Annotated in this window: 49 protein-coding genes (2 of these 49 only partly in view); 10 read left to right on the top strand and 39 right to left on the bottom strand. The window is 56.2% G+C overall.

The window, feature by feature from the left end; all coding sequences use genetic code 11:
• The 14 genes from IE102_RS08355 to IE102_RS08290 all read right to left on the bottom strand — a co-directional run.
• Positions 1-574, bottom strand: partial view of an ABC transporter permease gene (locus IE102_RS08355; protein WP_189485923.1) — the 5' portion only. Its footprint begins 308 nt before the window's first position; only the first 574 of its 882 coding nucleotides appear in the window; the start codon lies at positions 572-574; the stop codon falls past the left edge of the window.
• Complete coding sequence (locus tag IE102_RS08350) at positions 571-1521, bottom strand: ABC transporter permease (protein WP_189485922.1); 951 nt, start codon at positions 1519-1521, stop codon at positions 571-573. The genes IE102_RS08355 and IE102_RS08350 overlap by 4 nt, the downstream gene beginning before the upstream one ends.
• Complete coding sequence (locus tag IE102_RS08345; protein WP_189485921.1) at positions 1521-3053, bottom strand: ABC transporter substrate-binding protein; 1533 nt, start codon at positions 3051-3053, stop codon at positions 1521-1523. Before IE102_RS08345 ends, IE102_RS08350 begins: the two co-directional genes overlap by 1 nt.
• Positions 3053-4363 (bottom strand): NAD(P)/FAD-dependent oxidoreductase, encoded by a 1311-nt coding sequence (locus tag IE102_RS08340; protein WP_189485920.1) that lies wholly within the window; start codon positions 4361-4363, stop codon positions 3053-3055. Before IE102_RS08340 ends, IE102_RS08345 begins: the two co-directional genes overlap by 1 nt.
• Positions 4364-4367: 4 nt before the next feature.
• Positions 4368-5039 (bottom strand): haloacid dehalogenase type II, encoded by a 672-nt coding sequence (locus IE102_RS08335; protein ID WP_189485919.1) that lies wholly within the window; start codon positions 5037-5039, stop codon positions 4368-4370.
• A 139-nt stretch (positions 5040-5178) separates the two neighbouring features.
• A complete protein-coding gene (locus IE102_RS08330) occupies positions 5179-6105 on the bottom strand; it encodes a 2-hydroxyacid dehydrogenase (protein WP_229807630.1) in 927 nt (308 codons plus the stop codon).
• 77 nt (positions 6106-6182) lie between these two features.
• Positions 6183-8321: a TonB-dependent siderophore receptor gene (locus IE102_RS08325; RefSeq protein ID WP_189485918.1), complete on the bottom strand. Its 2139-nt coding sequence runs from the start codon at positions 8319-8321 to the stop codon at positions 6183-6185.
• A 250-nt stretch (positions 8322-8571) separates the two neighbouring features.
• Entirely contained in the window at positions 8572-9774 is a 1203-nt protein-coding gene (locus IE102_RS08320; RefSeq protein ID WP_189485917.1) for an acetyltransferase domain-containing protein, read from the bottom strand.
• A gap of 235 nt (positions 9775-10009) precedes the next feature.
• On the bottom strand, positions 10010-11485 hold the full coding sequence (locus tag IE102_RS08315; RefSeq protein ID WP_189485916.1) for an NAD-dependent succinate-semialdehyde dehydrogenase: 1476 nt from the start codon (positions 11483-11485) through the stop codon (positions 10010-10012).
• Complete coding sequence (locus IE102_RS08310) at positions 11482-12549, bottom strand: tartrate dehydrogenase (protein ID WP_308429912.1); 1068 nt, start codon at positions 12547-12549, stop codon at positions 11482-11484. Before IE102_RS08310 ends, IE102_RS08315 begins: the two co-directional genes overlap by 4 nt.
• Before the next feature lie 18 nt (positions 12550-12567).
• Complete coding sequence (locus tag IE102_RS08305) at positions 12568-13167, bottom strand: hypothetical protein (RefSeq protein ID WP_189485915.1); 600 nt, start codon at positions 13165-13167, stop codon at positions 12568-12570.
• A gap of 1 nt (position 13168) precedes the next feature.
• Positions 13169-13900, bottom strand: coding sequence for a HupE/UreJ family protein (locus IE102_RS08300; protein WP_189485914.1), 732 nt, complete (start codon positions 13898-13900; stop codon positions 13169-13171).
• A 23-nt stretch (positions 13901-13923) separates the two neighbouring features.
• Positions 13924-14250, bottom strand: coding sequence for a hypothetical protein (locus IE102_RS08295; RefSeq protein ID WP_229807629.1), 327 nt, complete (start codon positions 14248-14250; stop codon positions 13924-13926).
• 60 nt (positions 14251-14310) lie between these two features.
• Positions 14311-15054 carry a DUF4198 domain-containing protein gene (locus IE102_RS08290; protein ID WP_189485912.1) on the bottom strand — a complete coding sequence of 248 codons (744 nt, stop codon included), beginning with the start codon at positions 15052-15054 and terminating at the stop codon, positions 14311-14313.
• 961 nt (positions 15055-16015) lie between these two features.
• Here IE102_RS08290 and IE102_RS08285 point away from each other — a divergent pair.
• Positions 16016-16477, top strand: coding sequence for an NUDIX hydrolase (locus IE102_RS08285; protein WP_189485911.1), 462 nt, complete (start codon positions 16016-16018; stop codon positions 16475-16477).
• A 10-nt stretch (positions 16478-16487) separates the two neighbouring features.
• Here the strand turns inward: IE102_RS08285 and IE102_RS08280 are convergent, their stop codons facing one another.
• From IE102_RS08280 to IE102_RS08245, 8 genes are all read right to left on the bottom strand, one after another.
• On the bottom strand, positions 16488-17282 hold the full coding sequence (locus IE102_RS08280; protein WP_189485910.1) for a MetQ/NlpA family ABC transporter substrate-binding protein: 795 nt from the start codon (positions 17280-17282) through the stop codon (positions 16488-16490).
• Between the two features lie 15 nt (positions 17283-17297).
• Complete coding sequence (locus tag IE102_RS08275) at positions 17298-17975, bottom strand: methionine ABC transporter permease (RefSeq protein ID WP_189485909.1); 678 nt, start codon at positions 17973-17975, stop codon at positions 17298-17300.
• Positions 17972-18985 carry a methionine ABC transporter ATP-binding protein gene (locus IE102_RS08270; protein WP_189485908.1) on the bottom strand — a complete coding sequence of 338 codons (1014 nt, stop codon included), beginning with the start codon at positions 18983-18985 and terminating at the stop codon, positions 17972-17974. The genes IE102_RS08275 and IE102_RS08270 overlap by 4 nt, the downstream gene beginning before the upstream one ends.
• A 137-nt stretch (positions 18986-19122) precedes the next feature.
• The gene (locus tag IE102_RS08265) at positions 19123-22155 is read right to left on the bottom strand and encodes a TonB-dependent receptor (protein WP_189485907.1); all 3033 of its coding nucleotides are present in this window, start codon (positions 22153-22155) and stop codon (positions 19123-19125) included.
• A gap of 257 nt (positions 22156-22412) precedes the next feature.
• On the bottom strand, positions 22413-23357 hold the full coding sequence (locus IE102_RS08260; RefSeq protein ID WP_189485906.1) for an ABC transporter substrate-binding protein: 945 nt from the start codon (positions 23355-23357) through the stop codon (positions 22413-22415).
• A gap of 9 nt (positions 23358-23366) precedes the next feature.
• Positions 23367-25823, bottom strand: a complete 2457-nt coding sequence (locus IE102_RS08255) for a TonB-dependent receptor plug domain-containing protein (protein ID WP_189485905.1) — start codon at positions 25821-25823, stop codon at positions 23367-23369.
• A gap of 183 nt (positions 25824-26006) precedes the next feature.
• Positions 26007-27350 carry an LLM class flavin-dependent oxidoreductase gene (locus tag IE102_RS08250; protein ID WP_189485904.1) on the bottom strand — a complete coding sequence of 448 codons (1344 nt, stop codon included), beginning with the start codon at positions 27348-27350 and terminating at the stop codon, positions 26007-26009.
• A 25-nt stretch (positions 27351-27375) separates the two neighbouring features.
• Positions 27376-29550 (bottom strand): TonB-dependent receptor, encoded by a 2175-nt coding sequence (locus tag IE102_RS08245; RefSeq protein WP_229807628.1) that lies wholly within the window; start codon positions 29548-29550, stop codon positions 27376-27378.
• Positions 29551-29812: 262 nt separating this feature from the next.
• Here IE102_RS08245 and IE102_RS08240 point away from each other — a divergent pair, with 262 nt between their 5' ends.
• Complete coding sequence (locus IE102_RS08240; protein ID WP_189485903.1) at positions 29813-30436, top strand: nitroreductase family protein; 624 nt, start codon at positions 29813-29815, stop codon at positions 30434-30436.
• Between the two features lie 17 nt (positions 30437-30453).
• Entirely contained in the window at positions 30454-30960 is a 507-nt protein-coding gene (locus IE102_RS08235; RefSeq protein WP_189485902.1) for a hypothetical protein, read from the top strand.
• 5 nt (positions 30961-30965) lie between these two features.
• On the opposite strand, the gene IE102_RS08230 is transcribed toward IE102_RS08235, so the two are convergent.
• The 9 genes from IE102_RS08230 to IE102_RS08190 form a co-directional block, all read right to left on the bottom strand.
• The gene (locus IE102_RS08230) at positions 30966-32447 is read right to left on the bottom strand and encodes an FAD/NAD(P)-binding protein (protein ID WP_189485901.1); all 1482 of its coding nucleotides are present in this window, start codon (positions 32445-32447) and stop codon (positions 30966-30968) included.
• A 74-nt stretch (positions 32448-32521) separates the two neighbouring features.
• Positions 32522-33316: a class II aldolase/adducin family protein gene (locus IE102_RS08225; protein WP_189485900.1), complete on the bottom strand. Its 795-nt coding sequence runs from the start codon at positions 33314-33316 to the stop codon at positions 32522-32524.
• A gap of 87 nt (positions 33317-33403) precedes the next feature.
• The gene (locus IE102_RS08220; RefSeq protein WP_189485899.1) at positions 33404-34375 is read right to left on the bottom strand and encodes an ABC transporter substrate-binding protein; all 972 of its coding nucleotides are present in this window, start codon (positions 34373-34375) and stop codon (positions 33404-33406) included.
• Positions 34365-36944, bottom strand: a complete 2580-nt coding sequence (locus tag IE102_RS08215) for a TonB-dependent receptor plug domain-containing protein (RefSeq protein ID WP_189485898.1) — start codon at positions 36942-36944, stop codon at positions 34365-34367. Before IE102_RS08215 ends, IE102_RS08220 begins: the two co-directional genes overlap by 11 nt.
• 196 nt (positions 36945-37140) lie before the next feature.
• A complete protein-coding gene (locus IE102_RS08210; RefSeq protein ID WP_189485897.1) occupies positions 37141-38259 on the bottom strand; it encodes an LLM class flavin-dependent oxidoreductase in 1119 nt (372 codons plus the stop codon).
• A 28-nt stretch (positions 38260-38287) separates the two neighbouring features.
• A complete protein-coding gene (locus tag IE102_RS08205; protein ID WP_189485896.1) occupies positions 38288-39520 on the bottom strand; it encodes a rhodanese-like domain-containing protein in 1233 nt (410 codons plus the stop codon).
• On the bottom strand, positions 39517-40137 hold the full coding sequence (locus IE102_RS08200; protein WP_189485895.1) for a cysteine dioxygenase family protein: 621 nt from the start codon (positions 40135-40137) through the stop codon (positions 39517-39519). The genes IE102_RS08205 and IE102_RS08200 overlap by 4 nt, the downstream gene beginning before the upstream one ends.
• 2 nt (positions 40138-40139) lie before the next feature.
• Positions 40140-40979, bottom strand: coding sequence for an ABC transporter ATP-binding protein (locus IE102_RS08195; protein ID WP_189485894.1), 840 nt, complete (start codon positions 40977-40979; stop codon positions 40140-40142).
• A gap of 5 nt (positions 40980-40984) precedes the next feature.
• Positions 40985-41764 (bottom strand): ABC transporter permease, encoded by a 780-nt coding sequence (locus tag IE102_RS08190; RefSeq protein WP_189485893.1) that lies wholly within the window; start codon positions 41762-41764, stop codon positions 40985-40987.
• A gap of 271 nt (positions 41765-42035) precedes the next feature.
• Here IE102_RS08190 and IE102_RS08185 point away from each other — a divergent pair, with 271 nt between their 5' ends.
• Both IE102_RS08185 and IE102_RS08180 read left to right on the top strand, forming a co-directional pair.
• The gene (locus IE102_RS08185; protein WP_189485892.1) at positions 42036-42872 is read left to right on the top strand and encodes a LysR family transcriptional regulator; all 837 of its coding nucleotides are present in this window, start codon (positions 42036-42038) and stop codon (positions 42870-42872) included.
• A 114-nt stretch (positions 42873-42986) separates the two neighbouring features.
• Positions 42987-43658: a peroxiredoxin-like family protein gene (locus IE102_RS08180; RefSeq protein ID WP_189485891.1), complete on the top strand. Its 672-nt coding sequence runs from the start codon at positions 42987-42989 to the stop codon at positions 43656-43658.
• A 64-nt stretch (positions 43659-43722) separates the two neighbouring features.
• Here the strand turns inward: IE102_RS08180 and IE102_RS08175 are convergent, their stop codons facing one another.
• From IE102_RS08175 to IE102_RS08155, 5 genes are read right to left on the bottom strand one after another with little or no spacing between them, the layout of a single operon-like run.
• Positions 43723-44052 carry a 4Fe-4S dicluster domain-containing protein gene (locus IE102_RS08175; protein ID WP_189485890.1) on the bottom strand — a complete coding sequence of 110 codons (330 nt, stop codon included), beginning with the start codon at positions 44050-44052 and terminating at the stop codon, positions 43723-43725.
• Complete coding sequence (locus tag IE102_RS08170) at positions 44049-45593, bottom strand: FAD-dependent oxidoreductase (RefSeq protein WP_189485889.1); 1545 nt, start codon at positions 45591-45593, stop codon at positions 44049-44051. Before IE102_RS08170 ends, IE102_RS08175 begins: the two co-directional genes overlap by 4 nt.
• Positions 45594-45605: 12 nt before the next feature.
• Positions 45606-46553, bottom strand: a complete 948-nt coding sequence (locus tag IE102_RS08165) for an NAD(P)-dependent oxidoreductase (protein WP_189485888.1) — start codon at positions 46551-46553, stop codon at positions 45606-45608.
• Positions 46550-47719 (bottom strand): acyl-CoA dehydrogenase family protein, encoded by a 1170-nt coding sequence (locus IE102_RS08160; RefSeq protein WP_189485887.1) that lies wholly within the window; start codon positions 47717-47719, stop codon positions 46550-46552. The genes IE102_RS08165 and IE102_RS08160 overlap by 4 nt, the downstream gene beginning before the upstream one ends.
• A 2-nt stretch (positions 47720-47721) precedes the next feature.
• Positions 47722-48726 carry an ABC transporter substrate-binding protein gene (locus IE102_RS08155; protein WP_189485886.1) on the bottom strand — a complete coding sequence of 335 codons (1005 nt, stop codon included), beginning with the start codon at positions 48724-48726 and terminating at the stop codon, positions 47722-47724.
• Between the two features lie 209 nt (positions 48727-48935).
• On the opposite strand from IE102_RS08155, the gene IE102_RS08150 reads away from it, so the two are divergent.
• Entirely contained in the window at positions 48936-50279 is a 1344-nt protein-coding gene (locus IE102_RS08150) for an LLM class flavin-dependent oxidoreductase (RefSeq protein ID WP_189485885.1), read from the top strand.
• Positions 50276-50740, top strand: a complete 465-nt coding sequence (locus IE102_RS08145; RefSeq protein WP_189485884.1) for an RrF2 family transcriptional regulator — start codon at positions 50276-50278, stop codon at positions 50738-50740. The genes IE102_RS08150 and IE102_RS08145 overlap by 4 nt, the downstream gene beginning before the upstream one ends.
• Positions 50741-50997: 257 nt before the next feature.
• On the opposite strand, the gene IE102_RS08140 is transcribed toward IE102_RS08145, so the two are convergent.
• Positions 50998-51879, bottom strand: a complete 882-nt coding sequence (locus IE102_RS08140; RefSeq protein WP_229807627.1) for a LysR family transcriptional regulator — start codon at positions 51877-51879, stop codon at positions 50998-51000.
• Positions 51880-51998: 119 nt separating this feature from the next.
• Between IE102_RS08140 and IE102_RS08135 the strand changes: the two genes are divergently transcribed.
• From IE102_RS08135 to hutC, 3 genes are all read left to right on the top strand, one after another.
• Positions 51999-52679, top strand: coding sequence for a DsbA family protein (locus IE102_RS08135; RefSeq protein ID WP_189485883.1), 681 nt, complete (start codon positions 51999-52001; stop codon positions 52677-52679).
• A gap of 44 nt (positions 52680-52723) precedes the next feature.
• Positions 52724-53599: an MBL fold metallo-hydrolase gene (locus IE102_RS08130; RefSeq protein ID WP_229807626.1), complete on the top strand. Its 876-nt coding sequence runs from the start codon at positions 52724-52726 to the stop codon at positions 53597-53599.
• 116 nt (positions 53600-53715) lie between these two features.
• Positions 53716-54456, top strand: a complete 741-nt coding sequence (hutC, locus tag IE102_RS08125; protein WP_189485881.1) for a histidine utilization transcriptional repressor HutC — start codon at positions 53716-53718, stop codon at positions 54454-54456.
• A gap of 123 nt (positions 54457-54579) precedes the next feature.
• On the opposite strand, the gene IE102_RS08120 is transcribed toward hutC, so the two are convergent.
• Both IE102_RS08120 and IE102_RS08115 read right to left on the bottom strand, forming a co-directional pair.
• Entirely contained in the window at positions 54580-57123 is a 2544-nt protein-coding gene (locus IE102_RS08120; RefSeq protein ID WP_189485880.1) for a M14 family metallopeptidase, read from the bottom strand.
• A 67-nt stretch (positions 57124-57190) separates the two neighbouring features.
• On the bottom strand, positions 57191-57671 hold the end of the coding sequence (locus IE102_RS08115; protein WP_189485879.1) for a TonB-dependent receptor. Its footprint extends 1832 nt past the window's final position; only the last 481 of its 2313 coding nucleotides appear in the window; its start codon lies beyond the right edge, outside the window — the gene reads right to left on this strand; it ends in the stop codon at positions 57191-57193.

Genomic DNA, 57671 nt, shown 5'->3' with positions numbered 1-57671 from the left:
GGACACGGGCCACTTCTACATAATCCATAGAATTAAGATTGACGGCCAATGCCCTGGCAATACGATACGATCCCGGAAGATAGATGATCGCCGCAGTCAGCAACAACAACGGCAAGGACGCACCAAATACCGCCACCAAAACCAAAGCGAAAATCTTGGACGGGATTGAAATGAGCGTATCCATCAATCGGCTGATCACCTCATCGAGTACGCCCTGGCTTACGGCGGCATACAGCGCCAGAAAGGTGCCTGTAGCACTGGCCAACAGCGCCCCAAAAAATGCCAACCCCACAGTATAGCGTGTGCCGCTTAACACGCGGCTTAAGGTATCGCGTCCCAGATAATCGCTGCCCAGCCAGTGGGTGGCACTCATGGGCAGGAACACATCGTCGGCGACAAAGGCGCTGGGGCTATAGGGCGACAGAAAGGCCCCAAAGACAGCGATAAACAGCCAAAAAATCACCAACACCAGACCTACACGCCCGGATATCGAAAGGGATTTCCAGGCGCGCTCCGCCACCGCAAGTCCATCTTGCGGCAGGGCTTCAGCATCAAGGGAATAGGATTTTCTCATGAGCGCGCAAGCCTCGGATTAGCCAGAATGGCCGCCACATCAGCAATCAGCACCAAAACCATATAGGCCGTGCAGAACACCATGGTGCAGGCGAGCAGAAGCGGCATGTCGCGGCTGGTGACCGCATCGACAATCAGGCTGGCCACGCCGGGATAATTGAAAACGGTTTCAACAATGACCACACCACCCAGCAGATAGGACAATGACAAGGCCACCGCATTGACGATGGGCCCCGTGGCATTGGGCAGGACATGGCGCAGGATAACCCGTGGTTTGGTGAGGCCTTTGAGTACGGCCATCTCAACATAGGGCTGATCCAGTTGATCGGCGACAGCAGCGCGGGTCATGCGCGCCATCTGGGCCACCACCACAAAGCACAGGGTCATGACAGGTAAGGCATAGGCCCGCGCAATTGATGCCGGATCGGCGACATCAGGAATGATCGTCAAGGCCGGCAGCCAACGCAGGCTCACTGCAAACACCAATACCGACAGCGTCGCCACCAGAAATTCAGGCACCGCCACCATCGACAGGGTCATGACATTAAGTGCCCGGTCAATGAAGCTGTTGCGATAGATCGCCGAAACAATACCAATGGTCAGCGACACCGGCACCGATACCAAGGCGGTCAAACCGGCCAGAAACAGGGATTTGGGCAGCCTCGTGCCGATAATTTCCGCAACCGGCAGACCGCTGATCATTGATTGACCGGGATGCCCCGACACCAGACCGAACAACCACTGAAAATATCGCACATAGAGGGGCTGATCGAGGCCTAGCTTCAAGCGCAAAGCGGCAACGGCTTCAGGGGTTGCGCTTTGGCCCAGCATCTCTGACGCCGCATCACCGGGCAGCATCGAGCTTAGGATAAACACTAACAGCGATACCAGCCACAAGGTCAGTAAGGCCGCGCCGAGGCGTTTCAAGATGAGAAGACCGACGCGCATCACGCCCCCCACCACACATATTCAGCAAAACCATAGCCCATCAGCCCACCAATCGGCACCGGCTCATAGCCCATCAGGCGCTTATCATAGGCATCAACCAGACTGATGAATACCGGGATACCCACACCGCCCTTTTCATGGACGATGGTTTGCATATCACCGTACAGGCTTTTGCGCTTGGCCTCATCGGCTTCGGCACGCGCCAGAGTCAACAATTGATCAAAGCGGGCATTCTTCCACCCGGATTCATTCCACGGCGCGTCGGATTTGAAGAACAGACTGAACACCAGATCAGCCGTTGGGCGCGGATTGATATTGCCAAAGGTCAGGGGGTGCTTCATCCAGTGATGCGACCAGTAGCCATCGGCGGGTACGCGTTTGACTTCGAGATTGAGCCCCAGATTGGCCCCGGCCTCCTGCATGATCATGGCCATCTCGACCGAGCCTTCGGCCGCAGGCGAGGCAAACAAGGGTACGCGCGTGCGACCAATTCCGGCCCGTTTGAAGTGGAACCTTGCTTTATCCGGATCAAACGTCCGTTGAGGCAAGCCTTCGAGGTAATAGGGATTGTTGGGCGCAATCGGTTGATCATTGCCAATCGTCGCAAAGCCTCTGAACAATGCCTTGGAGATGAGTTGGCGGTTCAGCAGGTGTTTTATGCCGAGGGTAAAGTCTTCGCCACCAAAGGCATCCTGACGCACAATCAGATCGGTATAGAGGCTTGATTTGGTCTCAACTACGGTATGCTTGTTTGATCCGCGCACCCGACGGGTCGAACGTGGATTGATCGGACTGATCAACTGTACATCGCCTGACAATAGCGCATTGACCCGTGACACCTCATCCGGGATGCCGATCAATTCGATCTCATCCAGATAGGGCAGGCCTGATTTCCAGTAATTGTCAAAACGCGTGCCAACGGTACGCACCCCCGGCTTAAACTGCGTACAACGATAGGGGCCTGTGCCGATAGCGGTTTTGAAATCGGTCGTGCCCGCCTTGATGATCACAAAGTGCGAGGCGGCCAAAATCATCGGCAAATCGGCATTGGCCGTGGTCAGGCGGATGGTAACTTCCGAAGGGCCAGTTTGCGACACTTGTGCAAACTGCTCGGCAATCGGCTTGACTTTGGACGAAGTATCCGGATTTTTATGGCGATTAATCGAATAGACGACATCTGCCGGTTTCAATCTTGCCCCATCGTGGAACACAACGCCCTTACGTAAGGTGACGACCCAGGTAATGCGGTCTTTGGTCTCAATTGACTGAGCCAGGGCCAGTTTATAGGTCAGGCCCTTATCATATTGGGTCAGGCCGCTATAGAACATGTAGTGGCGCACATAATCGGTGGACAATGCCCCCTTGGCCGGATCAAGCGTATCGGCCATAGAACTGGACATACAGGCCACGCGAATACGACCGCCGCGCTTGGGCTTAGGTTGGGCCTGCACGGTTTGCGGCAACCACAAGCCTGCCGCCGTGGCGGTCAGCCCGGTCAGAACGTCACGACGATGAGCAAGGTCCTGAGCCATCAGTGTAAAATGTCCTGAAGCTTATAATAGGCCCCGACAACCGGCAAAAACCATGGCCGACCCGTGTAGAACGGAATAGCCGACCAGTTTAAATCCCAGGGATTCTCAGCTTCACGACCGGCGATTTTCGCGCCCATGACCTGTCCCATATGCACCGACATCTGCACGCCATGACCGCTATAGCCCATGGCAAACGACATGCCCTCATGAGTGCCGGCGCGTGGCAGGCGATCTTCGGTCATATCGACCTGCCCGCCCCAGCAATACTCAATGCGGACGCCCATAAGCTGGGGGAAAATATCCGTCATGGCGCGCTTAAGCACCTCACCGCTCTTGCCGTCGGAACGCGGGCTCGACATGGCAAAACGCGCCCGACCGCCAAAGATTAGCCGATGGTCGGGCGAAACTCGGAAATAGTTGCCAACATTCTTGGAGGTCACATAGTTGCGACGGGTCGGGACGATCTGATCGAGAACGGCCTCAGACAAAGGTTCGGTCGCGATGATAAAGCTGCCGACCGGAACAATACGCTTGCGGAAATACTGAAAGGGCTCAGAATTAGACGAACTTGGTCCCGTGCCGCCAGTGGCCAGCAGGATATGCGCCGCTTCAAATGTGCCGCGCTGTGAGGTAACCTCAAATTTTGCGTCACTCAGGCGCCGAATGGCGCTGACGGCACATTGGTCGAAAATCTGCGCACCCGCCGACACAGCCCGATCGGCCAGACCGCGTCCGAAGCGGCCAACATGCAATTGCGCCCCCGTGGTTTGCACCAGACCACCATGAAATTGAGTTGAGCCAATCTCAGATGCCATATCGGCAGGCTGAACCAGCTTTACATGGCGGTCAACGCCGTCCACAATCAGTCGCTCATAAGCCTTTTCCAGCTTTTGGAAATGCTCTGGTTTAGTCGCCAGCTTAAGGCGTCCACAGCGGTTAAAATCGCAATCAATAGCTTCATCGTGAGCCATGGCCTCCACCGTATCGACCGAAGCCGCATAGGCACGGTACATGGCCTTGGCCTGATCCTTACCTAAACGGTTCGCCAAGGCACCGTAATCGTGGGCGGTGCCGGAATTGCACTGACCACCATTGCGCCCTGACGCAGCACCCATAACGTCACCAGCCTCGACCACCACGACCTTAGCGCCCGTCCTGGCCAGATAAAGCGCCGCCGACAACCCGGTAAACCCCGCCCCGACAACGCAGACATCATACTGTCCCGCAACGGGTCCTTCGACCGCACCGGTAAAGGCCGGGGCCGTATCAAGCCAGTAGGACAAACCGAGGGGATGGGCGACGGCGCTCATGTGATTACAAACCTACCAGACCCGCCAGACCACCAATATCACTGATTTCGGCGTAGTTATAGAAAGGCGTACCCGGCTCATGGCCACGATTGACGAAGGCTTTGTCCTTGATGCCGATATCATTAGCCGACATTATGTCATAGCGCATGGATGACGACACGTGCAGGAAGTCTTCGGGCTTGGCGTCCAGAGACTGGATCATGTATTCAAATGGACGCAAACGCGGCTTATAGGCCTTGGCTTGCTGGGCAGTGTAAACACGGTAGAACGGCACGCCAAGGTTGGTGACATTGGACGGGATCTGCGTGTCCATGGCATTGGACAATATCACCAGCGGAATTTTGTCAGCGATCTTGGCAAGCCCGGCCGTGACATCCGGATGCGGGCCCCAGGTCGGCACAGCAGCGTAGATTTCGGCCACATCAGATTCGCGAAAGGGCACCTTCCAGCGATTAGCCGTACGCAGAACCGAATTATAGACGATCTCGTAATAGGGCTTCCAATCCCCCAGGACCTCATCAAGACGGTAACTGGAAAAATCCTTGCAGAAGGCGTCCATGTGTTCAGGTGCTACGCGATCAGCGAACAGCTTGCGCGCCATCGGCGCCATCTGGAAATAGATCAGGGTGCCGTAGCAATCAAAGCTGATATATTTCGGTCGGAAGGTGATGGTCATGGGAATACTTTCGAAGATTATATGCCGACCTTAACGCAGTTTAGACTCCGCTATCGCGCCGATTACGCCTCAAAATCGATGACAAAGCATCTTTTCACGGCAAATAATCAGCATAATTTGCCGTGATGGATTTCAAGCCTCAATAGCCGCGTTTTCGGTCGATCTGTCCAACCATATCCTGCCCTGAGCGATGACGGCGCACATTGTCCAAAAGGACGTGCCCGGCACTATCCGCATCGGTCATGGCTGCGATGTGCGGTGTCAGCAAAATACGGGGATGATTGAAGAAAGAGTGCGTAGCCGGCGCCGGTTCAACACTCAGCACATCAATCACCGCGCCTGAAAGCTGGCCACTATACAACGCATCAATCAGATCAGCCTCAACCAGGTGCCCCCCGCGCCCAGCATTGATCACGCTGGCACCTTTTGGCAGGCTTTCAAACAGACTGCGGCATAATATTCCGGTAGTTTCAGCCGTCAGTGGCAACAGGCAAATCAGGATATCACAACCGGCCAAAAAAGCTTTGAGTTCCCCCTCTCCGGCAAAGCCTTCCACGCCGTCAATTTGATGCGCCGAACGGCTCCAACCGCGCAATTTAAACCCAAAGGGTTTGAGGCGATTGATCGCCACCTGTCCCAGTTGCCCCAGGCCCATAATTCCGACGGTGCGCTTTGGGCCGGGTATCAGCGGAATTTCATGCCATATTCCCGCGGCCTGCTGATGGTGGTAATCCATCATATGCCGGTGTAAATAGAGTGTAGCGAAGGTGATATATTCGCCCATGCCGTCACTGATCGACGTATCGATCATCCGCACGACCTTGATGTGGGCTGACACATGGCTAAGGTCAAACTGATCGGCGCCCGCCCCGACGGAAAAGATCACCTCTAATGCCGGCAGGCTATCGATCAGTTTTGGTGTAAATTGCCAGGTCACCAGATATTTCACGGCCTTAAGGTCGCAAGGTTCCGGCCAGATATGAAAGGCCAGATCGGGCATTTCACGGCTAAAAATCGCCTGCCAGGCCTGACCGCGCGTCACTTGAGATTTGTACAATAAGCTCATGATCAATTTCATAAAAAAGCGCCCTCCTTAAGGTGAAAGGAGAGCGCAAAGTTAAATCCAGGTCGTAGAGTGGTCGTTTAGAAACTATAGCCCAGGCTGATCTTGGCGGTGCGTGGAGCCCCCGGCATGATCCACAGGCGCGAATAAGAGGCGCTGAAGTAATCCTCGTCGAACAGGTTATTGATCTCAGCCGTGACCTTGATGTGTTCGGTCGGCTTATAACCGGCAAACAGGCTGACCAGAGTGTAGTCCGGCAGCATGAATTTGGTGCCGGTTTCGCCAAGACGTTCACCGACATAGTTGGCACGGGCACCGACGCTATAGACGGTATCACCAGCATGGAAGTCCTTGAACACCATGATATTGCCGCTGTTTTTGGCAACGTTGATCAAGGGATCACCGGCCAGCACCGTCAGGCTGAAATCAGGGTCTTTCATCCCTTCCGACACATAGGCGTCGGTATAGGCATATGATGCCATGATCTTGATATCACCGGGTAATTCCAGTTTACCGTCCGCTTCAAAGCCCTTGCTTTCGGCCTTACCCACAGCGATGGAGAAGTTGGCATTAATCGGATCGGCGGTCAGGATATTGCTCTTTTCCGCCTTATAGATCGACATCGAACCGCTCAAAGCACCATCAAAGGCTTCAGCCTTCATGCCAAGCTCGATGGACTTGGACAATTCCGGCTCAAACGGGTTGTTGCTGGCATCAGCACCCGATTGAGGACGGAAGCCTTCGCCATAAGACGCATAGACCGACACCGTCTTAGTAGGCTCATACACCAGTCCGACCATGGGTGAGAACTTCGAGATGTCATCCGGGATCGTAATATTAGTGGCACGGTTGATGAACTCGCGCTCAAACTTGTCATAGCGGCCACCGATCCGGAATTTCCACTGATCGGTCAGGTCGATCTGATCCTGAAGATAAATCCCCTTGGATTCAACCTTTTCCAGTGTGTTCGTAACCACGGCTGTTGTGGCAGGCAGCTTGCCATAGGCCGGATTGAAGATATTGACCGAATTGGCCGCCGCTTCAGTTTGGGCTAATGAGGCTGTGCCGGGACGATAGCGCTTTTGAATATTATCATATTCCAGATCTTCGTAATCCGCGCCGATCAGGATATGATGCGTAAAGCTGCCGGTCTTGAAGCGACCCGACAATTCAGCCCGCGGCAGAACACTTGAGGTCTGATAATCACGCTCACGACGCTGACGCGACAGGTTGGTGCCGTCGAGATAGAGCTTTTGACGGCCCGTTGCCAGTTCGGCTTCGGTCGAGAAGCCCTGGAAGGTGGTATCGCGAATACCCAGCCCTAACAGTAAATTCCAGTTGGTGCTGATTTTCTGGGCAATACCGAACTGATGGCCGACCGCGTTGATCTTGATCGGTCCGTCACCGGGCTCTCCTAAGAAACGGTTGGCGGGCACGGTGTTCAGGTTACCATTCACCACCACGATACCCCGATCGAAAGGCACTTCCTGATGGGTAATGCTCAGGTCATAGGTTAGCGTCGTCGTATCGGTCAGGCGTGCCAGAAACGACGGATTGATGCTGTATTTCTTTGATTCAATCGTGTCGCGGAAGCTGCCTGCTTCTTCATAGGAGCCCGTAATGCGTCCGGCGATATTGCTGGTGATCCTGTTGGTGTAATCGGCATCGACACGATAGAGATCAAATTCACCGATCGTCGCATTGACCGAACCTTCCTGAGAGAACTTAGGCTTCTTGGTGATAATATTGACCGTACCGCCAGGTTCACCGCGACCGAACAGCGCCGAGCCAGGTCCCTTGATGATTTCGATGCGCTCGACATTGCCGGCATCGCGGGGGCCACCGTAACCGCGGCCTTCGTTATAACCATTGACCAGATAGCCGGACGGCATGTTCGGATCGCCAACAAACCCACGAATAGCAAACGAATCCCACAGACCCCCAAAATTGCTCTGGCGCGAAATGCCCGAAGCCATATCAAGCGCGGCATCCAGACGGGTGATGCCCAGATCCTTGAGCATTTCACCATCAAGTACCTGCACGGCTTGGGGTACGCTTCTTAAGGGCACATCACCGCGAAATGGCTGACGCTTACCCTGGATAACAACTTCTTCGACCTTGTCGGCCGGAGCGGCATCTTGTGCAAAGGCGGCAGGTGCCGTCAGCAAAAGTGCGGAGCCTGCCAAAAGGGCGGATTTGTAGTGCTTCAGAATAGTCATAATAATCCCCTATTATTGCAAAAGATGAAAGCAACGCTCACCCAATTCCGTCGTCCTCAAGATCACACTCAGGACACTACTGCGGTGCCTTAAATCGTAATCTGTATTCGCCCCGATATTTATGTATTTTTTTATTTGCTGATAATCAGAGTGGCGCAAATATGAAGTTTTTGTGTCCGAAAATCAGCGGTATTTGAGGCGAAGCGTTTGTAAACGTCGATCAAAACGCAGATTATATCGCGGCTTGAATTTAGAGATACCGCAGGAAGGCCAAGTCTTTGCGGCGCTTCTTGAGGTTAGAGAACCAGCGCGCCGGGAAATACAGCGGCACGATCATCACCAGCCACATCACCCACACCGGCCATAGGACACTGACGCCAAAAAATGCGCCCTGATTGAGTCCCCAGATAGCCACCCCGCTCAGATAAAACGCTTTAAGGACAAACAAGTGCAGCAGATAAAAGAACATCGGCGCGCCGCCCAGAATGGCCAGTTGCTTTAAACCCGGCCCCTCACCGGCTTTTTCAAACACACTCAGCAGGATCAGTCCCACACCAATGGTCGGCATCAGAAACAGCAGTGAAGGCGGATACTTCGTCAGGGCCAGAAAGCTCATGACGGTGCGCACCGGCTCATCGGTGATAAACCAGGGCTTATCGCCATACACATTCAAAGCCCGCAGTAAAACGAAACCAATGACCAGACCAATACCCAGCACAATCAGGTTCTTCTGACGCTTCACGGCATCCGATCCTTTGGCGTACCATGGCCCCATGGCATACCCCAGCAGCATGACACCGATCCACGGCAGAATAGGATAGGTCGTCTTGGCGATCAGGTCGCCGCCCAGGTGGATCACATCGCGCTGATGCAGCATGGCCCATGGCACAAAAAATGGGGACGAGGCATCAAGCTTGATGCCGTCGAGCAGATTATGGCCACAAACAATCACTAGCCCCAACGCAATCTGAGCCTTGCGTGGCAGATAGATCAGGGATGAGAGAACGATCATACACAGTCCAATGGCCCAGATGACCTGTAACCAAAAGGTATGAGGGATCAGATTGCCCGACCAGGCGATGCCGACTACGAACAACTCCAGAAGCATCAGGAACGCCCCGCGCTTGATCAGGAAGGCCGAGACTTCTTTTTTAGTGTGGTTCTGACCATATAACCAGGCCGAAAGCCCGGTCAGGAACACAAACACCGGCGCACATAACATGCTGGAGATGCGGGTGAAAAACAGTGCCGGATCGGTGGTCAGGGCCGCCATGGGGTCAGACACCTGATGATGCAGGAAAATCGTCTCACGTACGTGATCCAGCAACATGATCACCATGACAAAGCCGCGCAGAGCGTCGATGGCAATCAATCTTTGGCTGGCAACAGGTATAGCGACAGATTTTGGCGGCGACAGAACACCGGATGTCGATAGGGGGGTGGCTTGGGTCATCAACGGCCTCCGCAACTCAATATGTTATTTTATAACACCTACGTAGCCCGCGCGGTTTCGTCAACAGGGTCTATGACATTTCCCCATTGCCGCGCTGAACCTGAACGCATCATGACATATTAATGAAGGCCTGTTCGGCGTCATGCCGTATGTACCGGTGCGACAGAGGGTTTTAACCAAAAATATGCCCTAAACAGCATAAGTCGCGCATCTGTCGCATGTGAAACGACTGCACTTACAGGGCACTCACACCGCCAATCAGCATGAACTTGATGTCGAGATATTCTTCAATGCCGTATTTGGAGCCTTCACGACCCAGACCGGAGTCCTTGATACCGCCAAACGGGGCCATTTCGGTGGAAATCGCCCCGGTATTCAGCCCCACCATGCCGGTTTCAAGCCCCTCTGATACCACCAGAGCCTGGGACAGATCACGCGTAAAGACATAGGCCGCTAAACCAGTTGACACCGCATTGGCCATAGCCACGGCCTCAGACGCATTATAAAAACGGAATATGGGCGCCACCGGTCCAAAGGTCTCTTCCTGAGATAAAGCCATAGCGGTCGTGGCATTGGTCAGGATGGTTGGCGCAAAGAATGCCCCCGCGCCGATATCATTTAGCGCATGTCCGCCCGTAATGACCTGCGCTCCCTTTGAGACCGCATCGGCCACATGGCGTTCCACCTTATCGAGGGCCGCTTTGTTGATTAGCGGCCCTTGGGTCGCACCGTAGGTCAGCCCTGTGGCAACCTTCAGCGCGTCGACCTTGAGTTTCAAGGCCGCGACAAAGCGATCATAGATGCCATCCTGTACGAGGATACGGTTAGCACAAACGCAGGTCTGGCCGGTATTGCGAAACTTAGACGCCATGGCACCTTCGACCGCCACATCCAGATCGGCATCATCAAAGACGATCAGGGCGGCATTCCCTCCCAGTTCCATCGACACCCGTTTCATGGTGCCAGCACAGGCGGCGGTAAGGAACTTACCCACGGCCGTTGACCCCGTGAACGTCAGCTTTCGCACCCGTGGATCGCCGGTAAGCACTGAGCCTATACCTTGCGGTTGCCCCGTCACCACATTGAATACACCGTCAGGTATACCGGCTTCCTGCGCTAAAACCGCCAGCGCCAGGGCCGTCAAAGGCGTCAGATCAGAAGGCTTCAGCACTACCGTGCAGCCAGCCGCCAAGGCAGCCCCCGCCTTACGGGTAATCATCGCTGCTGGAAAATTCCATGGAGTTATAGCCGCCACCACTCCAACGGGCTGCTTGATCACCATCAATCGTTGATCAGAACGTGGCGCCGGCAAGGTATCGCCGGAAATGCGCTTGGCCTCTTCGGCAAACCATTCAATGAATCCTGCGGCATAGGCAATTTCACCAATGGCTTCGGCATAGGGTTTGCCTTGCTCACGGGTGAGGATCAGGGCAATATCTTCGGCATGAGTTTCGATCAGATCGAACCAGTTCCGCAACAACTTGGCCCGCGTCTTGGCCGGTAAGGCCGACCAGTCGGATAAGGCGGCATGAGCGGCGGTGACCGCCCGCTCCGCTTCACCCGCGCCCATATCCGGTACCGTGGCTATGGTGGCAAGACTGGCAGGATCATCAACATTGATTACCATGCCAGCATCGGCATCGCACCATACGCCACCAATCAGGGCCTGCTGCCGCAAAAGGTCAGCGCGCTTTAATCCCTCAATGCTCATGCCTGCAACGCAGCCGCAATAGCGGCCCCCAATTGATCGGTGGTGGCCGTCCCGCCCAGATCAGGCGTCAAGGGCGCATCAGCGGCGGTCAGCACGGTTTCTATCGCACGCATGATGGCTGCCGCGGCTTCGGGTTCTCCCAGGTGCTCCAGCATCATTGATGCCGACCAAATTTGGCCAATGGGGTTAGCTATGCCCAGTCCAGCGATATCCGGCGCCGAACCATGAACCGGCTCAAACATCGATGGATACTTGCCTTCAGGGTTGATATTAGCCGATGGCGCCACGGCAATCGTACCTGTCACCCCCGGCCCCAGATCGGACAGGATATCGCCGAACAGGTTCGAGCCAACCACCACGTCAAAGCGTTCCGGGTGCATAACAAAACGCGCACATAGAATATCGATATGATGCTGATCGACCTTGGTGTCAGGATATTCTCTGGCCATGGCCTCGAAGCGTTCATCCCAATAGGGCATGGAATGATAGATACCGTTTGACTTAGTGGCCGACGACACATGCTTGCGCCCCAGCCTGTTGGCCAACTCAAAGGCATACCGCAAGATGCGGTCAGTGCCCTTGGCGGTAAAGCGAGCGACCTGAGTGACGCCTTCGGTCGGCAGGCCTTCATCATAGCGTCCACCTTCCTGCGAATACTCACCTTCGGAATTTTCGCGGACGATCCAGAAATCGATATCACCCGGTTTTTTATTGGCCAAGGGACATGGCACACCCGGCAACAGACGCACAGGCCGCAGGTTGACATACTGATCAAAGGCCCGGCGAATAGGGATCAACAGCCCCCACAAGGACACGTGATCCGGCACACCCGGATAACCCACCGCGCCCAAAAAGATGCTGTCATGTCTGGAGAGTAGCTCCAAGCCATCATCAGGCATCATTTGCCCCGTGGCCTTGTAGGTCTCGCAAGACCAGTCATAGTGACCATAGTCTAGACCAAAGCCAAATTTGGCAGCAGCCGCATTCAACACCTCAAGGGCGGGCGGCATAACCTCCCTCCCGATACCGTCTCCGGGAATGACAGCAATGGAATAGGTTTTCATTATAATATCCTGAAATTACTATGATTTAGGCTCAAACATATCCTGATAAAAGCCTGATGTCTTAACAATGACCGTCAGCGGTGTTTCGCCCTGATTGCGGAAATACCAGCCATGCTTGCCATCAAATGGCGCGGTAAAGGCGCCCTGATCTTTGCTGAGGCCTTTCTCTTTCCAGTATTGGGTAAACTCACCATCCGGCGCACCGATCTTTTCGCCGTGCATGTCAGCCTTGACCGGAGCCGTCGAAGTCCAGCTATAGATAAAGTGATCGCCGCTCTTCATATGGGCCTTGATCTCAGTACCTTTGTGCGGCGCCAAGGTGATCTGTATTTCATCGGAACGCATCGGTGTTGACTTGACGATACTGGCCTTGGTCTGCACCGGCACCACATAGGCACCCTCGGCCACAATCGTAGCATCAGGCGTATCATCAGCGGCATCTTCGCCACCGGCCATCTGGGTCAGCCCCAAAAACTTGCCCACACCGGTAATGTCGATGCCCCGTTCCGCCGGCAAAACGAACAGGATAAGGATGACACCCGCCGCCACAAACGCAGCTCCCGATACCTTGATCAGGGCCTTGGCCGATACCGCATAGGTCGTTTCAGAATTGGTCATCTCATCTGCTCGCCAAATAGCCGGATAATTGATAGCCGATCAGGATAAAGCCCGCGCACATCAGCAGCCCATTGGCCACGACAGCGCTGCGCTTAAACGACGGTGTTTGCCGCCACAAAGTCATAAGGATCAGGATCAGGATCAGGCTAAGGGCCAGGAACTGACCAATTTCGACGCCGATATTAAAGCTGATCAGGTTGCCGAGCAGCCCATCACGGGAGAAGGATAGCTCCTGGATCTTGGTCGCCAGTCCGAACCCGTGAAACAGACCAAAGACCAACACAGCCAGACGCGGATTGGGGTTGAAACCGATAACTTTTTTCAGCCCACCCAGATTATCAAGCCCCTTATAGACAACCGATAACCCAATGATGGCATCGATCAGGAAGGGATTGGCCCGAATATTAAACAGCACCCCCACCAGCAAGGTGATCGAATGGCCGACCGCAAACAGGGTGACGTATTTGGTGACGTCCTTGAGCCTGTATAGAAAGAAGATCACTCCAAACAGAAACAACAGGTGATCATAACCGGTGACCATGTGCTTGGCCCCCAGGTACATGTAGGGAATGACATGCACACCCTGCATCGACTGGATATAGGCCTTGTCCTTGTCAGAAACGCCGTGCGCAAACGCATCGGGCGCGTACAATACCATGAACGCCACAAGGACACACAAAGTACAAAGCACACCCCATCTGGCCGAAAAGGCTTTCGGCGGAGAAACCGTCATCGCGGCACCCTCATAAAGACTGATTATTTCAGGGTATAGGTGGTAAAGGTCTTGGCACCCGATGCCTTATCAACCACCGTTACGCCGACTGTAGCCCCTTTGGGCAACTTGATCCCAGCACCGACAAAACCATTACCGGCACCGGCCGCCAGCGGCAGTTCGGTCTTCTTACCAGCCACGGTCAGGGTTAACTTGGCCGTAGCTGCCGAACTGGCGACCGGTTCATCGTCTTCGGAGACATAAAGCTCGACGCTTGTGGGCTTGACCACCAACTCAAAAACCGTCTCACCCGACATCTGCACGATGCCGCCATGCTGGGGCTTCATATTGCCGTGGGCGAATGCGGCCATGGGGGCGCCAAGTAGGGCCAATGCTAAAAAAGCAGTCGTAAAACGCATAGGGAAAACTCCTTATTCGGGCTTATGAGGCAGAACGAACGACAAAGTGGCGCGGTGTTCGATATGATCGTACTTGGCCGCATTATCGGTTTGGCCGACATAGATAGCGACCACAACATTCAGGCCTTGATTGCGTATATCAAATGTTACTGTGCCATCGTCAGCGGTGATCTGAGGCGTTTGATCGGGATCGTTGACGTAATCGCGAAGGATTTGAACGCCCTTTATCGGCTTACCCTTGAACATGACTTTAAAGGTTGCAGGCTTATTGTACTCAGCCGGAATTTCACCGACCGGGACGATTTGAAGGTCCTGCCCTTCGAGTAGCGGCACCTTGGCCGTCAGCGACCCCAGAAAGACGCCGTACTTATAGTTATGCTCGGCGACGACAGCGTCAGGCAGTTCGTCACGGCCTTTCTTGTACCATTCGCCGTCCTTGCCCTTGGCCCAGATACCGTAATCCATGACGGCGGCCACAGTGGTAACCGGATCTTCGCTGTCCACCGTAGCGATCGGGCCATTGGCCTTGATGGTGGTGGGCACCTTTTGCCAATCAGCATCATAGCCATTGACCGTTTGTAGCAAAGGCAAACGCTTGACCGCATCCAGATCATCGGCCCCCACGCCATAGATCATCGCCAGTTGCTTTGCGCGCTGGGCAAACCAAATGGCGTGCGCCGAAGCTGTGGTTGAATTGGCCAGCCCCGCGACCAGGGCCACCACGCTAAAAATCGTCGATACCGTTTTCAGTTTCATGCGCCCACATCCTTATGCAAAGCCATTTAAGGACAAAGACGCTACCATACTCAAACTGCATGACCTGCTTTTTTGGCGCGAAGATCTAGCGGCAACAATCGATTTTAAAGCCCAAACGGCACATTCGCCGTTTTCGCCTCTACAGCTAATCTTGTTATTATCGTTCAAATCTGCCCTAGGATTGTCATTGAGGCACGATCCGCCCTGTGGGGGCGTTCGGACGTAAAGCGTTCAGTCATTTCACCTGTTCTCGCGTCCGCCGCCACGGCGTTCAATTCGCTCTCCTTCGAGGCGGCCACCCCCGTCTCAGTCATCATGGCGTCTTACACCGTTATGATAGGAGGCCAAAGGCCATGACCTTTATATTGCCACCCTGCCCGCCATACCGCCGGATCGCGTCGATTTCAACGCCCAACGCATCACAGACCTGAATGAGGGCATCCGCGCACGGGGCCGTCCAAAAGGGCATCACCGTCATTGACTTGGACCGTCAGTTACCCACGACGGGCGGTATCCACCTGGCACCCGACGGCTATCCGACGCTCTCCGACCTTTCCGGCAACAGTGAAGACGACAGCTATTCTCGGCACCGCGGTTAGGTTTATTTCTGCTTTCGCGAGTTGCTCGAAACTGTGCAACGTCCTTTAAGGGCCAACCTCGGCCATTTCCCCCTCCACCTTTGTCCACACATTTCCGTGATTGCGTTTTGTGTTTGGTTGGTAGCTATGTGGTAGCTGGAGGGGTTTGGGACAAACAAAGAAGCCGCCCGTGAGGGTGTTTATCTTATAGAAATATCTACCTTAATTTTGGTTGCGGGGGCCCGCCTAAACCGAACGACACATATAATATCCGTCTCGATTTAGAGCATCAACTCTTTGGTCTTTAAACTTCACTTTGCTAAACATTGCAGCCTGATGCGACTTGCCCTAGTTCTTGATACATCATCCGTTCAAGGACAATTATGACTGAAAACCTGGGTCCTTACAAAAATGCAGATCAATATGCCGCCCTTCCCTACCGGAAGACAATTTTTGGTGGGCTACAAATCCTTTTGATAACCTCTCGTGGCAGCCGGCAATGGATCATTCCCAAAGGCAAGCCCATCCCCGGACTGAGTCCGCCAGAAGCGGCCGCACGTGAAGCCTATGAGGAAGCGGGTATCATTGGTGACATAAGCGATACCCCTGTTGGCAACTTTGCGTATGTTAAGGATCGGGGCCTTCCTGGTCAGTGTCTGATACCTTGTGTGGAGGTCTTTCCGATGAATGTTACCCAGCAACTGACGCTGTGGCCAGAGATGGGACAGCGACAGGTGCTTTGGTTCGATGCGGAATATGCCGCGGGCCTCGTTGAGATCCCGGTCCTTAGAGACATCATCCTGCGCTTTGCAGCCGATGACAGCGCGACGCGATCACCGACCTGACCTTAAACTATCAAAAGGCTGGTAGAACCGCGCCTTTATAGGTTTCAGTGATAAATGACTTTACCTTGGCCGAGGTCAACGCCTTAGACAAAAGTTTGAGGCGCGGGTCAGAAACCTTGTCCGCACGGGCCACAAGATAGTTGATATAGGGACTGTCGGCGCCTTCGAGGATCAGAGCGTCGCGTTTGGGCTCAAGCCCGGCATCAAGCGCGTAGTTGGTATTGATGAGCGCCAGATCGACCTCCCCCAGCACGCGCGGCAGGGACGGCGATTCCAGCTCCTTGAACTGGAACGATTTCGGGTTGGACTTGATATCTTTCAGGGTCGCATTGATGTTCGCGGCATCTTTCAATTCAATCAGGCCGTTCTTATGCAGCAATATCAAGGCTCTGCCGGTATTGGACGGATCATTGGGCAGGGCGATAACCGCGCCGGTCTTCAACTCCGCGATAGACTTGACCTTTTTGGAGTAGCCGCCGAACGGTTCGACATGCACACCCGTGACGGTCACAAGTTTCGTGCCGCGTTCCTTATTGAACGCTTCGAGGTAAGGCAAGGTTTGGAAATAATTGGCGTCAATCAATCCCTGATCGACCTGTAAGTTGGGCTGGACGTAATCGTTGAAAACCTTGATTTCAAGCGTAATGCCCTTGGCGGCCAGATCAGGTGTGATGACTTTGAGGATTTCGGCGTGAGGCACAGCGGTTGCGGCCACAGTCAGGACATCGCTTTTGGGCTTGGCGGGCGCACAGGCGGCCAGAGCCGTGGCGGATACGCCTGAGACGAACAAACGACGTGACAACATGATGATATCCTTAAGTTATTTGTGTGAGAACCGCGCCACCAGCGCGTCGCCAGCAACCTGAAGGCCCTGAACCAGCAAAATAATAAGCACTACCGTGACCAGCATGACATCGGTCTGGAAACGCTGATAACCATAACGCACGGCCAGATCGCCCAGACCACCGGCCCCGACGACACCGGCCATTGCCGTATAGGACACCAGCGCGATCGCCGTCACGGTCACCGCCGCAATCAAGCCCGGCAGGGCTTCGGGCAGCAGAGTGCGCCAGACGATCTGTCGCTTTGAAGCCCCCAGCGCCTGCGTGGCTTCAACCACCGCCGGATCGACTTCGCGCAGAGCCATCTCAATCAGCCGTGCCAGAAAGGGCGCCGCCCCCAGTACCAGTGGCGGGATGGCCCCGCGCACGCCCAGCGAGGTTCCCACTAGAGCCAGCGTAACCGGGATCAGCAGAATAAACAGGATCACAAACGGTACGGACCTGAGCACATTGACGATCAGGCTTAAGGCTCCGTAGCTTAGGCGGTTGGGCGCTAGGCCTGACGGGCTGGTCACCGACAAACCGATCCCCAGCGGCAGGCCAAGGACTATACTCAGGACTAACGCCCCGAAGAGCATCCCTAATGTTTCCAGACTGGCGCGGAGGATTTCTCCGCTATCGACATTAACGAAAAAAGCGGACAGAAATTCGGTCATGACGCCACCTCACCCACCTTAAGGCCAGCATCGCGAAGGCGTGCGAGCGCGGTAAGACGCTCCGGCCCCGAAACGGTCGCCCACACATCCCCATAAAGCCCGGATTTCAAATGCGACACCTGACCGGCATGAAGCGACACCCAGACATCTAGCCCCGACACGGTGGCGTGCAACCGATCTTCGCCAAACCAGGTCAGGCGCACCAGTTCAGATGATGCGACGTTTTCGGGCCGCGGCAGCAGATGCGCCGCCAGTGCCACAGCCTCCGGGCTTTGGGGGTCAAGCAGGACATCCGCGACGGCGCCGACTTCGGCAAGTCGCCCCTGATCGAGAATGGCGACACGATCACAGACCTGACGCACAACTTCCATCTCATGAGTAACCAGAACAATGGTCAATCCCAGATCGCGATTGAGATCGGTGAGAAGGCTCAGGATATCCTGAGTGGCATAGGGATCAAGCGCGCTGGTCGCCTCATCACACAGCAATATATTCGGGTTATTAGCTAATGCGCGGGCAATGGCGACGCGTTGCTTCTGCCCGCCGGAAAGCTGGGCCGGATACTTATCCGCGTGGGCCGACAAACCGACACGCTCCAGAAGTTCAAGTGCGCGCGCCTTACGCGATGACGCCGTGCCCGTTCCGGCCAGTTCGAGCGCAAAAGCCACGTTTTGTAATGCTGTCTTGGTCGACAGCAGGCCGAACTGCTGAAAAATCATGCCGAGCTTGTGGCGCAGCGCAGACAAGGCCGCCCCGTCCAGCCCGGCCAGATCAACCCCGTCGATTTCAACCCGCCCCTGCGTTGGGCGCTCAAGCCGGTTGATCATGCGGATCAGGGTCGATTTCCCTGAACCTGACGGACCAATTATGCCGAAAATCTCTCCACGCCGGATCGTAAGGTCAATGCCTGCCAACGCATCCTGATGACCACGTTTCAGCTGAAACCGTTTCGACAGTCCGGAAAATCGGATGAGGTCAGCTTGCGCAGATGTTGTGTTAATCTCGACCATGACGGTAGGCTTATAGTCATGCGCCACCGCCGGTAAAGCGCATTTTTCTTAAGTCAGGCGCTTGAAGTTCTAAAGCATCAACAGACACTCATGAAAAAGGGCCGCATGTATCATCCGGCCCCTTTGTCATCAGATTATCAGCGCTTATAGGTCACGCCGACAAACACGCGCTTGCCGGGCCAGGACAATTCATTAAGTCGAATATCGCCCGACGTTGCCCGCTCGGCGGTTCCCGTCAGGTTCTTTCCCTCGACAAACAGTGATACGCCGTTTGAGGCCTTCCACGTAATCTTGCCATCAAGGTATTCCGAGCCATCACGGTACACCGGCTTACCTGAACGATCGGCGGCTGTGACCAGATATTCCGTGCGGCCATTATAGGCCAGACGGGCATTAATCGGGCCCTTATCATACCATAGCGAAACGTTGTAGCTATGCTCCGACAGGCCAGGGAACGGCAGTTCCGAACCGTCGAGTTCACTGTAAAGCCCGCCGTTTTCAGCTTCGGACCAGGTGTAGTTGGTGTCGATACCAAAGCCATTGAACACACCCGGCAGGAAGGTAAAGGCGGTTTTGAACGCCACTTCCACCCCTTTGATCTTGGCGCCCTGCCCGTTGATGGGCATGGTCACATCAATCACATTCCCATCGTTGAAATAATCGACATTGCGCACCAAAGTCCGGTTCAGGATGTAGGTCTTGATATCCTTATGGAACAGACCGACGCTGAATTGGGTGTCGCGGTTAGGATACCATTCGCCGCTGAGATCAAACTGGTCGGCGCGGTAAGGCTTAAGCCCCGGATTGCCGGCCGAGCAGATATCGACAAAGTCATCATCAGCTATAGCGCCGCCCGTTGCATCAAAGGTACAAACCGCCGACGGCACCAGATCCGTCATCTTTGGCCGCGCCATGACCTTGGCCCAGCCGACGCGCACAGTCAGTTCATTGGGAATTAGCCAGGTACTGAGGTTGAAGCTCGGCAGGACATCAGTGTAGGATTCATCAATGCTGACGATGCTGTTCGATATCTGATAATTTGTGGTCGCCGCCGGATTATCAACCGTTGGGGTCGAACGGCGCTCATTGCGCTGAAGCAGTCCCGCCGCCAGCACGCTTGTGCTCACGACACGAACCCCGAAATTACCATCCAGTTCCAGCCCGAATAATCCCGTTTCAAAGTTAAGCTTGGCATAGGCCGCCTTGACCTCTTCTTCGATGTCGTGAACCGGAATCTGCGGATAAACCTTACCGTCCGTGCCCAGCGCCTGACGCAGGTTGTTGTGGTTGAAGCCCTCGGTGCCAACCAGCTTAAGGATGGCGGCTGTATCGGGCACCAGCCAGTTCGACGCCTGACCGGACACATCATTATAGCCATCAAAGAACGAAGACGGCAGGTCCGTGACCGCCCCCGCCAATGATGCCAGCAAGGCTGCATTGGTGGTCAGGTCGTACGTTCTGTCGATACGCGCGCTGATGGTGCGGATATCATCGGCCGTGCCCGCAATCAGATCCGGGCCAGTCGAGACGATGTAGCCGCTGTCGCGATAGAGCAAAGATCCGCTCTTGCGATATTGGGCGCCGGTTTCAAACTTGGTGAAAAATGGCAGGTCAAGGTCATAGTCGATATCGAGCTTGAACTGGTCTTCGGTGATGTCGTTTTCGCGCGGGCGGTATTGCACGGCCAGACTATTATAGGCGCTGAGGTTCGACGTCTCATAGCCCGGCGCGAAGGTAAAGCTCGGCACCCCGGTTGACGGATCAAGCGATACCTTAAGCCCCGGAGAATCCGCCGTCAGCGTCACGCCGTTGGTGGAGTCATAATAGGTCGATTCCGCGTGCGCGCCGGTAAACTCGATGGCCAGCCTGTCACCACGATAGTTGAAGCCGCCGGAAACATAGTCAGAATCAATATCGAGTTGGAAATCGCGCGATGAGGTCGAGAAGGCGTCATTGCCGCCGACGGTTACACCGGCCAGACGCGTCGACACGGTATAGGCGATGACATTATGATTATCATCAACCACAATACCGGCCGGCACAGACGCCGGATCGCCGGAGACGATTGAGCCGGTCTTCAGGCGGTTCACGGCTGTAAAGGCCGTGCCATAGTTACGATCGTTCAGGCGCTGGCTGCGCTGGTTTTTATTATAGCTGCCCCAGACGCTCCACTGGTCATTGATGCGATATTGCAGGGTCAGTTCGGCCGATAGGCGCTTATCTTCGCGGTCCCAGACGCGGTAACGGGCTGTGCGCGGCGTGTAGTCCCACCACTGGGTCAGACACTGAGACCGCATGGTCGCCGTCGAAATAATCGATGTGTTGGAGGACGTCAGCGACGAGCAACCGCCCCAGGTATCAACATCCGCGATCTGGCGGCTAACGTCCGCTCCGTAAGCTGTGTTGTAATAGTCCACGGTCTTTTCCGGCGATTGATCGAAATCAGCGAGACGCGCCCATTCGGTATTGCCGGTATAGTCCTGGCGGGTATTGACGTGATCAAAGGTGGCGTTGAACAGCACGCCTAAGCGGTTATCGAGAAACTTGCGCGTCCCAAACAGACTGATACGCGGTGTCCATTCATCATCAAGGCTTAGCTTCTGGCCTGAAAAAGTCGCCGAATAGGTCGGCTTTTTGAAATCGAGCGGCTTGCGGGTCTTGATAGAGACCGTGCCGCCGACGCCGCCTTCGGTCATGTCAGCCGTAAAGCCCTTGAATACATCGATCGACTGGATCAGTTCGGCCTGAAGCTCACGGAAATCGGCCCCCCGCGAACCTTCGCCATTTGTGCCCAGCACGCTCAAACCATTGATTTCAACACGGTTCAGATCGGGCTCCACACCACGGATCGACACGGCCACCCCTTCGCCAAAATCACGCGACAACTGCACACCGGTAATGCGCGACAAAGCTTCGCCGACGTTCTTATCCGGAAACTGACCGACATCTTCGGCCACGATCGAATCGCTAACCGTTCCGGCGCGGCGCTTGCGATCAATAGCCGAGGCCAAAGACGCTCGCGTGCCAGTGACCACAACGGTTTCAACCGTTTCACTGTCACCTGGGGTTTCCGTGGATTGGGCAAAAACGACCGGCGCAGACACCACCGATATCAGGCATGAGGACGCAAGCAGGTATCGCGCCAAACTTGGCACGGTTAATCGAGACATAATCAGCTCCTGCGGATCGGGCAGGCCCCGAACCGGTTCAGTAAATTTATTGAAGGAGCGGACGCGAAGTTGACTTCTTAGTGGGCCGCCGACGGGCGGACGCTTCATCCCATCCCCTAGGCGGGGATTTATAAACGGTCTCATCTTTTCATATGTGAAACCTAAGCGTCATTAGCCGGACTAATTCCTACCCGTCAACAGCAGTAATGATCGATTGTGCGCATAGTTTTTCTAATGCGACCGATCTGGCTTCATGATCAGGTAAACAGGGTCGTATCAAAAAAGCCGGTGACATCAGCTTTACGGGGGAAAATACCGCGGGCCGCATAGTGATCGGCAACAACTTGCGCATCGGCAATGGTTTGCGGCGTAATCGGCTTAAGCTCCGGCCGCCCGCGCCGGCTAAGTGTCGTCAAGGCCAGACCGGGCGAAAGCTGGGTCTCTTCGGAGTAGATTTTTGCGTAGGCCTCAAGATTATCGTTACTCCACGCAAAGGCAGTGGCGATCCTGTGCAAAACATCCTTAAGCGCTACCCGGCGCGCGGGATCATTCAAAGCCTGATCCGACGCCGCAAGAAAACTGACGCTCTTATTGATGCCGACACCATTGCGCAAAAGCCGAGCACCGGTGGCTTCGACCCGCGCCAGATTAGGATCATTGGTCGCCCAAGCGTCGATATTGCCCCGCTCAAACGCGGCCAGAGCATCAGGTTGCAGCATATAGCCCGGTTTTACGTCATCGTCTTTAAGTCCCGCTTCGCGTATCGCGGCGTAAAAGACGCCATCGGCTGTGCCGCCGGGCGCGGTTGAGACTATGACCTTTCGGCCTTTAAGATCAGCCACGGTCTTGATGGGGGAGTTGGCGGGAACCACGATGCCAATACCATCAGAGGCCGATTTCCAGTGGGCGACGATTTTATAGGGCCGCCCGACAATGGCCCCCAAAAGGACCAGATTATCGATCGCCATTAGGGTATCGACGGCACCCGAACTTGAAGCCTCAAACAGAGAGGTTGGGTTACTGAAATTGGCCCATTCGACCTGATAATCCGCCCCCTCCAGAGCGTTGGCGGCCTCGACCGGGATACGCAGGCCACGCTGTTGGTCGCCCAGAATGAGCTTGGTTTGCCCCTTTGGTGACTGACCGCAAGCGGCAAGTCCCACAGTCAGCGCGCTGAGAGCCAGAAATGATCGCCGTTCCATCTATACCTCTTAAAACCGGTAATCGAGACGCGTGTAATAATAGCCGCCGGTCTGGCCAAAGGGTGAGAAGGCGCCGTATTTGCCGCCACCGTTAGCGGACACGATCCCGACCGCATCGGGATATTCATCAAACAGATTGTCCGCGCCGACCGTCAGCCCCAGCTTATCCGTAAAAGCGTAGCTGACCGATAAATCGGTGATCCATTTGGCCCCAAAGGTGCGGTCATCAGTGGCGACCGTGGCGACTTGAGTGACGTCATCATAACGGGTCGCGCGCACATCGACCGTCCAGCGATCGCTACGCCAGTTCGCCCCCAGAACGGCCTTGGTTTCGGGATAACCAACCGTTAGCGTACCCTGCTGGACACGGTCAAACAGCACCAGATTGGCACCCAATGAGGCCAGTTCCGGCGGATTGGCCTTGATGTTCGTGATCTCGGTCTGATTCCAGTTGAAGGCGCCGGAAAGCTTAAGGTTACCAAACCGGCCAAGCCCTGTCGTATATTCACTGACGATATCAAGCCCTTCGGTTTTGGTGTCGATAGCGTTGGTAAAGTACTGCACATAGATATCGGTCGGCAGGCCTGCCGCCGCCAAAAGCGCGTTGACACCGGGTCCGCTCAGGGTGCTGGTCAGGGCAATGCGGTCGTCGATATCGATGCGGTAGGCATCGATCGTCGTGCGGAACCTGCGGCTGGGGGTAAAGGTAAACCCAAGACTATAGTTGCGCGATTTCTCCGGCGTCAGGGGCTGCGCGCCCAGTGCCTGCGCCAGCGGGGAATCCACCCGCACCACCTTCGATGGGAATTGATAGAGCACGCCGGCAATGGTCTGAGTCGAATAGCGACGCTGACCATAGAGTTGCTGGCTCAAAGACGGTGCGCGGAATCCGGTCGAGACCGTAGCCCGTACCGCCAGGGCGTTAGTGAAGGCATAGCGGGTGGTGAGCTTACCGCTGACGGTGTCGCCCGCATCATCATCATAGTGCTCTGAGCGCAAGGCAAAGCCTACATACCACGCTTTGGTTGGCGACAGGCCAAGATCAACATAGGCCGCCAGATTGGAACGATCCGCCTGCCCTGCATCGGACGCATCAACCGTATTGACGCCCTGCACACCGATCAGGGCCGGACGGCCAGCCAGCGGCCCCGACGGGAAAACATAGCCGCCATTGACATAGGACGCCGCATCACCCGATTTCACTTTATAGAGTTCTTCGCGGTATTCGACACCGGCGGCAACGCTCAGGGGTTCCGCCAGACCGATCTCATAGCCACGCCGCACGTCAAGGTTAGTGGTCCATGTGTGTCCCACCAGGTCATAGAGTTTGAATTTTGTGGGACTTGCCAGGCCCAGAGACGGATTCAAAGTATCCGCACTGGAGCGCGTCAGGTTTTGCGCCACAGCCGTGGAGGCATCCCAGGTCCAGTCCCCGATCAGGCCCCGCCCCCCCGCAACCACTTCATAATCGCGCTCTTTCAGGCGATAAACCGGAATAAAGCCGTCGGGGTGAATTTCAGGGATATTGGTATTGGCATTGGGGCGGCGCTTAGTCTGAAAGGCATTGCCGCTTTTGGCACCGGCGGTCACAAAGCTATAGAGTTCAAGCCCGTCGCGCACGGGCAACTCAAAATTGGCCGCAAAAGTCGCCGCACGTACCTGTGGGTTGCCGTTGTAATCGCCGCGCTTCGGGATCGTAGCCTCACGCGGATCGGGCTGACCGTTAATAGGGAAGTAGAAACTGCCTGTTGCCGGATCATTACGGTCGGTCCGGCCCTGATATTTGGTCTCCAGCGCCAGATGCAGCTTAAGCCCGTTGTCCAGAACCGTGCCCCAGTCGGCGGCGGCACGCACATTTTCGCCGTCTCCGCTATAGGTTTGCCCGGCACCTAGAGAAACGCTCCCGCCCTTACCAGACTTGAGGATGATATTGATCACACCGGCAATAGCATCGGAGCCATATTGCGCCGCCGCCCCATCACGTAACACTTCAATGCGCTCAATAGCACCTACGGGAATCTGATCCAGATCAACCGGCGTGGCACCGGATGTATCGACGTTTGAGTTCATCAACAGGGTCGTCGGATGGCGGCGCTTGCCATTGACCAGCACCAATGTGTAGCCGCCGCCTAAGCCGCGCATACTCACGGGCCGCACCACGTTATTGTGCGCAAAGCCATTGACCGTGCCGTAGTTCAATGAGGGTAGCAGCACCGCCAATGCTTCTTTCAGGGTGACCTTACCGGTCTGGCTCAACTGCGCAGCATCAATGACATCAATCGGTGACGGGCTCTCAGATATGGTGCGGGGTTTTCCGCGGCTGCCTGTTACAACGACAGTTGTCGGTTCAGCCGCGTCGGCGGCGGGCACATCATCGGCAAAACCCGGCGAAGAACTCAGCGCCACAAGCCCGACACCGCAAATCAGCGCGGCGCGGCGATTAAATAGATTACGTGCACGATACATCTTTAGACCCCATAGCAAACTCAGTATAATATAAAACCTGATTAATAGGGTTTTCTCCTGAGAACCAACAAGTTCAGCCCGGTCGCTGTTGAGGATTTCAAATGCATTCCAAGGTTGCAGTCACAAAAAAGGCGTCACCGGGGGGATAATCCGGTGACGCCCTGACCTCAGACAATTCGCCCTCTATTGCGCGGCGACGTCAGAGATATGGGTTTGATCCGCATAGCGGTTTTCTGGAATGCTCAACCCCAAATGGCCGCGCAAAGTATCGTGTTCATACTCATTTCTGAACAGACCGCGCGCCTGAAGGATCGGCACCACTTTTTCACGGAAAATCCTGAACGTATCTGGCTCAGACACGCGCAGGATAAAGCCGTCGGCAGCCCGCTCACGGAACCAGAGCTCTAGACTGTCCGCCACGGTTTCGGGTGAGCCGACAAAGGTCGCCTTCCAGACACCAAACCGTTCAGCTACCTGACGCAGGGTCAGGTTTTCGTCTTTGGCCACCTTTATAATACGCTCGGCATGGCCTTTGTAGCTGTTGAGTGTCAGGTTTGAGGTATCGGGGAATGGGCCGTCAATCGGGTACTTTTTGAAGTCATGATAGTTGAACGCCCGCCCAACCTGAACCAGCGCCTTATCCAGATCAAAGGCACCTTGCCGGGCTTTGAGTATTTCTTGGGCCGCCTCATCCGTGTCCGCCACGATAGGATCTATACCCGGCAGGACAACAATCTGATCAGGGTCACGGCCCAGAGCCGCCGCCCGCGATTTCAGATCACGGTAATAGCCTTTAGAGCTTTCAAGCGATTCCGAGATTGTAAAGGTCGCGTCGGCGATTTTAGCACCCAGATCACGCCCCTCAGAACTGTCGCCCGCCTGGAAAATGACCGGCTGCCCCTGCTTAGAGCGGCTTAGGGCTAAAGGCCCCGCGACTGAAAAGAATGTACCGTTGTGATTGAGCGCATGTTGTTTGCCGGCGTCCAGAAATTGACCGGAAACCTTATCGCGCAGGAAGGCATCGTCCTCATAACTGTCCCACAGGCCTTTGACGACGCTGACAAATTCCTCGGCACGGGCATAACGCACGCCATGCTCAAAGTGCTCATCGCGACTGTAGTTTCTGGCCGCCCCCTCAAGACCCGTGGTGACCACATTCCACCCGGCCCGCCCGCGACTGATCAGATCCAGCGATCCAAACTGACGCGCAACATTATAGGGCTCCCAATATGACGTCGTCAGCGTCCCGGCCAGACCGATTGTCTTCGTCGTCACCGCCACGGCCGACAACAGGGTCAACGGCTCCAGCCGGTTCAGAAAATGCGGGGCGGAATCTTTAGTGATGTAGGGGCTGTCGACGATGAACACGAAGTCGAATTTCGCGGCTTCGGCCAGTTTGGCATTTTCGATATACCAGTCGATATTGATACTGGCATCGCCGGGCAGGTCGGGATGCTGCCAGCGACCGTGATCGGTGCCGACACCTTCCAGCATGGCGCCGAGTTTAATTTGACGCACTTTCGTCATAGGCTGAACTCCGTCTCAAATGGGATTAAAGTGAATACCGGAACGACACCAGCACGGTGGCCGGATCGGCGAAATTGTAATGAAGCACGCCCGTTGACGGCACATAGCTGACCGTCACCGGCTTATCGCTGTTGGTCAGGTTGCGGCCATCTAGTGCAATCCGGACATGAGGGTTGGGGGTTTGCCAGACGATCGAACTGTTGACGAAACCCTGCCCCGGCACACGATCCTGCGGGCGTTTGAGTGCTGAGGCGTAGAAATTCGACTGATACTGGCCATTGAGCGCAAATTTGACATCACCCGCAGTCCCCAGCGGCAGGTCGTAGGTAAGGCCCGCACCGTAAGACTGCTGCGGTGAGTTGATCAGCGGATTGCCATCGGCATTGACGCCGTTACCGCCGGCGCCTTTGTACTCATCATAAACGGCCTTAAGATATCCGCCCGATAGGTTGATGCCGAGGCGGTCAGTGACCCGAAAGCTGTTTTCAAGCTCAACGCCCCAGCTATGGGCTTTACCGGCGTTGCCGCGGCGACTACCGACATAGGCCGGATCGTAGAAAGACACCTGCAGATCCTCGTAATCATTGTAGAAAACTGCGACATTGCTGCGCAGCCGCCCGCCGAAGAAGCCGCCTTTCAGGCCGGTTTCATAGGTCGCGACCTTTTCCGGGTTGAACGGGAGGGTCGCCAGATCCAGTCTTGTCGCCCGGTTATCAAACCCGCCGGACTTAAAGCCGCGAGAATAGGACAGATATTGCAGCAGGTTGTCGCTCCACTGAGCCTGAACTGACGCCTTAGGCGTCCAGGCCGACCATGTCTTATCCGCTTCGCCCTTGATCGATTGAGCTATTGGGTTGCGATTGGCATCGAGCACCTTGTTGTCGAACCAGAAACTCTTTGTCTCTGATGTGCCGCGCAGGCCCAGCGTAAAGCTCCAGACATCGCTGGCCGCAAACGTGCCCTCACCAAAGACCGCATAGGCATCGGTTGTAGTGATGTTATGGGCGCGCAACCGGCTAACTGGCGCGGTCGGCGATGAGCCGGTGCGGCTGAAACCATCCCGCTTCACAAAAAAGCGTTCATGCAGGTAGAACAGGCCGCTAGTAAAAGTCAGTCGCCCATAATCGCCGTTAAGCTGGACTTCCTGAGTGGCATATTGGTCATTGTAATGGATAAGGTTTTTCTGAATGAGCGCGGCTTCGCCGTCATTTTCATAATCGACCGGATTGAGGTTAAATCCACCAAAAGCTGTAATCGATTTCAGACTTAAGTTTGGAGACAGCGCATAGTTTAGACGCAACGACGCAGACGCTGCGTCCAGATGCTGCAACGGCTCGACTTCGGAATAGGATTTGCGGCGGTCAAAGCCACCCGGCTGATCGGCCGGAATATAAGACCTCGTATCGCTGCGGTCGCGGGTCAGGTTGAGCGTCAGCAGGGCATCCAGTTTGCCGCCACTGTTATAGCGTAACTTCCCCCGCGCACTGTTCAGGTCGATACGGTTGACATCGTGGCCCAGGGTCGGGTTTTCGGTCACGCCGTCACGGCTGCGGTGAACATAGGCGATGCTGCCCGACCAGTTTTTACTGATCCCCCCGCTCAGCAATCCCCGCGCCTGAATGTCGTTAAAGCGTCCATACCCCAGCTCGGACACATAGCGCAGTTCCAGATCCGGATCGCGGGTGATAATCCGCAACGCCCCCGCAGACGAGTTACGACCATAAAGCGTGCCCTGCGGCCCACGCAGAACTTCGACCCGCTCAATATCTACAAACTCTATGCCGGAGCCGATCTGGCGCGGGCTATAGACATCATCAACATATACGGCCAGCACCGGCTCCTGAATCGGATCGGCCTCTCCGATACCACGCAGCGAAAAGGTCTGAGTGGTATGGCTGATCGACACGCGGGCAACATAGAGGTTAGGGACCTGCCCGGCCAGATCGCGAACATTGTTAATATTGCGGTCACCAAGCGTCTCAGTCCCGAACGCCGAGATGGCAATCGGCGTTTTCTGCAAGGCCGTGGTACGCCGCTGGGCGGTCACGACGACGGTTGTGGCCTCTTCCGCCGACGCCGCCGGATCGGGTGCATCATCAGCACTGGCGACCGAGGGCCAGACAATAGCGGCGGTGACCATAAGCAATGCCCGAAGGCGTGATGAGCGGCCCCTTAAAGCCCGTGCCGTAACCTTAACCATTAGGATCTCCTGTCAATTCGTTCGCGCCGACAGGAATGCCATAAAGTTCCCCATTGCCCCGACGCCAATATAAAACGAATTTAATAGGAATTATGTTTGCGCTGACAAATGAGTTCTCAACCGCTGATTATAATGAACACTCATAGGCGTGGATGAGCTTTTCGGAGTGTTGAGAATGGCTAATGCGCGCTTTAGCCAAAATCATTTCCCAAACCCAAAAGCCTACTCTATGTGTTTTATATAAAAACCACTGAGTGTTCGCATGTCCATCCACACTTCCGATGTTTTAACGGCCCCTCGCCGCAGCGACCACGCTGTTGCTCCCCTGTTTCTTAATCGCTGGTCGGCACGGTCGCTGACACAGGAAACTATCCCTGAGACTGATCTGTGGGCGTGCTTCGAAGCCGCGCGCTGGGCCCCGTCGGCGTTTAACGCCCAGCCGTGGCGGTTTATCTATGCTCACCGTGACACCGCGGATTGGGAGCGGTTGCTTGGCCTTCTAAACAGTAAGAACCGTCAGTGGGCGCACCGGGCCGCGGCCCTGATCTTTATCGTATCGCGCAAGGATTTCATTTTTCAGGGTGAAACCTTTCCGATCGGCAGCCACTCCTTCGATACAGGTGCTGCCTGGAGCAATCTGGCCCATCAGGCCCATATTTTGGGTTACAACACCCGCGCCATCGGTGGATTTGACCGCAAAAGAGCCCCGGAAGTTTTAGGGTTGCCCGACAACTACCAGGTCGAAACCGCCGTTGCGATCGGAAGGCGGGCTGCATTGGAGCATCTGGACGAAGTGTTCCATGATCAGGAAACCCCGTCTGAACGCCGCCCGCTTGAAAGCTTTGTGTTCGAGGGCCGCTTCACCGCCGATATGCCCCAAGAATAATGACTAAGGGATAATCCATGCTGACCAACACTATTCCGCTTGTCGCCTCTGACACGATTTATTTTACCCATGATGATGTAAGCGCCTTTGACGCGCGCTTTCACGCCCTGGGCTTCAAGGCCAAATCATTGAGCAGTGAACCTAACCCGCAATTGCGCGCTCAAAGCCAAACTCACGATATCCGCAATTTGATCCGGCAGGTCGATGCCGTCACGGCTCTTAGTGCCATTGCCGAAGGTCACGACCGCGTGGCTATTGTCGATATAGCTGCCGATCAAAGTGCAAAGCTTCAGGTCACGACTGTACACCGACACCTGCTGAGTGATCACCCCGAACTTATCGAGGCCTATTTCGACGTGACCGGTCGTGGTGAACATAATCTCAGCGACGAGCGGATTACCAACCTGCAACACATAGCCGATGAGGGGTTCGCCATCGGCGTCTTGAGCGCCCCCGTAAATGTAGCCACCTTTATCCGCTCAACCCCGCACGGCTCCGGCTTCGCCACAGAGGCAGTGGCTTAAGCCCGTTAAATCCCTGCGCCGAGGTCAAAAAAGTCCTCGACCGGGCTGGAACTCGCTGCCCGGTCATGCAGAAAATCGATCAACCGGCTCACTTGAACCGAAATTTCGGGCACGGCCGTGATTTCCCACCACGACGGTCGTGTCAGGGGGCCAAGTGCGAACAAACTGTCAGAGACCTGCCCACGTCCATCAATGACGCGCGCGTCTGACGTTTCGATCCCCAACCCCAGCAGGTCGGGCTGAATGAGGCCCTGCTCACGCAAATTCACAAACAGCGGATCACCCGATTGACCGTAGTCGCTACGAGGGCCGGTGCAGTTTACGACCCGCGCGACCTTAATCTCCATACACGCCGCCTTATGACGGGGACGCACCTTTACCGTCAAGTGCTCACCCTTACGGCTATAACTGACAAGACGGCCCGCCAACGCGACGAACTGGCCCCGATCATGGAGCGATGTAAGTACGGACTGTATCCGCGGCGCCAACCGGTGACGGTGGATATCCCAATGCGGCCTGACATGACGCAGGAACTGGCGCCTTTGTCGCGTGGACCATCCCGACCAGATTTGCGCCACATAGGGTCGAGCCGCATCCATAACCCGTTGCCAAGGTATACCGGCCTCACCGGCACGCCGTGCCTCCTGACGGAAGCGCTGCAAAAGCCTAATCGGCGACGTCTGAGTGGCGGCCTCCAAAAATCCCGGCCAATCCCCACCCTGTTTGTGAGCCTTCGGCAATAGGCCGCGACGTGACACGGCCCAAATCTGGCCCTTGTGGCCACGCATGTGAAGTTTCAGGGCGATGTCAATTGCGGTAAGACCGGTACCGATCAGCAAAACGGGCTCATCGACATCGAGATCGTTGAAAGCCCCCCGCTGCCAAGGGTCCGGAATAAACAGAGCCGAATCCTGCAAGCTGCGCCCGTCACTATCCTCAAACAGAGCCGGCGCTTTTGGCGCGTCATTGCCAGTCGCCAACACCACCTTGTCAGCCCGCAGGCTCCGTCCATCGGACATGCTCAGACTATAGCTTACTTCATGTTGCGCGTTTACCGTCTTGTCTATCTGGGTGACGCGCCCCCTCACCCGATTCACTTCGGCGCGACGCAAAGCGCGCTGAGCGCACTCGTAGACATATTGACCGAACAGTTTACGCCCAACGAATGCGGCGCTGAGGTCACCACCGCTTTCTGCGGTTGCCGCTGCCGTATCCAGAACATGCGCGCCCAGCCATGTTTCAAACGACGGCGTAAAGCCTACCTCCATACGTGACACCGGCACATTGAGCAGATGCACCTCATCGGCCGCGCCATAGGCAAGGCCTGGCCCCACCCTGGGCTCCCCTTCGATCAGAAGCGGTGCAAAGTTTGATCCATTCGTTTGATTGCGCGCACTCAGCCTCAGCGCCAAAAGGGTCCCGCTTATACCGGCACCGACAATCGCAATGGTCTGGGGTTTAAGCGTACCTGGCACATATTCAGACAAATCGTCAATTCCTATATTTATAGTTTTATTTTGACGATAAATATCAAGGTGAGCAAGGCGAAAGATGCAGCCCCTTACTGATCAAAACCAGGTGAGAAACGATGAGCCTTTCGAAGTGAAGCTTCCCACACCAGATCATGGAACGAGCGCTTGCCTTCCTGAGCGATCGGGTTTCGCGCACTCATCTGGCGGCGCACCTCCTCCTGGGCCTCTTCGGGGGCAATTAGCACCCCCTCACGACCGATGGACAGCGTGCGCACCTGCGCGGTGCAGGCGGCCTCAAGCTGATAGATATTGCCCCACGCCTCGCCAACATGGGCCCCCACCGCCAGAGTGCCATGATTGCGCAGCAGCATGAGTTTGGTTTCACCAATATCGGCTACTAGGCGTTCCCGCTCATCCAAATTAAGCGCTACACCTTCATAATCGTGGTAGGAAAGGCGCGGAATAATCGCTAATGCCCGCTGATTGAGCGGTAAAAGCCCCTCTTTATGGGCGGATACGGCCATACCATCCGGAGAGTGGAAGTGAGCCACGAAATGGGCATCCTCGCGGGCGGCATGGATAGCCGAATGGATGACATAGCCGGCATAGTTGATGCCGTATTCATGCTCGCCAATCAGATTACCGTCCAAATCGACCTTGACCAGTGATGAGGCGGTAATCTCATCGAAGGTTAGTCCAAACGGGTTGATCAGAAAATGGTGATCCGGCCCCGGCACCCGCGCCGAAATATGGGTGAAGATCAGATCGTCCCACCCATAAAGCGCTGACAGGCGGTAAAACGCCGCCAAATCAACCCGGACCTTCCATTCGGCTTCGGTAAAATGCGCAGGCTGTTGGGAAACGTCTTTGAGCGCGGCGACCATGTAACACCCATTTAAAACAAATTGACTAGGATTTAGCGTTACCCCAACATACCGACTTCAGCTAATGAGATATTTTAATTCCGGCTATTAGCTACGGTTATGCGTGAGGCTGGTATCGGTGATGGTAGCGATATTGACTGACTTGGTCAGCACCCCGTAGCCATGAAACTTATCGGTCTGGCGCTGCAAAAGCGCGATAACCTCCGGTGTTGGCCCGACAAATTCAGGATTGTTCCAGCTCACCACCGTACGGGCAATTGCCTCCGACACGCCGGTCCGTTCCGCAAATATCTTCGCATAGGCGTCAGGATTTTTAACACACCATTCATTGGCGCGGCTTATCCGTTTAAGGATATCCGCGATGGCTTCACGCTTGGCTGAATCAGCCAGGGCCTTATCCGAAGCGACAATGAGCCCAAGCCCGGTATTGATCCCCTCGCCTGTCCGCAATATGCGCGCCCCTTCGGCCTCGGCCTTCGCCTGATAGATGCCAAATATGGCCCAAGCCTCGATCTGTCCGGCAGAGAATGCGGCCGCAGCATCGTTAGGTAACATGAACCCGATATCGACCTCTTTTTCCGGCACGCCCGCTTCTTCGAGCGCCGCCAAAAGCAGGTAATGCGAGATCGAGCCGCGGGCGGTCGAGACAATAACCTTACGACCCCGCAAGCCTGCGACCGAGGTGACATCCGACCCATTAGGTACGATGAGGGCGATATCGCGCGCCGAAGACCTGCCCGCCGCCACGATTTTGAGTGGCACCCCCGCCGCCGCGGCAAATATGGCCGGAATGTCACCCGCTATGGCCGTATCGACAGCCCCGGCATTCAGCGCCTCAAGCAGCGGCGCGGCCCCGGCGAAATTGGCAAACTCAGCCTCATAGGGTAGATCTTTTAACTGACCGGCGGCCTCCAAGCGCGACCGCAGCAGAAATACCTGATCCCCCAGCACCAGCTTGGTTTTACCCGCAGGCTTAGGCCGGCAGGCCGAGAGGCCAAAAGCGGCGCTGCCAAACAACGTCGCCCCGCCCGCCAGAACAATACGGCGACTAAAATTCATAAGAGACCCTCGTGTAATAATAACCGCCGTTGGGGTTAAATGGGGATGGCCCGTAATAGCCCTGTCCGGTCTGAGGCGAGCCCGGTCCGTTCAGTTCCGGGCGAACATCAAAGATATTGGTGCCACCGACCGACAGTTTGACCCGCTCCGTCACCGCATAGGCGACATCCAGATCTGTGATGGTCTTGGCGCCAAAACGGCGGTCATCACCGGCGGCTTGCCGCTGCACATATTCGCCGTAATGCGACACCGTCAGGTTGGTGGTAAAGCTGGCAATGGACCAAGCCGCATTGAGTGTGGTCTTGGTGTGCGGCAGAAGTTCTTCAAGCTCACCGACCTTATCGCCCCCGAAGAAGTAGAAACCCGCTCCAAGGATAGAGTTACCATTGGAGTCTTTGAGTTCAGACGGCGTCTCTGCAATTTTCTTGATATTGGTTTCGGAATAGTTGAAGGCGGCATTCAGGTTCAGGCGCCCAAACCGTCCGAGCGCTTTACGATAGTCAACCACGACATCCACGCCGCCCGTGTCGGTATCGACGGCATTGATAAAGTATTCCACCGACTGGATAGCCGACAGATTATTGGCCGCCAGGATCGCGCTGATCTGCGTGCCCGACAGACGTCCGGTGCGGGCAATACGATCCTTGATGTTGATATAGAAGGCATCGGCCGTCACGCTAAGATTATCCAGTGGATGCCACACAAACCCAAGGCCAGCATTCCATGACTTTTCAGCCTTGAGCGGTTCGGCCCCCAGGAGTTTGCCGACAACCGAGTCCGCCGTCACCAACTTGGCGACGTTGGGTTGAAGCTCGGTCTGGTTGGTAAGTGGATTAAATACCAAGGCCGTGCGGCCATCGGTTTGCGCATACGCCACCTGCGTCAAGGATGGCGCACGAAACCCCGTTCCCAAGGTGCCGCGAATGGCAAAGCTGTCGGTAAAATCATATCGGGAATTAATCTTAGCGCCGAACGGGCTGTCGCCGGTATCGCTGTAATGCTCGGCACGCACCGCCAAACCGACATACCAGTCTTCGGTTGGATTAAACCCCAGATCGACATAGGCTGCACTGACCTGGCGCTCAATATCGGCTTCATCGGCGGGCGACAACACGACCGCCGCCTGCACGACCGGTGATGCAGCAAGGCCTACGTTCCAGTCATACTGCTGATCACCCGGACGGATGACATAGGCATCCGCCCGCCACGCGAGTTCATCCCCCGCAAAGGTTTCAAATTGTTCGATGCGGTATTCAAGGCCTGCTGAGACTTGCACCGGCGTCGCCAACCCCCAGTCAAAGCCGCGCGTCACATCCAGATTATGCGTCCACTGCGTGAACTGAAAGGTCGCCAGATTAGGCCAGTAGGTCGGGCTGGTCGGCCCCAGCGATGGCTTGATGGTCAGCTTGGAGAACTGATGATTACGGTTTTTACCGCCGGACAATGAATAGTCCCAATCCCAGCCAATCGCCTGCCCGCGTGCCCCGGCCACGACCTGAAAATCATATTCATGGGTGTTGTTAAGCGGATAATAGCCGTCCGGGAACAGGGCCGTGAAACTGGCCACACCATTAGGGCGGCGCAGATTATTGCCGATTTCAGTATCGCGTTCGCCGTAAGTCCCAAATGAATAAAGCGTCAGTCCGTTCTCAAGCGGGAGTTCGCTATTGTAACCCAAATTCCACGCCTTGATCTCCGGGTTGCCGTTATGCGCGCCGTCACGATCCCACTGGTCATTGCGCGCATTGGCCTCCGCGACATTGGCTTCGACCTGCGCCTGCGTCAGCCCTGATGTCGCCACCACCTGCGCCACGGTTCGGTTAGCCGGGCGGCCATACAGATTGATGTCGGTGGCTTTCGGGTTCCACCATGCGCCGCCGCGTTTGCGCACGTCTGCACTCAGGTGGACAAAGCCGCCATTTTCTCCCAGTTTAAAGCCGCCGTGGACATCGGCCTTATAGTTGCCAAGGTCACCACCGCCGTCAAACAATTCGCCGTAAGTGACAGAGCCCCCTAAACCCTCAGACCGTCGATCAAGCTGGATGTTGATCACGCCCGCCACGGCATCAGAGCCATACTGCGCGGCCGCTGAATCTTTCAACACTTCAATACGGGAAATCCCGCTGGTCGGAACAAGGTCAAGGTCAACCGGGTTAACGCCCGACGAATCTCCGCCGCCATTGGTAATCAACGAGCCGTTGTGACGGCGCTTACCGTTGACCAGCACCAGCGTGTAGGCCGGCCCCAGACTGCGGTTGGTGACCGGACGTACAATAGAGTTCACCCCGGCGTGAGTGGCCCCAAAATTAAACGACGGCAGGATCTTGGTGAGCGCCTCACCGAATTCGGCATTGCCGGTGTAATCGAGCTTTTCAGCACTGATAACATCGATGGGTGCTGGACTATCAGCGACGGTGCGCGGCACCCCGCCGCGAATACCGGTGACGATCACGGTCTCAACCGCGCTATCGTCAGGTGCAGCCACCGGGTCGGGTGCAGCCCAGGCCGTCCCGGCAAATAAGCCCAAAAGAACCGGGCCCGTGAAAATGAATTTTGAATATCGCAACATAATTTGCCCCAGAGTTGATATAACCCCACTAAATGAGTACGAAATTATTTTCTAACGATATGTATTCGGCCTTATATTTAGAAAACTTAACCTTTGCTGCCTAAATCTCCACCCAACCGATTATAGATCCAATCTACCAAGCAATAAAAAAGGCCCATAAGATATATGGGCCAAATCTATATTTGTAACGATTTCCTCAGCTTGCCAGAGATGCCCGTTTATACTTAAACTTTTCTACTTTTTCATGGACTAATGGTATCAGGTCACGTCCGTAATCTATGGCATCCCCTAACGGATCAAAGCCACGGATCAGGAAGTGATCGACACCGAGATCATAATATTCAAGCAGTGCGTCCGCCACCTGCTCCGGCGTGCCGACTAAGCCGGTTGAATTGCCAGCCGCTCCGGTAAGTGCCGCCACCCCCGTCCACAGCCGTCCATCACGACGACCGGATGAGGCGGTTTCCAGCAGTCTTTGGGCACCAATATTGGGCGGTGTATGACCACTGATGGGCAGACCTGCGGCGACGCGCACAGCCTTGACCTGCTCGACGATCTCATCGGCTTTTTTCCAGGCGGCCTCTTCGGTATCGGCAATCACCGGACGCAGGGACAGTGAGAAGCCAAGTCCCGTCCGGCCATGTTTCGCCGCGGAATTGCGGATGCGGCTGATGATTTCGCGGGTCTGCTCCAGCGTCTCGCCCCAGGTGGCATAGACATCGGCGTGCTTACCAGCCACTTCAATCGCCTCCTCCGATGAGCCGCCGAAAAAGACCGGCAGATTGTCCGGCTTAACCGCTGAAAACGCCTGCCTGACATTATAGAACTTGCCCTCATGGTCGAACGGCGTCGTTGCCGTCCACTCGCGCTTAAGGACATCAAGATACTCATCCGTACGAGCATAGCGTTGCGGCTTTTGGGTGTGATCACCGTCACGGGCCATTTCCTCATCGGCCCCGCCGGTGATGATGTGGACGGCTACGCGCCCGCCCGATAACTGATCCAGCGTCGCCAGTTGCCGAGCCGCCAGAGTGGGCTGCGTAAAGCCCGGACGATGAGCCACCAGAAAGCCAAGCTTGGTGGTGATAGCGGCGGCATGGGCGGCGACAATCTGGCTTTCCGGACTATTGGAGCCAAAGGGGATCAGCACGCGGTCAAAGCCGCCGTCTTCCTGAGCTTTTGCGGCCGCATTGACATAATCCACATCCAGAACCCGGTTGCGCTGCTCCACCCCATCACCCAGGATTTTAGCCGTCGGGCTATGAATCTCGGACAGATTGTTAAAACCGATATAGCCGATAAATTTGACGCTCATGAGCCGTCTCCTGTTCTAATTTAATACTTCAAATGACATAAAAGCCGTGGCTGGCATCACGCGCCAGTTGCCCGACCAATCCGTATTCCCAGTCGAGATAGGCCTGCATGGCGGCGACCGGGTTTTCCGTGCCTTCATAAGGCCTGCGGTAGCGCCCTTCCGGTCCGCGTGGCGGTGGTGCGCCATCTGGTCCGGTCACCAAGGGACCATCAAAACCGCCGTCGAGCACATAGACTTCCCACCCCATCTGAGCCAGCCAGGACGCGCTCATATCCGCCCGTGCGCCGATATTGTCCGACAGGACGATCCGCGCCCCGCGGACAGGGACGTAATGATCGGTCTCCTGCACCAGTTGCCCACCGGGGACATTGGCAAAGCCTGCAATATGCCCGGCCTCAAAGCTATCTTTCTGGCGTACATCAAACCGGTAGAGTGTACGCCCTGTGTCCTGCTCAAGTAGCTTCAAATCTGACAGGGTGATGCGCTTAACGCCGGCGCGGTAGGCAACGTTACGGGCCAGATTGCGCGTCTCCTGCGTTTCCGGCGGCGACTGGAACCCCTTTCGAGTCTGACCTTTATCCAATTCCTGCCCCGCCAAAGTCCAGCCGATTGTACCATTGCGCAGAGCGACGACCTTATTGGGAATGCCGGCATTGATCAGAGACTGGGTGCCGATAATGGAGCGTGTGCGACCGGCGCAATTGACGATGATGGTCGTCTCCGGATCAGGTGCTAGCGCTTGCGCATTCAGCACCAGTTCCGCCCCAGGCACCGAAATACCGGTTGGGATCGACATGGTATTATATTCATCAAACCGGCGGGCATCGAGCACGACGACGTTGGCCTTGGCGTCAATGAGCGCCTTAACTTCCGGCGAGGTTAGCGACGGCGTATGACGGCGATGCTCAACCAACTCTCCGAAGGCCTTGGCGTACGAATTGACATCCTCAAACAGTTCAAACCCGGCTTCCTGCCAGCCCTGAAGCCCCCCTTTCAGCAGCCGGATCTGTTCATAGCCCAGATCGGCAAACTTATCGGCCGCCGACTGCGCCAGACCTTCACCGTCGTCATAAACCACCAGCAGAACGTCACGGCGGGGAATGCGCCAGTGCGCCTCAACGTCGATGCGTGACAGCGAAATCTGGGCGGCAAATAACGGATGTCCTTGAGCAAAGTCGGCTTCGTCGCGCACATCGATAAGGGCGATTTCCTGCCCTAAAATCCAGGCGCTTCTGATGTCGTGAGCGGTGATTAAAGTCATTTAGAGCGATCCCATAGATTGGGCAGATGAGTATTGGCATAGCCGGAAATAAAGGGCTTGGGCGTACCATCCGGTACATAGGTCGCGCGCCGGACCGCGCCGATATTGGCGCCGTAGACATGGATGCTGACCGACACACCGCCTTCGACACCATTAGAGACACGGTGGACATCACCGATTCTGGGGCTGACGGCATCAACCTCACCGCGTTGGAGAACCGCAGGCGGCGCGCTATATTCAAAACCGGACGGTGCGCGCCGATAGCTTTCGACATATTCAGCCCCGCGCAAGACGCCGACCAGGCCCCAAACCGTGTGGTCGTGGATCGGCGTGGCCTGACCTGCGCCCCACACAAAGCTGACCACGGAGAAACGCTCACGACTGTCGCAGTGCAAAAGATACTGCTGATATCGCTCCGGATGTGGACGGGCATACTCATTGGGCAGCCAGTCATCGACGGCAATCAGCCGCTCAAGCAGCACTTTACCTGCGGCCAGAATAGCAGCTTCGTCATCGCCCTGATCGACGACATCGGACATATCGGCCACGAACTGCCGCAGACGCCCTAAGTTTGGCACCGATGATGAAACCGGCGCTAAGGATGAAAGACCGGCCATGATCAAAACGGGATATTGGGCTTATCGTCAAAGACGGCGGCGATATCGGCATCATCTTCAATACGGCCGGTGCCGAGTTTACTTAAAAGTGCCTCGCGCAACTCCACGGTCAGAATTTCACGCTCTCCGCGCGGGGCCGTGATGCGCTCTTCCGCGACAATCCGGCCCTTATCCAGCACCAGAACCCGGTCACTAAGCTTGATGGCTTCATCGACATCGTGGGTCACCAGCATCACACTGGGCCGATGCACCGACCACAACCGCAGCACCAGTTCATGTACCCGAAAGCGCGTCAGAGCGTCCAGCGCGGCAAACGGCTCATCCATTAGCAGCAACTGCGGCTCACGCACCAGAGCCCGCGCCAATGCCACCCGCTGCGATTCCCCGCCCGATAAGGTCAGCGGCCAGGCATCCAGACGATGATCAAGTCCAACTTCGCGCAAGGCCGCTTCGGCCCTTTGGCGGACATCAGACCCCCTCAAGCCCAGCGCCACATTGCGCCAAACCCGCTTCCACGGCAAAAGGCGCGCATCCTGAAAGACCACGGCGCGGGTCTGTGGGATCGTCACGTCCTGACCTTCGGCGCTATCAAGACCAGCCAGCGTGCGCAACAACGTGGTCTTGCCACTGCCCGATCGCCCCAGAAGCGAGACGAACTCACCCGGCGCAATGTCCAGATCAAGGCCTTCAATGATCGCATTATCACCAAAGCGCCGCGTAAAGCCCCGCAGCCTGACCAGACCCCCGGTCGTATTGGCGGTAGATGAGGACGCACGCTGATCTTCGTATCTTAGGAACTGACGCGTAAAGCCGGTCTGCAGGGTCGATAAAATAGCATTCATGATCTTTACCCTACTAAACTCGGACGCCAGGCGAGTGCGCCCGCTTCCAGAAACCGCACAAACGCATCGGCCAGAAGGCCCAGGACCGCATAGACCATCAGGCACACCACAATGATGTCGGTGCGCATGAAATCGCGGGCATTGTTGATCAGGTAACCGAGCCCTGCCGAGGCATTGATCTGCTCAGCCACAACCAGCACCAGAATCGATATAGATAAGGAAAACCGCAAACCCACCAGCAGCGATGGCAAGGCACCCGGCAAGATGACATGCCATATCTGCTCAGCCCGGCTCAGGCCGAAACTGCGCGCCGCATCAACGAGGCGGACATCGACACCGCGAATACCGCTGTAAAGATTGAGGTAGACCGGAAAGACGGTCGCAAAGGCGATCAGCGCCACCTTGGGCGTCTCACCGATCCCGAACCAGACGATAAACAAGGGCGTCAGGGCCAGAGCCGGGATCGTGCGTTTGATCTGCATTAAAGGATCGACCGCCACCTCACCTTGTTTGGATAGACCGGACACCAAGCCCAGAATGATTCCCAGACTAACGCCAATGGCCAGACCGATCAGGATACGCCCGCCTGACACCACAAGGTTTGACGGCAATTCTCCTGACAACACCATGTCTACCAACGTCGATAGCACCGCTGACGGAGCGGCCAATGTGCGTTCAGGAATAAGGCCCGACCTTGAGCCAGCTTCCCAGAGCAGCAGTAACGCCACGGGCGACAGCCAGCGCGCCTTTGAAAGATAATTGAGGATGAGATTGGGTTGGGTCATGGCACCTGATCACGCGAATACGGACCGGCATTAAGGTATCAATTTCCTACTCTTTCAATTGAGAATTATTCGGGACAGCTATAAGCATTTCTCATCTGACGACTTGACCCGCTTAAAAATAAGAAACCCTGGGAGACCAGGGCGGATTATCATCATTAAAAATAAAACAAAATTAGTTTTATTAAAGCCTGACCTCAGCCAAACGGGTTTGTGAAAAATGCGGGCAGCATCCTATAAAGCACCGGTCATTCTCGAAAATTAAAGTGAGATCATGCCTGTCAACCTGCCCACCAACCTCATCAGAAGCTTCGTCGCCATTGTTGACACCGGCTCTATGCTCAATGCGTCAGAACAGGTATTTGTCACCCAGTCGGCCCTCAGCCTTCAGGTCAAGCGACTGGAAGAACTGGTTCAGCAATCGCTGTTTGTGCGGGACGGCCGCCGCCTGACGCTAACGCCCGCAGGCGATGTGCTGCTCGACTATGCAAGGCGCGTCTTGTCCCTGCACGATGAAGCGGTCGCAGCCGTTTCCAATCATGAATTTTCCGGACCGGTTCGGATCGGCATGGTCCAGGACTTTGCTGACACCTTGCTGACCGGACTTTTAGGCACATTCGCCAGTCTGCATCCCGATGCCCAGATTTTTGCCAGGGTTGCCGGTACTGCGGAGCTACAAACCCTGCTGGAACGCAGACAACTTGATATTATCGTAGGCTTTGCCGGTAGTCAGGATGCCAACGCCGTCAAATCCGCCGCCATGAAATGGTATGGCAGTGTAGAACTGACCCGCAAGGCCGTGGTGCCTCTGGCTGTCATTGAGCAACCCTGCCGGTTCCGCGAAGCGGCTATCCGCACCCTTGAAAATGCCGATATCCCATATCGGATTGCGGTCGAAACACCAAACCTGTCGACCCTTAAGGCGGCTGTACAGGCGGGGCTAGCCGTCAGTTGCCGTACCCATCTGTTCCTGCATGACCTGCCAGTGCTTGAAGATACACGCTTGCCTGAACTGCCGAACATTTCATGCGTCGTTGAGACCGCCGAGGGCCTCGATCCGGCCTCTTATCGTCTGGCCGAACTGACGCGCAATATCATCGGTGACCTATAAATATTACTCATCAAGGCTTTGGCATTTTTCGTTTTTTCCCCTGTGGATGACCCGCTAACATGAAATTCTGTTTGTCTGCGTATCTTTGGGATGCGCTCTCATGGAGTTCCCCTCATGACCTATGCGCCCACATCAATTGACAGTCTGACTGCGCAATTCGAAGCCCTCCACGCCGAACGTGAACGGACATGGCCTGCAGCCCAGCTTCAGAAAAATATCGATCAACGACAAGCCTTGGTCAGGCAGTACGCACCGGATACTCACATATCGGCGGGTGAAAAACTGCCTGAGTTTGCCCTTAAAAATGTCGAAGGCGGCACGATCACGCCCGCCGATCTGGGTGAGGCCGGGACGGTGTTCATATTTTTTCGGTATGCGGGCTGCCCCGCCTGCAATATCGCCCTGCCCCATTATCAGCGCACCCTGTGGCCTGAGCTTAAGCGGCGGGGCATTCGGCTGATTGCGGTTTCTCCACATGTGCCCGAAGGCTTGATTGATATTGAAACACGCCACGATCTGGGTTTTACCGTCGCCTCGGATACAGATAACCACTTTGGCAATGCGCTGGGGATTACCTTTGAACCTATTGATAAACCATCACCGCCCCCGGCCAACTGGATAGGTGATCTGACCGGCACCCAAAGCTGGATACTGCCGCAGCCGACCGTCATCCTGGCCGATAAGGACGGTATTGTGCAGTTTGTTGAGGTCAGCCCCGACTGGCTTAAGCGCACTGAATCCGAGACCATACTCGCCCATCTCACACGTCAGCAGGATGCGGCTTAAAGCCTCTGACCGCATCCTCTGAAACTTAAAGGCCGTGTCAAGCACGGCCTTACTTTTTTGGGATTTACGCCTCCCGCGCCCGTCGAAAAATCTCGTCCATGCGCCAGTGCAGGTTAGGATGTTCTGCGGCCTGTTCGCCCCAGCCGGACTCACGCCTGAACTTGCCACGAAGGGGGGAAATCTGCTCACGGTCCACCGCGACCGGCGCTTCACAGTCGGGATCGACATATATAGCGTCCGTCTCACAATAGAGTTCGCATAGAAAACAGGTCTGGCAATCGTCGGTGCGGGCAATGACAGGCGTGCCCGCGCCCATATCAAATACATTCGCCGGACATATCTGCACACAGACGCCGCAGCCATTACATATAGACGGATCAAGATCAGCAATCATAGCGCTTCCAAAGGTGTGGCCAACGCAAAATGCGGGCATACCGCGACCTGATCCATGCCGGAAACGATCAGCCGGTGCGCCTGATGCGGGTCAAGCGCCGGAAAATCGGTGCGCCTATGCATTCCACGGCTCTCGGTTCTGGTAAGCGCCGCGTTGAGGCTCCAGCGCGCGGTAGCGACTGTGGCCCGCAAAGCCTGATCCCGCCACCTTTCTGAAGAGACCGGGCGGTCGCGCACCGCCGCCCAGACGGCATCCATTCGCTGCAATGAGCGCCGCAACTGGCTGTCGCTGCGGAACATATTTTTCGCGGGTGGTTCCATCTCTTGCCGCACGGCGGTCACAACCTCTTCAACCGATAATAACGGCGCCCCCGAAATGCGCATGGACACGACCTCACTCGTCCTGATCTGACGACGGCGCGCCGCGCCCCGCCCGGCCCACTGGCCCGATGACAAAGCCCAGGCCGAGTTTTGCGCGCCGCCGCCTGATACCGCACCGGCAATCAACTCACGTGTGGCGGCATCTCCGGCCGCAAACAGCCCCGGCACACGGGTCTGGCAGGCGTCATCAATCACATTAATGCCGCCAATACCGCGAATGGTGCCTTCCCCGCGCAGCGTAACCTCGAAACGGTCACGGTAGGGGTTTATGCCACGCCGGTCGAACGGGGCAACAAAGTTTGGCTGAACGTGAGGCATGATCGCCTGAATGTCCTGCGGCACACGGTCGAGCCAGCAGAACACCTTTCCACGCATCAGTGCCTTGGCCAATGCCTCATTGACCTCCGGCCCAGGCTTAATATCCAGCTCCCGTCCGACGCTATCGAAATAGCGCGCAAAGCTATAGGCCATCGAGCGTGTCATGTTCGATCTTACGGGTGCTACCGTATAGTAGTTGGTGAACTCCATGCCGGACAGATCAGCCCCGGCCGCCACCGCCATACGGTAGCCATCTCCGGTATTGTTACCGCTGCCGAGCAGGTGGGAAAAGAAGGCGCAGCCGCCCGTCGCCATAACGACTGCGCCAGCCTTGACTTCAAAAGCCTGTTGTAACTGCCGGTGCTCTCCGACCGCGCCCGCCACGCTCCCATCGGCAGCCAGCGTCAGGTCATGTATTGGACTCTGATCCATAATCGTCACGCCCGCCTCTATGGCTAAAGCCCGCATGGCGCGCATATATTCCGGCCCGCGCAGACCGCGATAGTGGGTGACGCCATTTTCGGTATAGAAGTGATAATGGTTCGACAGGGTCGGCAGGGTTTTCCAGGTGGTATCAATGATCCGCGCCATCCATTGCGGATCTGACAGTCCCATGCCCCGCGCATGGCGTTCGGCTATCGCTTTCTGGCGCAATTCCGGCGGGTTAGGCGGCACCCACCAATGGCCCGGCCCGGCGGTTGCCGTAACCCCGCTGGTGCCGACATAGCCTTTTTCGGCCAGGATGACCCTGACCCCTTCCCGCACCGCTGCCACGGCGGCCCAGCACCCCGCCAGCCCGCCACCGATGACCAGCACATCTGTGGAATAAACGGTGCGCGACATAGGGTTTAACGCCTAGTAACCGGCCGCCGCATCGACCACATCGGACGGCGTCTCACCGCGCGTGAAGAGGGCGATGTCATTTGCCACCTTTTCCAGCAGGCGATGGCGAACGACCAGATAGTTGGACGATATATGCGGCGTTAGGCGCACCTTTGAATGCGTGTAGAGACGGTGCCCCTCCGGCAAGGGCTCAGGATCAGTGACATCCAAAGTCGCATAGGCCAGCCGTCCACTATCCAGCGCCTCAAGCAAGGCGTCCTGATCAAGCACGGACCCGCGCGCAATGTTAATCAGATGCGCCGTGGGTTTGGCATGGGCCAGAACCGCCCGGTTGATGACCTTTTGGGTGGCAGGCGTTCCGGGTAGTGCCAGAAGAATGTGATCGGCAGACGCCACGACTTCGCTAATCGACCCCAGTAAGGTAACACCCACCACCGGACTGGCCTGATCACGCCGTCGGACCGCCGTGACGTTCGCGCCCAGGGCAATCACCCGCCTTGCCACTTCCTGCCCGATCGCGCCAAAGCCAATTATGCCAATTGTCGATCCGGTCACCCGCCCAAGGGGAATTTGCCGCCATTCGCTTAAAGACCTTACCCGCGCCCCTTCGAGGTCTTTGGCGCGGTGATAGATGGCCGAGATAATGTAATCGGCGATTTCATCGGCCGCAACGCCCCGCCCGCAGGTCACCAGCGGCGCTTCCAGCAACCATTTCGGATAATAATCCACACCGGTAGACGCGCTATAGACCCATTTCAAGCGTCCCGGCCACAGATCAGGTCGTGGCGAAGACAGGCTTTTCTTCCATACCGGTGAGGGCCGCACCAGCAGCACATCAGCACTTTTGGCTGCATCCCACGGCGTCTCTTCCGGGACATCAATGACCTGCGGACGTGCAGGATGGTCGCGCAGTTCGTCGTTAAACCCCGCTTCAAGTTGGGACGCAATTACCAAAGTCATAGAGAAAGTCCTGATTTTCCAAAGGCGGTAAGAATGGTGTCGTTTTGCGGTGAATGAATGCGCGAGCACAAAACATCACGGTAGTGACGCTCCAGCGGATTCTTGCGGCTGAGTCCCGGATTTCCAGTCAGTTCCAGCCCGATTTCGACCGCACGGATAGCATTACCTGTGGCGACAAATTTAATAGCATTGCCTTCTGCTGCGGTCGGCGGATCGCCCGCATCGGCACGCTGCGCCGCGGTCTCGATGAGGACGCGGTTGGCATACAACAGCGCTTCGATTTCCCCGAACTTTTCCTGAACACGTGCAAGGCTTGCCAGCGGCGCCCCCAGATTGGACGGCACCCGTTCATTGAGGTATTGCCGTAGCCAGTCTCTGGCCGCGCGCGCCACACCATCATAGATGGTCGAAATCGCCAGAGCATTCCACAAAAGATGCACCGGATCAGGCGGCACCAGACTCCATTCGCGTGGGGTTCGTAAATCCACAGCCTGAGTGAGCGGCACCGGCGTATTGTCAAACACAACTTCATGGGACACGGTCGCCCGCATCCCCAAATGATCCCAGGCGGGGTTTATAGTGATGCCAGACGCATCAGGTTTGACTAGAAATGTACCCACGCGCGGCTCAGGTTCATCGGTTCGGGCATAGACGGCAAACCAATCAAGCCCCGTTGATCCTGTTGAGTAAATCTTGGTGCCGGTCAACCGCCACGCGTCCCCTACACGGCGCGCCGTCGTTTTGGGTAAGCCGCCGCGTACCGGGGTGCCCAACTCTGGCTCAACCCGTAGTCCGCCAATAAGACCCCGTCCGTTAACGGCTTCCTGAGCCAGTTGTTCGTAAAGCCGTTCGGGCCAGTTCGTCCCACGCCCCGCCGCATGATAGGCATAGGTCATAAACAGAATAAGGGCTGTGGAAGGCTCGCCTTTGGCGACAGCCCCCAAAACCTTCAGCCCGTCCGCAAGCCCCGCCCCGCGCCCACCATAGGCCTTGGACACGGTCAGACCGATCAGTCCCTCGCGGGCCAAAATATCGAAGTTAGGGCGTGGAAACTCGCCACTGCGGTCGTAAACTTCTGCCGTCTCAGCCAGTTCCTGCGTCAGGCGTTCCAGATTATGCGGGGCCAGCGGATCATCGACCGCAGAAATAGAAGCTACCAATCCCATGATCAGACCGCCCCCAAAATATCATTGAATCGGTCATCCCACAGGAAGCGCACATCCACGGGCTTTGCCAGGACACCGGCTCTGGTAAAGGTATCGGCCACCTCCTGCTGCGACTGAATGGCGGCTTCGGTCACGGGGCGCAGTTCATAATTGTCGCTTTTGTTCGCAAACTGGTCACGGACATATTCCAGCGGGACGCCAATCTCTTTGGCGACAATTTCCGCCCATTGATCCTGATGACCCGCCGCCCAGGCATAGGCCTGTCTCAGCAGCCCCAGATATTGACGAATCTCCGCCACTTTCGCCAGATTTTTCAAAGCATCGACATGGGCGACCACTAGATAATTGCCAGATAAGAACCCAAGCGCGGTCTTAAGCACGCGCGCCCCTTCGGTCGCCACCGCTCGCTGGATCGGAAAGCCATAGATTGCCCAGGCATCAAGCGCCCCTTGCGAAAAGGCCGAAGCCCCGTCCGTTACGCCCAAGGCGACCGGGGTGATGTCATCAAAACTTAAGCCCACCGATTCCAGCATCTTGATCAGGAAATACTGCGAGGTTGTCGCCCGCACATAACCGACCCGCTTGCCCTTCAGGTCTTCGAGTTTTTCAATCTTCGAGCCTTTGGGCACCAGAACGACCTGATTATTGACATCACCGTGCAAGACGGCGATCTGGCGGAAACTCTGGATGGGCGAGCCCAGCGCAAATATCGGCGGGATTTCGCTCATACCCCCGTAATCCAGCGAACCGCCGTTCAGGGCCTCAACCACCAGATTGCCACCCTGAAATTCGCTGTAGTGCAGATCAAGCCCCGTCTCGATACCCGCTGCCTTGAACAACAAGCGCGTGTCGCTCTCGCCTTTGCCCGTTATGGATACGCGCAGAGGGCCGGAAGCCTGCTGCGCCGGCTTCGCGCCACAGGCCGACAATAGCCCCATCGGCAAAAGCGCACCTGCACCAAAAAGCAAGTGACGGCGCGACAGCCCTAATCCAGTTGGTAAGGTCATAGCAAACTCTCGTTGATCGATTATTTCCTACAATAATAGTCGGATTTAAATGCTCAAACGACATTTGCTCACCTGACCTATAAGCGCGGCTTATGAGACAGCTTCACTTGAAAATTGCTCATGGGCCTATCAGAAAATCGCGTTTGCCGCGTACGGAGCCCTACCCTTACCTATGAGAAAAGGTTTCATTTCGTGCGAGGATCGCCCCTATGCCAAACTCATCTCGTCAGCTTAAACTCGGTTTTATCCTGCATGGCGTCGGCCCCGGCTGGGACGACTGGCGGCATCCGGACGCGCAGGTTGACGCCAGCACCAGTTTGAAATTCTATACCCAGCAGGCGCAAACGGCCGAACGCGGCAAATTTGACTACCTATTCGTGGCGGACAGCGTGTCAATCAATGCGCGTTCAAGCCCGCACTATCTCAACCGCTTTGAGCCGCTGACCATTCTGTCCGCGCTGGCGGCGGTGACCGACCACATCGGCCTCGTTGCCACGGTCACGGTCAGCTATACCGAGCCCTACAACATCGCCCGTCAGTTCGCCTCGCTTGATCACATCAGCGGCGGCCGTGCGGGCTGGAACGTCGTCACGTCATGGCTGGAAGGTTCCGCCGCCAATTTTGGCAAGGCCGAGCATCTGGCTCACGACACCCGCTACCGGTTGGCCGGTGAGTATCTGGATGTCGTCAAAGGGTTGTGGGACAGTTGGGAAGACGATGCCCTGGTGCGCGATAAAGCCAGCGGTCAGTTCCTCGATCCCGATAAGCTGCATGAACTGAACCACAAGGGCGAGTTCCTCTTGGTCAAGGGCCCGCTTAATATCTCCCGCTCGCGTCAGGGTCAGCCGGTGATTTTTCAGGCCGGTTCCTCCGAGGACGGGCGTAACTTTGCCGCTAAACATTCCGATGCCATCTTTACCCATCAGGACGATTTGACCGAGGCGCAGGCCTTTTACGCCGATGTCAAAGCCCGCGTCGCCGGATTTGGACGAAACCCGGATGAGGTTTTCATCCTGCCGGGCGCGCGTGTCTTTGTTGGCACAACCGCCGAAGAGGCCGAAGCCCGCTATCACGAACTGGCCAATCTAGTGTCGCTTGAAAATGCCCTTCGCGCACTGGGCCGATCGTTCAACGACCATAATTTTAGTGTTTACGATCCTGACGGCCCGTTCCCGTATGAGGTCGCCGCCGAAGGGGCCAAAAGCAACCAAAGCGCTTCCGGCCGCATCATCGCCATCGCAAAAGCCGAAAATCTGACCTTAAGGGAGGTCGCCCTGCGTGTAGCTACCCCGCGAGGTCATTTTGTCGGCACACCGGAAACTATCGCTGACCGTTTCCAGCAATGGCTGGAGGGCCGCGGTGCGGACGGCTTTAACCTGTTTGAATCCGTGCCCGGACAACTGGAGCTTTTCGTGGATCAGGTCGTGCCGATCCTGCAGGCGCGCGGCCTCTATAAAACCGATTACCCCGGTACAACTTTCCGCGACACATTAGGCTTGGCCGTGCCTGAAAACCGCTACACCGCCGCCCGTAAGGCCAGCTCCGCCGCATGATTACACAGCGTGCCAAGACAACGCTCAGGGTCATGCAATATCTGGCGAAGTCACATCTCGGCCCGCCCCTGCGGGCGCCTGAAATTTCAGAACAGATCAATTCACCGCTTCATTTCGTCGAGTTTATTCTCAACCTCATGCGCAGGCATGGATTTCTGAAATCCATGCGCGGACGCAAGGGCGGGTTTATACTGGCCAAGCCCGCCGACCAGATAAGGCTTCAACACGTAATCGAAGCCGTGGACGGGAAGCGCCCATCCGCCACCTGCACCCGGATACTGCCGGCGACCTGCGTGCAGTGTGTCACCCCGGAAGCCTGCCGGCTGGACGGAATTATATCCTCAGCTCTAGCCGCCTCCCGTCAGGTCTACTACGGCTTCACTGTCGCGGATTTAGGTTTGAACGGCTTACCAAGCGGTTCATATGATCACAAGACCTATGCTTCAGACAAGACGGGGTGATTTATATATGTATCTAGCGTCGCAATAATACGAGAGTTAGTTAGCTCGAAACCGCCAGCTCATAAGCTTAGTTCTGGGACAATGCCGGAGGATCAAGGGCACGCAGAAGCCGAAGAACACCGGCATTAGAAAGTTCTGACGTTATGTCGGTTTCGGTGGGTGCGGGAGCCCACAACCACCGAGCCACATACCGAATGAAAACAAAAATCTAACCGGATCAATATGAGCACTGACGCGGTTCGCCGTTAACTCGGGTGTTAGAGCAGCATATCGACAAAGGCGCGAACATTCGCGGGCCTGTATCTGGCGGCGGGGAAGACTACGAATATCCCGCCTGACGGAAGTTCCCATTCCGGCAGGACATGAATAAGTTCTCCCGACGCGATCATCGGGTTTGCAACATAGTCGGGCAACACGGAAAGGCCAGCACCAGCCCGAACGGCCGCCAAAACGGCGAGCGTTGCATCTATCGTAATCGCGGCATGGAGCCTGGCGGATTTGCGGTCGATTTCGCCGCGGGAGAAACTCCACTGCAGAGGATGGCGCAAGGCACCGTTGGCAATAAACGGCAACGCTTCCAAAGCTTCCGGCGACTTAAGGCCAGAGACGACAAGTGCCATTTGCGAACCTGCCACGAGGATCTGCTTGAACGCACCAATCCGGCGGGCCTGCAGACTGGAATCGGTCAGCCAGCCCACACGAATGGCCATATCGATGTGACCTGAGATCAGATCCACCGCTTCATCCTTTAATGAAAGGTCGACCTCACAACCAGGGTAACGCGCAGTGAAAGCCGCAACCTTTGGCACGATAACCGAAATGCCATAGTCAAAGGGCACAGTCAGACGCAGAATACCTGATGGAAGGGTTGCACCTTCAGCCATGGCATCAAAGGCGTCTTCGGCTTCGCGAAGGATGATCACGCACCGCGCATAGAAGCCCATGCCAGTTTCCGTGGCGCGAACATGGCGTGTCGTTCGGATCAACAAGCTTGTACCAAGCTCTTCTTCAAGCCTAGCCACCTGCTGGCTGACGACGGCCTTTGTTGTGCCGAGCCTCGCGGCCGCGGCCGTGAAAGATTGGGTTTCAACAACGGCTGTAAAATAGGCCAGCCGATTGAGATTCATATGCTTGGCCACGCCTGTCTCCTGAGTGGAGATTGTATGTCAAAAACAGACAGTATGTAAAGATTGATCCCTATTATAGCGCGAAGTCTTCTCTGGTATCTTACAGCCTGTAAACAAGTTGAGGACGTATCATGCTGATCACCTATCTCTTCGACCCCCTGTGCGGCTGGTGCTACGGCGCCTCGCCCGCACTTGATAAACTGGCTGGCATTTCAGGCGCAGTCATCGAACTGGCACCCACAGGGCTGTTTTCAGGTTCGGGTGCGCGTCCCATGGATCGGTCTTTCTCGGCCTATGCCTGGTCGAACGACCAACGTATTGCCCGCCTGACGGACCAGACGTTCAGCGACGACTATCGCAACAATGTGCTGGAAAACTTTGCACAGATGTTCGATTCCGGTCCAGCCACCCTGGCCTTAACCGCCGCCAACATTACGCAGCCAGATCGTGAGCGTGACGCGCTAAAGGCCATCCAGACAGCACGCTATGTGGAGGGCCGTGACGTTTCGTCCCTACCGGTCCTGTCAGACATATTGGCAAGCTTGGGCCTCACTACAGCGGCCAACGCTCTTCTCGCACCGGACGAAGCCCTCGTCCTCGCCAACCGCCAGCGTATCGATAAGGCTCAGTCCTTGATGCACGAGTTTAACGCGACCGGCGTGCCCGCTCTGATCATCGAGCGCGATGGCAAGCGTTATCCTGTCCTGACCAGTGCCTTGTTTGGTGGACTAGAGGCATTGGTCACCGAATTGACGCGCGAGGGCGCGGCATCGGATCGCGCTGCGGAAAGTTTAAACGTTCTCTATCTCTAAATCACCCCAAGGAGCTCTTAACAATGTTAAATCGGAGACAAACCATGAAATCCATCCTCGCAACCGGATCAGCCGCCGTCTTCGCATCGGCCGAGCCCTCCTCGGCCGCCACGCCCCTGACCTGGAAATCATTCCCCGCGGGTGAAAACGGCTTCTTTCGGGCCCCGGTTCTGATTACCGGACAACACGACGCGATTCTCATCGACGGCGGCTTTACCCTCCCCGATGGGCAGGCATTGGCCTCTGAAATCACCGCGTCGGGCAAGACCCTGAAGACCATCTATATCAGCCAAAGCGACCCTGACTATTATTTCAGCCTCGGTCCTATCCACAAAAGCTTCCCCAAGGCCAAGGTAGTTGCCGCCAGCGATACGGTTGCGGCGATCAAGGCCAGCGTCCAGAAGAAGCTGGATACCTGGGGACCGCAATTGAAGGAAAACGGCCCGCAAACTCTGACGGATGTTGTAATCCCCGAAGTTTCGGACGCGTCGCACCTGACTTTGGAAGGTAAGACGATCGAGATCGTTGCGGCCAAAGGGCTGGCCAATCGTCGCTACCTTTGGGTACCCTCGTTGGAGGCCATTTTTGGCGGAGTCCTTATCTTCAGCGGCGTTCACGTCTGGACCGCTGATACGGCGACGGCGGAGGGCCGGGCCGCCTGGGTGAAGACTTTGGAAGAGATGGCCGCGCGTAACCCGAAGGTGGTCGTCCCCGGCCATATGATGCCCGGCGTCGCCCTTGATGGTTCTGCAATAGACTATACCCGTACCTATCTCCTCGCCTTCGAAGACGAACTGGCCAAGGCCAAGGATAGTGCTACCCTGATCGAAGCGATGACCCAGCGCTATCCACAAGCCGGCATGGGGATCGCCCTTTCGATCGGCGCCAAGGTCGCGCTCGGCGAAATGAAGTGGGGCTGATATGGTGAAATTAATTGACGGCGATCAGGCAGTTGTCAATGCACACAAGTCCTTTACTCAATTCGGTGGGCCCTTTACATCTATTGTCTGATTTACCCTCCGGAACGGCTGTATAGATGACTACCGATAACCCAACAGCCGACAAGCGTCCGCTTCACCTGCGCATCCGTCAGGATATCGAAGCGCAGATCAACGACGGCACCTTACGTCCGGGCCACAAAATCCCGTTTGAGCACGAATTGATGCAGGCATACGGCTGTGCACGCATGACGGTCAATCAGGCCTTGTCGGCTCTGAGCGCTGAGGGATTGATTGAGCGGCGCAAGCGGGCGGGCAGTTTCGTTAAATTGCCGCGGGTCGATTCGACCGTTCTGGATGTACCGGACATCCAGATTGAGGTGGCCGCGCGTGGTGAAACCTATCGGTTTGAACTAACCTCCAAAACCGTTCGTACCGCCTCCGGGCCGGACGAGATAGAACTGGCGGGCAAAGGCGGGCGCATCCTGCACCTTACCGGCGTGCATTATGCGGCGGAGCGGCCTATGGGCCATGAAGACCGCCTCATCAATCTGGGCGCCGTACCAGAAGCCGAACATGCCGATTTCAGCGCGCAATCCCCCGGTCACTGGTTGCTGGAGGCCGTACCGTGGACGCAGGTGGAAAACCAGATCAGCGCCATCAATGCCGATGCAGACACGGCCCGCCGCCTGTGGGGCGACCGTAAGATGGTCTGCCTGATGGTTGAGCGGCGCACATGGCGTGCCGATGAACGCATTACGACGGTGCGGCAAATATTCGATAGCAAAACCTATCGCCTGATCGCGCGCTCCACCCGCGACGAGGTTGAAAAGGCCTAAGTAATCTGACGGCATATTAAACGCAAAACGGCGGCCCTCACGCTTCTGAGGGCCGCCGCTTCACACGCTATGCTTACTAACTGAGGATTAGTCTACTTCGCGATTATTTTCCCTGTAGTTCAGTTATTTATAAAAGCTGTTGAAGACGAACTTATAGGTATTATGGGTCTGGCCGCGCCATTGCGGTTCAAAGCCGTACAGCAGGATCTTGCCCTTACCGTATTCGACCTCAAGGGCCGCTGCCTTGCCCTGAATGGTTTCAGGGCCGTGGATCACGCCTGAGCGCAACGGACTTGCATCCTTAGCGTAAGACGCCAGCACCTTGCCCTTAAAGCCGTCCTTGACCTCAAAGGCCGGACCGCCCTGGAACATGATGATCGGCTTGGCCGACAGACCGGCGGTGACCTCAGACGCTTCGCCCAATTCGACCTCAAGCAAGGCCCCGGCGCAGAAGAATACTTCGGGCTTTACGTCCTTGAGCACATTGGTGACCGGCAGGTCGAACAGCTCGATAATAGCATCGGAGGTGTTGTTCATGACCACCAGGGTGCCGCCTTCGGACACGAAGCCTTTGAGGGCCTCGGCCCCCTCTTCGCCAATACCGCCCGCATAATCGGCGGGGGTATCTTCGGCGCTCAGGCCCTCCTTGAGCGACTTAAGCGCGCCGGTGCGACGGCCACCCATGTCCGGAAGGATGATCGTGTCGAACTTATCATCCAAAGCGCCAGCCTTGACATCGCCATTATAAACACTGGTCAGGCCATAGTTGTACTGCTCCAGAATCCAGCGCGTCCAGCCTTCGTCCATGTTGGAACCCCACGGCCGATACATGCCGATCCGGGCAGGCTTAAGCGAGTCGGTACCGGTGCCAAACGCCGCGGTCGTGACCGCCAGCTTATGCTTTGAGGCAATCGTCTGCATGGCGGCAGGCTTGAGGCCCGTGACGACGAAATCACCGGTCGACTTGGCATAGGCCAGCTTTCCACCCGCCTTAATGACATCATTGGTCGCGGCATAGGACGCATTGACCTTACGGCTGAGGACATAGCGACTGCCCTTACCGGTGATAGCGCCCGCCGGAGCCGAAGCTGTGGTGATCTTGGCCAGTTGGCCGCGTTCTGCCGTACCCACCGGAGCGTTCACCGCCTCAGCGGTTACCCCCATCTGCAGCGGCAGGGTCCAGCCGGTTGTGTCATAAGGCAGTTCCGCCGCCGTGCCGTCACCGGCCAGAATGGCGTCTGGATATTTCTGGATACCCAGCAATTCAGGGATAAGACCGGAGAACGGCTGATCGGTCAACAGCACGAACGAACCCGCCGGATAGGTCTTACCGCCCAAGGTAATTTCGGATTTCGCCTGATGAACTTCGACGCCAAGGTCGATAAACTTTTGCGTCAGTTCAGCGGCTTCACCCATATCGGTCTGACCGGCCGGGATGACGTAAGCGTGCAGCCCTTCCGAGGGGAACTTTTTGATATTGTCGCGTCCGGCCTGATAGCGGTTATAGAGCAGGACTTCTTTGTAGCGCACCCCGGTATCCAGCACCGACATCGAGGCGGTCATCATGTAATCGACCGAGTCTTTCAGGCGCCACAGTCCCCCCTTCCACGGGTTTGGATACATGATCTGGGCTTTGAAATCCTGGGTCTTCTTCGGGAAGTCCTTGGGGTCATAGACCTTGGGCGTGGCGGAATCATGGGCGACTTCGGTAAAGAACGAGATCGTATTGCGGAAGACGTGGGTGTAGTCGAGGAAACCGGCATACCAGTTGTCAAAGCGCGCCTGAGCGATAGCACCCGGCTTTTGCTCAAATTCAAAGCGGGCCATCATATTAGTGCCGATGGCACTGGTCCAGATGCGCATATAGGGGCTGATATTCGACGATACCGGATCGGCGAACGGCGGCATCCAGATACGGGCCGGGAACGGGGCGACCTGGTGCTGCGAGTACCAGATAACCGGATCGTAATCGCGCGCGGCTTTGGTGGCGACGCGGCTTTCCTTCATGTTCAGCATATAGCCGTCACGGTTGTTATCGTGACCGACATAATCCTGATAGAGATAGGGCATGCGGCTGGTTTCATACTTGGTGCCGAGGTTCTTGCGATACCAGTCAACGACCATGTCCTGACCATCAGGGTTCAGCGTTGGCCACAGCACCAGAATGACGTTGTCAAGAATGGCCTGCACTTCGGGGTCGTTCGGTGACGACAACAGCTTATAGGCCAGAGCCAGCGGCAACTGGTGATCGGCCACTTCGGAAGCGTGCATACCGCCGTCGATGTGGATGATGACCTTGCCGTCTTTCGCAAGTAATTTTGCCTGTTCGTCGGTCAGACCACGGGCACCGCTGAGCTTCTTGGAGATATCGATGTAGTGATCAAGCTTGGCCAGGTTTGCGGGCGATGAAATCACCGCATATTCCATGACACGGCCCTGGGTCGACTTGCCCGCCTCGACCATTTTGATGCTGTCGGAACTGGCCGCCAGAGCTTTGAAATATTTGATCGAGTCCTGATAGTTGGCGAGTTTATAGTCATCGCCCGGCGTAAAGCCGATTACGGAGGCGGCGGTCGGCACGTCTGCCAGCGCTATCGGGGCAGTTGCCAGCGCCAGAACGGAGGCAGCCAGCATCGCATAGGTTTTGAGTTTAACCCGCTGTAACATTTTGTAGATCCCTCTTACTTTTATAAACAAGGCCCGCACGGTTCAAATCGTGCGGGCCTTAGTCAGATCAGAACTTCTTGGTCAGGCTGACGCCGACGGTGCGCGGCAGAGCCGAAACCGCCGAACCACCAATCGGGGTGGTCGAAGAGTTGGTCAGGCGGGTGATGGCGACATGATCGAACAGGTTATGAACGAACACCGACGCTTCCCAGTTGCCGTCCAGCGGGCTGAAACCGGCGCGCAGATTGGCAAGGGTATAGGCCGGGTTCTTCATGCGGTAGACATTGGCCACCGACAGTTCCGAGTACGAAATGCCGACATAGTTGACGTCACCGCGCACGAAGCCCTTGAGCGAGGCGGTGATCGGACGGCTATAGTCCGCCGAAATCGCGCCCTTGTTCTTAGGGATGAAGGTGATGCGATCGCCTTTTCGGCCAGCCGCAGTCACGTAGGAATTGATCTGGTCTTCGGTCAGTTGGGCGTCATTGTAGCTATAGTTGCCGCTGATTGTCAGGCCCGGAAGTGGCGTCCAGGTTGATTCCAGTTCA

The organism is Asticcacaulis endophyticus (assembly GCF_014652575.1).
Classification (GTDB): Bacteria; Pseudomonadota; Alphaproteobacteria; order Caulobacterales; family Caulobacteraceae; genus Asticcacaulis; species Asticcacaulis endophyticus.
Note: the sequence above shows the minus strand (reverse complement) of the source record. Positions and strands in the feature narration are given on the sequence as shown.

Bases quoted from the DNA above. Each gene is read 5' to 3' on its own strand.
- IE102_RS08350 (WP_189485922.1), bottom strand. From the start codon at position 1,521: ATGCGCGTCGGTCTTCTCATCTTGAAACGCCTCGGCGCGGCCTTACTG.
- IE102_RS08345 (WP_189485921.1), bottom strand. From the start codon at position 3,053: ATGGCTCAGGACCTTGCTCATCGTCGTGACGTTCTGACCGGGCTGACC.
- IE102_RS08340 (WP_189485920.1), bottom strand. From the start codon at position 4,363: ATGAGCGCCGTCGCCCATCCCCTCGGTTTGTCCTACTGGCTTGATACG.
- IE102_RS08335 (WP_189485919.1), bottom strand. From the start codon at position 5,039: ATGACCATCACCTTCCGACCGAAATATATCAGCTTTGATTGCTACGGC.
- IE102_RS08330 (WP_229807630.1), bottom strand. From the start codon at position 6,105: ATGAGCTTATTGTACAAATCTCAAGTGACGCGCGGTCAGGCCTGGCAG.
- IE102_RS08325 (WP_189485918.1), bottom strand. From the start codon at position 8,321: ATGACTATTCTGAAGCACTACAAATCCGCCCTTTTGGCAGGCTCCGCA.
- IE102_RS08320 (WP_189485917.1), bottom strand. From the start codon at position 9,774: ATGACCCAAGCCACCCCCCTATCGACATCCGGTGTTCTGTCGCCGCCA.
- IE102_RS08315 (WP_189485916.1), bottom strand. From the start codon at position 11,485: ATGAGCATTGAGGGATTAAAGCGCGCTGACCTTTTGCGGCAGCAGGCC.
- IE102_RS08310 (WP_308429912.1), bottom strand. From the start codon at position 12,549: ATGAAAACCTATTCCATTGCTGTCATTCCCGGAGACGGTATCGGGAGG.
- IE102_RS08305 (WP_189485915.1), bottom strand. From the start codon at position 13,167: ATGACCAATTCTGAAACGACCTATGCGGTATCGGCCAAGGCCCTGATC.
- IE102_RS08300 (WP_189485914.1), bottom strand. From the start codon at position 13,900: ATGACGGTTTCTCCGCCGAAAGCCTTTTCGGCCAGATGGGGTGTGCTT.
- IE102_RS08295 (WP_229807629.1), bottom strand. From the start codon at position 14,250: ATGGCCGCATTCGCCCACGGCAATATGAAGCCCCAGCATGGCGGCATC.
- IE102_RS08290 (WP_189485912.1), bottom strand. From the start codon at position 15,054: ATGAAACTGAAAACGGTATCGACGATTTTTAGCGTGGTGGCCCTGGTC.
- IE102_RS08285 (WP_189485911.1), top strand. From the start codon at position 16,016: ATGACTGAAAACCTGGGTCCTTACAAAAATGCAGATCAATATGCCGCC.
- IE102_RS08280 (WP_189485910.1), bottom strand. From the start codon at position 17,282: ATGTTGTCACGTCGTTTGTTCGTCTCAGGCGTATCCGCCACGGCTCTG.
- IE102_RS08275 (WP_189485909.1), bottom strand. From the start codon at position 17,975: ATGACCGAATTTCTGTCCGCTTTTTTCGTTAATGTCGATAGCGGAGAA.
- IE102_RS08270 (WP_189485908.1), bottom strand. From the start codon at position 18,985: ATGGTCGAGATTAACACAACATCTGCGCAAGCTGACCTCATCCGATTT.
- IE102_RS08265 (WP_189485907.1), bottom strand. From the start codon at position 22,155: ATGTCTCGATTAACCGTGCCAAGTTTGGCGCGATACCTGCTTGCGTCC.
- IE102_RS08260 (WP_189485906.1), bottom strand. From the start codon at position 23,357: ATGGAACGGCGATCATTTCTGGCTCTCAGCGCGCTGACTGTGGGACTT.
- IE102_RS08255 (WP_189485905.1), bottom strand. From the start codon at position 25,823: ATGTATCGTGCACGTAATCTATTTAATCGCCGCGCCGCGCTGATTTGC.
- IE102_RS08250 (WP_189485904.1), bottom strand. From the start codon at position 27,350: ATGACGAAAGTGCGTCAAATTAAACTCGGCGCCATGCTGGAAGGTGTC.
- IE102_RS08245 (WP_229807628.1), bottom strand. From the start codon at position 29,550: ATGGTTAAGGTTACGGCACGGGCTTTAAGGGGCCGCTCATCACGCCTT.
- IE102_RS08240 (WP_189485903.1), top strand. From the start codon at position 29,813: ATGTCCATCCACACTTCCGATGTTTTAACGGCCCCTCGCCGCAGCGAC.
- IE102_RS08235 (WP_189485902.1), top strand. From the start codon at position 30,454: ATGCTGACCAACACTATTCCGCTTGTCGCCTCTGACACGATTTATTTT.
- IE102_RS08225 (WP_189485900.1), bottom strand. From the start codon at position 33,316: ATGGTCGCCGCGCTCAAAGACGTTTCCCAACAGCCTGCGCATTTTACC.
- IE102_RS08220 (WP_189485899.1), bottom strand. From the start codon at position 34,375: ATGAATTTTAGTCGCCGTATTGTTCTGGCGGGCGGGGCGACGTTGTTT.
- IE102_RS08215 (WP_189485898.1), bottom strand. From the start codon at position 36,944: ATGTTGCGATATTCAAAATTCATTTTCACGGGCCCGGTTCTTTTGGGC.
- IE102_RS08210 (WP_189485897.1), bottom strand. From the start codon at position 38,259: ATGAGCGTCAAATTTATCGGCTATATCGGTTTTAACAATCTGTCCGAG.
- IE102_RS08205 (WP_189485896.1), bottom strand. From the start codon at position 39,520: ATGACTTTAATCACCGCTCACGACATCAGAAGCGCCTGGATTTTAGGG.
- IE102_RS08200 (WP_189485895.1), bottom strand. From the start codon at position 40,137: ATGGCCGGTCTTTCATCCTTAGCGCCGGTTTCATCATCGGTGCCAAAC.
- IE102_RS08195 (WP_189485894.1), bottom strand. From the start codon at position 40,979: ATGAATGCTATTTTATCGACCCTGCAGACCGGCTTTACGCGTCAGTTC.
- IE102_RS08190 (WP_189485893.1), bottom strand. From the start codon at position 41,764: ATGACCCAACCCAATCTCATCCTCAATTATCTTTCAAAGGCGCGCTGG.
- IE102_RS08185 (WP_189485892.1), top strand. From the start codon at position 42,036: ATGCCTGTCAACCTGCCCACCAACCTCATCAGAAGCTTCGTCGCCATT.
- IE102_RS08180 (WP_189485891.1), top strand. From the start codon at position 42,987: ATGACCTATGCGCCCACATCAATTGACAGTCTGACTGCGCAATTCGAA.
- IE102_RS08175 (WP_189485890.1), bottom strand. From the start codon at position 44,052: ATGATTGCTGATCTTGATCCGTCTATATGTAATGGCTGCGGCGTCTGT.
- IE102_RS08170 (WP_189485889.1), bottom strand. From the start codon at position 45,593: ATGTCGCGCACCGTTTATTCCACAGATGTGCTGGTCATCGGTGGCGGG.
- IE102_RS08165 (WP_189485888.1), bottom strand. From the start codon at position 46,553: ATGACTTTGGTAATTGCGTCCCAACTTGAAGCGGGGTTTAACGACGAA.
- IE102_RS08160 (WP_189485887.1), bottom strand. From the start codon at position 47,719: ATGGGATTGGTAGCTTCTATTTCTGCGGTCGATGATCCGCTGGCCCCG.
- IE102_RS08155 (WP_189485886.1), bottom strand. From the start codon at position 48,726: ATGACCTTACCAACTGGATTAGGGCTGTCGCGCCGTCACTTGCTTTTT.
- IE102_RS08150 (WP_189485885.1), top strand. From the start codon at position 48,936: ATGCCAAACTCATCTCGTCAGCTTAAACTCGGTTTTATCCTGCATGGC.
- IE102_RS08145 (WP_189485884.1), top strand. From the start codon at position 50,276: ATGATTACACAGCGTGCCAAGACAACGCTCAGGGTCATGCAATATCTG.
- IE102_RS08135 (WP_189485883.1), top strand. From the start codon at position 51,999: ATGCTGATCACCTATCTCTTCGACCCCCTGTGCGGCTGGTGCTACGGC.
- IE102_RS08130 (WP_229807626.1), top strand. From the start codon at position 52,724: ATGAAATCCATCCTCGCAACCGGATCAGCCGCCGTCTTCGCATCGGCC.
- hutC (WP_189485881.1), top strand. From the start codon at position 53,716: ATGACTACCGATAACCCAACAGCCGACAAGCGTCCGCTTCACCTGCGC.
- IE102_RS08120 (WP_189485880.1), bottom strand. From the start codon at position 57,123: ATGTTACAGCGGGTTAAACTCAAAACCTATGCGATGCTGGCTGCCTCC.